General features: G+C 74.2%; 30 protein-coding genes and 3 pseudogenes (2 of these 33 running past the window's edge). 7 read left to right on the top strand and 26 right to left on the bottom strand.

Annotated features, from left to right (window positions below; translation table 11 throughout):
* From ACZ6CZ_RS29185 to ACZ6CZ_RS29105, 17 genes and pseudogenes are all read right to left on the bottom strand, one after another.
* Positions 1–300, bottom strand: the 5' portion of a protein-coding gene (locus tag ACZ6CZ_RS29185) for a helix-turn-helix transcriptional regulator (RefSeq protein ID WP_469027071.1). 2,373 nt of this gene lie to the left of the window's left edge; the window shows 300 of its 2,673 coding nt (coding positions 1–300); it begins with the start codon at positions 298–300; the stop codon falls past the left edge of the window.
* Between the two features lie 113 nt (positions 301–413).
* The gene (locus ACZ6CZ_RS29180) at positions 414–1,205 is read right to left on the bottom strand and encodes a thioesterase II family protein (RefSeq protein ID WP_469027068.1); all 792 of its coding nucleotides are present in this window, start codon (positions 1,203–1,205) and stop codon (positions 414–416) included.
* 93 nt (positions 1,206–1,298) lie between these two features.
* Positions 1,299–1,487: pseudogene (locus ACZ6CZ_RS29175) on the bottom strand (methylmalonyl-CoA mutase family protein); the annotation flags it as partial.
* Positions 1,488–1,646: 159 nt separating this feature from the next.
* Positions 1,647–1,883 (bottom strand): annotated as a pseudogene (locus ACZ6CZ_RS29170) (methylmalonyl-CoA mutase family protein); the annotation flags it as partial.
* 297 nt (positions 1,884–2,180) lie between these two features.
* Positions 2,181–2,735 carry a telomere-protecting terminal protein Tpg gene (gene tpg, locus ACZ6CZ_RS29165; protein WP_469027066.1) on the bottom strand — a complete coding sequence of 185 codons (555 nt, stop codon included), beginning with the start codon at positions 2,733–2,735 and terminating at the stop codon, positions 2,181–2,183.
* Positions 2,736–2,887: 152 nt separating this feature from the next.
* Positions 2,888–3,421 carry a gamma carbonic anhydrase family protein gene (locus ACZ6CZ_RS29160; RefSeq protein WP_469027063.1) on the bottom strand — a complete coding sequence of 178 codons (534 nt, stop codon included), beginning with the start codon at positions 3,419–3,421 and terminating at the stop codon, positions 2,888–2,890.
* A gap of 8 nt (positions 3,422–3,429) precedes the next feature.
* Positions 3,430–4,989 (bottom strand): MFS transporter, encoded by a 1,560-nt coding sequence (locus ACZ6CZ_RS29155; RefSeq protein ID WP_469027061.1) that lies wholly within the window; start codon positions 4,987–4,989, stop codon positions 3,430–3,432.
* The gene (locus ACZ6CZ_RS29150; protein ID WP_469027059.1) at positions 4,986–5,831 is read right to left on the bottom strand and encodes an MBL fold metallo-hydrolase; all 846 of its coding nucleotides are present in this window, start codon (positions 5,829–5,831) and stop codon (positions 4,986–4,988) included. Before ACZ6CZ_RS29150 ends, ACZ6CZ_RS29155 begins: the two co-directional genes overlap by 4 nt.
* 33 nt (positions 5,832–5,864) lie before the next feature.
* Positions 5,865–7,190, bottom strand: coding sequence for an NAD(P)/FAD-dependent oxidoreductase (locus ACZ6CZ_RS29145; RefSeq protein WP_469027057.1), 1,326 nt, complete (start codon positions 7,188–7,190; stop codon positions 5,865–5,867).
* Entirely contained in the window at positions 7,171–7,815 is a 645-nt protein-coding gene (locus ACZ6CZ_RS29140; protein ID WP_469027055.1) for a flavin reductase family protein, read from the bottom strand. Before ACZ6CZ_RS29140 ends, ACZ6CZ_RS29145 begins: the two co-directional genes overlap by 20 nt.
* A complete protein-coding gene (locus ACZ6CZ_RS29135) occupies positions 7,812–8,297 on the bottom strand; it encodes a type II toxin-antitoxin system RatA family toxin (RefSeq protein WP_469027052.1) in 486 nt (161 codons plus the stop codon). Before ACZ6CZ_RS29135 ends, ACZ6CZ_RS29140 begins: the two co-directional genes overlap by 4 nt.
* Positions 8,298–8,401: 104 nt before the next feature.
* Positions 8,402–9,661: an aspartate aminotransferase family protein gene (locus tag ACZ6CZ_RS29130; RefSeq protein WP_469027050.1), complete on the bottom strand. Its 1,260-nt coding sequence runs from the start codon at positions 9,659–9,661 to the stop codon at positions 8,402–8,404.
* Positions 9,658–10,683: an SDR family oxidoreductase gene (locus ACZ6CZ_RS29125; protein ID WP_469027048.1), complete on the bottom strand. Its 1,026-nt coding sequence runs from the start codon at positions 10,681–10,683 to the stop codon at positions 9,658–9,660. The genes ACZ6CZ_RS29130 and ACZ6CZ_RS29125 overlap by 4 nt, the downstream gene beginning before the upstream one ends.
* A gap of 10 nt (positions 10,684–10,693) precedes the next feature.
* Positions 10,694–11,827, bottom strand: a complete 1,134-nt coding sequence (locus tag ACZ6CZ_RS29120) for an acyl-CoA dehydrogenase family protein (RefSeq protein ID WP_469027045.1) — start codon at positions 11,825–11,827, stop codon at positions 10,694–10,696.
* A 190-nt stretch (positions 11,828–12,017) separates the two neighbouring features.
* Positions 12,018–13,010: a bifunctional lysylphosphatidylglycerol flippase/synthetase MprF gene (locus tag ACZ6CZ_RS29115; protein WP_469027043.1), complete on the bottom strand. Its 993-nt coding sequence runs from the start codon at positions 13,008–13,010 to the stop codon at positions 12,018–12,020.
* Positions 12,985–13,488, bottom strand: coding sequence for a hypothetical protein (locus ACZ6CZ_RS29110; RefSeq protein ID WP_469027041.1), 504 nt, complete (start codon positions 13,486–13,488; stop codon positions 12,985–12,987). The genes ACZ6CZ_RS29115 and ACZ6CZ_RS29110 overlap by 26 nt, the downstream gene beginning before the upstream one ends.
* 475 nt (positions 13,489–13,963) lie before the next feature.
* Positions 13,964–14,536, bottom strand: coding sequence for a PadR family transcriptional regulator (locus ACZ6CZ_RS29105; protein WP_469027038.1), 573 nt, complete (start codon positions 14,534–14,536; stop codon positions 13,964–13,966).
* Positions 14,537–14,650: 114 nt separating this feature from the next.
* On the opposite strand from ACZ6CZ_RS29105, the gene ACZ6CZ_RS29100 reads away from it, so the two are divergent.
* Complete coding sequence (locus ACZ6CZ_RS29100) at positions 14,651–16,171, top strand: phytoene desaturase family protein (RefSeq protein WP_469027036.1); 1,521 nt, start codon at positions 14,651–14,653, stop codon at positions 16,169–16,171.
* Between the two features lie 81 nt (positions 16,172–16,252).
* Positions 16,253–17,407 (top strand): iron-sulfur cluster-binding domain-containing protein, encoded by a 1,155-nt coding sequence (locus ACZ6CZ_RS29095; RefSeq protein WP_469027034.1) that lies wholly within the window; start codon positions 16,253–16,255, stop codon positions 17,405–17,407.
* Between the two features lie 186 nt (positions 17,408–17,593).
* On the opposite strand, the gene ACZ6CZ_RS29090 is transcribed toward ACZ6CZ_RS29095, so the two are convergent.
* Positions 17,594–18,262 (bottom strand): TetR-like C-terminal domain-containing protein, encoded by a 669-nt coding sequence (locus ACZ6CZ_RS29090; protein ID WP_469027031.1) that lies wholly within the window; start codon positions 18,260–18,262, stop codon positions 17,594–17,596.
* Between the two features lie 200 nt (positions 18,263–18,462).
* On the opposite strand from ACZ6CZ_RS29090, the gene ACZ6CZ_RS29085 reads away from it, so the two are divergent.
* Positions 18,463–19,710: an alpha/beta hydrolase family protein gene (locus ACZ6CZ_RS29085; RefSeq protein ID WP_469027029.1), complete on the top strand. Its 1,248-nt coding sequence runs from the start codon at positions 18,463–18,465 to the stop codon at positions 19,708–19,710.
* Between the two features lie 106 nt (positions 19,711–19,816).
* Here the strand turns inward: ACZ6CZ_RS29085 and ACZ6CZ_RS29080 are convergent, their stop codons facing one another.
* Positions 19,817–20,653, bottom strand: a complete 837-nt coding sequence (locus ACZ6CZ_RS29080; protein WP_469027027.1) for a metallophosphoesterase family protein — start codon at positions 20,651–20,653, stop codon at positions 19,817–19,819.
* Positions 20,654–20,922: 269 nt separating this feature from the next.
* Between ACZ6CZ_RS29080 and ACZ6CZ_RS29075 the strand changes: the two genes are divergently transcribed.
* The 4 genes and pseudogenes from ACZ6CZ_RS29075 (at position 20,923) to ACZ6CZ_RS29060 (ending at position 34,929) form a co-directional block, all read left to right on the top strand.
* Positions 20,923–21,711 (top strand): thioesterase II family protein, encoded by a 789-nt coding sequence (locus ACZ6CZ_RS29075; protein ID WP_469027024.1) that lies wholly within the window; start codon positions 20,923–20,925, stop codon positions 21,709–21,711.
* A gap of 108 nt (positions 21,712–21,819) precedes the next feature.
* Positions 21,820–25,107 (top strand): annotated as a pseudogene (locus tag ACZ6CZ_RS29070) (type I polyketide synthase); the annotation flags it as partial.
* 48 nt (positions 25,108–25,155) lie between these two features.
* Positions 25,156–33,738, top strand: a complete 8,583-nt coding sequence (locus tag ACZ6CZ_RS29065; protein WP_469027023.1) for a type I polyketide synthase — start codon at positions 25,156–25,158, stop codon at positions 33,736–33,738.
* 33 nt (positions 33,739–33,771) lie between these two features.
* On the top strand, positions 33,772–34,929 hold the full coding sequence (locus tag ACZ6CZ_RS29060) for an acyl-CoA dehydrogenase family protein (protein WP_469027021.1): 1,158 nt from the start codon (positions 33,772–33,774) through the stop codon (positions 34,927–34,929).
* Between the two features lie 199 nt (positions 34,930–35,128).
* Here ACZ6CZ_RS29060 and ACZ6CZ_RS29055 read toward each other — a convergent pair whose 3' ends face one another.
* From ACZ6CZ_RS29055 to ACZ6CZ_RS29025, 7 genes are all read right to left on the bottom strand, one after another.
* A complete protein-coding gene (locus ACZ6CZ_RS29055) occupies positions 35,129–40,630 on the bottom strand; it encodes a type I polyketide synthase (protein ID WP_469027019.1) in 5,502 nt (1,833 codons plus the stop codon).
* 31 nt (positions 40,631–40,661) lie between these two features.
* A complete protein-coding gene (locus ACZ6CZ_RS29050) occupies positions 40,662–46,220 on the bottom strand; it encodes a type I polyketide synthase (protein ID WP_469027017.1) in 5,559 nt (1,852 codons plus the stop codon).
* 49 nt (positions 46,221–46,269) lie between these two features.
* Positions 46,270–51,786, bottom strand: a complete 5,517-nt coding sequence (locus tag ACZ6CZ_RS29045; RefSeq protein WP_469027015.1) for a type I polyketide synthase — start codon at positions 51,784–51,786, stop codon at positions 46,270–46,272.
* A gap of 146 nt (positions 51,787–51,932) precedes the next feature.
* Positions 51,933–55,022, bottom strand: coding sequence for a non-ribosomal peptide synthetase (locus ACZ6CZ_RS29040; RefSeq protein ID WP_469027012.1), 3,090 nt, complete (start codon positions 55,020–55,022; stop codon positions 51,933–51,935).
* Positions 55,023–55,053: 31 nt separating this feature from the next.
* A complete protein-coding gene (locus ACZ6CZ_RS29035) occupies positions 55,054–55,887 on the bottom strand; it encodes a hypothetical protein (protein ID WP_469027010.1) in 834 nt (277 codons plus the stop codon).
* Positions 55,888–56,042: 155 nt separating this feature from the next.
* A complete protein-coding gene (purU, locus tag ACZ6CZ_RS29030) occupies positions 56,043–56,906 on the bottom strand; it encodes a formyltetrahydrofolate deformylase (protein ID WP_469027007.1) in 864 nt (287 codons plus the stop codon).
* 362 nt (positions 56,907–57,268) lie between these two features.
* Positions 57,269–57,671: the 3' end of an MFS transporter gene (locus ACZ6CZ_RS29025; protein WP_469027004.1), read on the bottom strand. It continues 1,220 nt past the right edge of the window; only the last 403 of its 1,623 coding nucleotides appear in the window; its start codon lies off the right edge, out of view; the stop codon is at positions 57,269–57,271.

Here is a 57,671-nt window from a genome sequence, read left to right as displayed (position 1 = left end):
GGTCGTGGCCGGCGGGTGCGGGTCCGCGGTCCGGGCGGGTGCGGTCCGCTCGGCGCCGTCGAGGGCGGCGGTGATGTGGTGCAGCAGGGTGTGGGGCCGGCCGCGTCCGGGGGGATCGGCGGCGGTGTGCAGCACGTGCAGGCCGGTGTCGGCGGCGGTGTCGGCGGCGTACTGCAGGAACCGGGTCTTGCCGCAGCCGACGGCGCCCTCGACGAGGACCAGTGCGGCCGTGCCGCCGGCGCAGGCGCGCAGGGCCTTGTCGAAGCGTGCGCACGCGTCGTCGCGGTGCAGGAGCGCCATGGGCCGTCTCCTTCCGCGGTCGTCCCTCGCCGTGCCCGCAGCTTAGGAACGCCGGTGCGCCGCACGGGGCGTGTGCGGGGCGGGAGTTGCTGACTGGCAGCAACTGCCCGGGGTCAGCGCGGTGTCGCGGGCACGCGTCCGCCGGCGAAGGAGCGGAGGTCCTCGGTGATCGCCGCGGCGACCTCGTCCTGCCGGTCGGCGAGGTAGAAGTGGCCGCCGGGGAAGGAGCGGAAGCCGAAGGGACCGTCGGTGAGTTCGCGCCAGGCCACGGCCTGCTCGAGGCTCACGCGCGGGTCGGAGCTGCCGGTCAGGACGCTCAGCGGGCAGTCGAGGGGGGCGCCGGGGCCGTCGGGGCGGTAGCGGTAGGTCTCCACGGCCTTGAAGTCGGCGCGCAGCGCGGGCAGCACCATGCGCAGGATCTCCTCGTCCTGGAGCAGTCCGGGGTCGGTGCCGGCGAGCACGCGGACCTCTTCGATCAGGGCGGCGTCGCCGAGGGTGTGGACGCGGTCGTCGCGCGGGATGTCGACGGCGCGGCGCCCGGAGACGATCAGGCCGAGCGGGCCGCGGCCCTCGCGCCGGAGCCTGCGCGCCACCTCGAAGGCGAGGACGGCGCCCATGCTGTGGCCGAACAGCACCAGGGGCAGGTCGTCGTAGGGCCGCAGGGCGGTGTGCACGGCGTCGGCCAGTTCCCCGACGGAGTCCAGGGCCGGTTCCAGGCGCCGGTCCTGCCGGCCGGGGTACTGCACGGCCAGGACGTCGGCGTGGTCGGCGAGCCGTTGGGAGAGCGGGAAGAAGAAGGACGCGGTGCCGCCGGCGTGCGGCAGGCAGACCAGGCGGCACGGGCGGCCGGGGGCGGGGTGGAAGCGCCGGATCCACGACTCGCCGTGGGCGTCGGGGATGCTCATGGTGCGGCGTGCTCCTTCGTCCGTGGGGCGGCGCGCCGCCCGGGTGTGTGGTTGCGCGCGGTGGCAGGGTGACCGTCGGCGGTAAAGCGCCTCTTAACGGCGGGTTCCGGTGTTCGTGCGCAGGGCCTCGCGCACCTCGGCGACGGTGGCCCAGGCGGCGAGCGCGTCCTTCGCCGGGTACAGGACGTTGTCCGCTGCGCCGGCGGCGTCGCGCAGGGCGGCGAGGGCGGCGCCGACGCGGTCCGCGCACCGCCAGGCCCGCAGTTTGGCGAGCCGTTCGCCGCGCCGGCCGTCGCCGGCGCGCGTGGGGGCGGGGCGGGGTGCGGGGGGCGCGGCGGACGGGGTCAGGCGCCATCCGGGCAGTTCGGCGCGGCAGTAGGCGAGGGTGTCCCGCACCAGCCGGTCCGGCGGTTCGCCCCGGTAGAGGCACGCGGTCCCGGTCAGCCGTACGGCCGGTACCCCGCGTTCCTCCGCGACCAGCTGGTACAGCAGCAGGGTCAGCACCGTGTCCGGTCCGCCGCGCAGCGCCACGGGCACGCGTTCCAGGGGCAGCCCGCGGCACAGCACCCGCATGTCGTCCAGCGAGTCGACGACGGCCTCCGGCCACCCGGACCGCGCGCCGCACTCCGCCGCCGTACCGGCCGTGCCGGCCGGCCTCACCGCCCGGAGCTGCTCCATCGGATCACGGTGCGCGGGGCCGCTAAAGCCGCGGTAGACCGCCCGAAGGCGGTCCCGCGCGGGGCCGGTTGGCACGAGCGGCCCGGACGGGGTACAGTGGATCTTGTACGCGGCACCCGGGTCCGGGTGAGGCGTGATGCGTTGGTGGTCCAAGGAAAGACGTCCCGCTTCCTGCGGGGAGATGCAGGTGCAAGGCCTGCCCGGCGCTCTGTTCGAGAACCCCGTCCCTGATCCGTCAGGGGCGGGGTTCTCGCTGTGCGCTCCCGGTGAGCGCCGTGCCGCCGGGGCGGCCGGGTGTCAGAACTCCAGGTCCAGAGCTTCGATGTCGGTGAACTCCACCAGCAGGTCGTGCGCGCGGCGGCCGCGGTCGCGGAAGTACATCTCGCCCAGGCCCTCCGCCAGGATCGACCGCAGGCTGCTGTCGGGGGCGCCTGCGTCCCGGGCGGCGAAGAGGCGGGCGGCGTAGTCGGGGGGCAGGGCCTGGTTGATGTGGCGGACGCGGGGGTCGTCGGTGGTGCCGGGGGCGGCGGTGTAGCCGAAGCGGGCCCGGGTGGAGACGAAGATGCCGTCGGTGGTGGCGGCGCGCTGCCGGGCCCGGGCGCGCACCCGGGGCTGCCAGCGGTGGCGGACCTCGCGGTGCAGGCGGTCGGCCAGCTCGCGGCGCGGGTGGCGGAGCTGGTCCTTCACGTACCGCTCGACGGTGCGCTGGGAGACGCCCAGCAGGTCGGCCACGGCCCGGGTGCCCTTGAGCTGCCGGACCAGGAAACGCATCTGCGCCGGTGCCGACTTCGGCACCGGGCGCGTGAAGTGCCCGGCGGCGGCCTCGTCGAGGCGGTCGCCGATGTCCACCATGGCTGTTCCCTGTTCCCTGTCCGTCGAGTGCTCGTCGAGTGCCCGCCGAGTGTTCTGCGAGCCGGTCCCGGGCACCCCTCGAGCGTGCTGCGCGGTGCTCGCCGGGGTGTGCCGGGACCGTCATTGCATCACGGGCCGGGGCGCCGGGTGCGTCAGGCCCCGTGGGACGCCCGGTGCGCCTTGGCCAGCTCGACGTACAGGGTGCCGTTGAGGGTGATGTTCTGCCGCTCCTCCTCGGTCAGCTGCCGCTTGATCTTCGCGGGGACGCCGGCCACCAGGGAGCCGGGCGGCACCTGCATGCCCTGCGGGACCAGCGCCTGCGCGGCGACCATGGAGCCCGCGCCGATCACCGCGCCGTTGAGGACGGTGGCGCCCATGCCGACCAGGGCGTCGTCCTCGACGGTGCAGCCGTGCAGCACGGCGTTGTGGCCGATGGAGACGCGTTCGCCGATGACGACGGGCGCCCCGAGGTCGTTGTGGACCGAGCAGTTGTCCTGGACGTTGCTGTCGGCGCCGACCACGATGGGGCCGCAGTCGGCGCGCAGGACGGCGCCGTACCAGATGTTGGCGCGGGCGTGCAGGGTGACCTCGCCGACGACGACCGAGGTGGGCGCCGTGAAGGCCTCGGGGTCGATCTTCGGGGCCTTGCCGCCCACTTCGGCGATCAGTGCGGCCTGTTCAGCCATTGGCGTCCTCACGGTGTGCGGGTCGGTTCGGAGGTGCGGCGGCCCAGCATGAGCAGGGCCACCACCGCGGCCACCGCGCAGGCGCCCGCTCCCGCAGCGTAGGCGACGTGCGTACCGTCGATGAACAGGTCGCCGACCCGGTCCAGGACCTGGGGGCGGATGGCGGCGGGCAGCCGGGCGGCGTCGGAGAAGTCCCCGGAGGCGATGCGGTCCACCGCCGCGGGCGGCAGCGGTACGTCCGCCAGGGCCGGGCCGGCCGAGGTGCTGAGGTGGTGGGAGACCAGCGCGCCCGCGATGGCCACGCCGAAGACGGAGCCGACCTGGCGGGAGGTGTAGCCGATGCCCGAGCCGGTGCCGGCGCGTTCCTCGGGGACCGCCTGGAGGAGGGCGGCGGTGACCGGCGGGCCGGCGAACCCGGCGCCGAGGCCGAGCAGCAGGAACTGCCACCAGTAGTGGGCGAATCCGCCGTGCAGGCCGAGCAGCAGCAGGCCGGCGAGGCCGCCGCCGGTGGCGAGGGCGCCGATGAACGCGGTGAGGCGGACGCCGATGTGCTCGCCGAGGACCACGCCGACGATGGAGGCGATCGCCACGGTGGCCGTCATGACGACCGTCCGCACGCCCGCCTGCACCGGGGAGAGCCCGTCGACCTCCTGGAGGGTGAGCATCAGCAGGAACACCGCGCCGAACATGGCGCCGAACACGCAGAAGTTGATGACGGCGCCCGCGCTGACGTGCGGGTGGCGGAAGAAGCCCAGCGGCAGCATCGGGTTGGCCTGCCGCGCCTCCCACACCACGAAGGCCGCCAGTGCCACCGCGGCGGCGGCGAAGCAGCCCAGGATGCGGGCCGAGCCCCAGCCGGCCGCGTTGCCCTCGATGAGGGCGTAGGTGAACAGGCCGACGCCGGCGACGAACAGCAGCTGGCCGAGGATGTCGACGCTGTCGCTGCGCTCGGGGCGGGTGTGCGGCAGCAGCACCGCCAGGACGGCGACGGCGAGGACGCCGACCGGCAGGTTCACCCAGAACACGCTCTGCCAGCCGTACTGCTCGACCAGGACGCCGCCGATCAGCGGGCCCGCGGTGAGGGCGAGACCGGCGACCGCCGACTGCACGCCGACCATGCGGCCGCGCGCCTTGGGGTCGGGGAACAGCTGGGTGATGATCACCATGGAGACCGGCATCAGCACCGCGCCGGTGACGCCCTGCGCGGCCCGCGCCACCAGCAGCTCGGCGACGCTGGAGGAGAGCGCGCACCAGGCGGAGGTGAGGGTGAAGCCGACCAGCGCGCCGACGAACAGCCGCTTGGCGCCGATCCGGTCGGCCAGGGCGCCGGCGCTGAGCAGCAGGCAGGAGAAGGTCAGCAGGTAGGAGTCCACCACCCACTGCAGGCCCGACACGCTCGCGCCGAGGTCGTCCTGGAGGTCGGGCAGGGCGACGTTGACGACGGTGGTGTCGAGGAAGACCAGGAACAGGCCGCTGAAGAGGGCCAGCAGCAGCAGCGGGCTGACCCGCCGGGCGTCGGCCGCGGCGGCCGGGGCGGCGCTGGAGGGGACGCCGATCGCCTCGCTCATCGGGCGGTCACCTCGGGCAGTGCGTCGCTGGTGCGGCGGGCGGTGAACTCGACCAGGTCGTGGGCGCTGAAGACGTCGATCTCGCCGGCCGCCTTCAGCTCGCGCAGCCGCTCGGTGTTGGACAGCCGCTGGGGCAGCACCTCCACCTTGCGCTGGAAGGCGCTCAGTCCGGGGGTGCAGTGGGCCGGGGTGGCCACCTCGCCGTGGAACATGTAGGCGTCGCCGGCGTGCAGCAGCGGGCCCTCGCCGGTGTCGACGGCGACGCCGATGTGGCCGCGGGTGTGTCCGGCGAGCGGCACCAGCAGGATCTCCGGGGGCAGGCCGGGCAGTTCGCGGACGGCCTCGAAGCCGTGCCAGCGTTCGCCGTCGGCGGGCTCGTGCACCACCCAGTGCGGGCCGTGCTGCCACTGGCCGGTGCGGTAGCGGTTGCGCTCCAGCTTGGTGGCCGGGTGGAGGGCGGCGCGCAGTTCGGGGCCGTAGACGTGCACCTGGGCGTCGGGGAAGTCGGCGAGGCCGCCGGTGTGGTCGCGGTCGAGGTGGGTGAGGACGATGTGCCGCACGTCCCGCGGGTCGTGGCCGAGTGCCTTCACCTGCTCCAGGGCCGTCTCGGCGGTGATCAGGGCCGGGCGCGAACGCAGCAGGAAGGCGCGGCCCAGGCGGCCCACCGGGTCGGCGATGTCGCGGGTGCCGAAGCCGGTGTCGACCAGGACCAGGCCGTGGTCGGTCTCCAGCAGCAGGCAGTGGCAGACCATGTGGCCGGCGCGGAAGTAGCTGCCGTCACCATTGATCAGCCGCCGGGAGGGCGGGTGATAGGTGCCGAGGTTCAGGTGCCGCACGCGCATGGTGGGGTGTTCCCTTCGTTCCGGGTCGCGGGTTCAGCCGACGTGTTCGAGCCCGTCGCGGGCGGCCCGCCGGGCCAGCAGGCCGGTGTAGGAGCGCAGCAGGGGGCGGGCGGGTCCGGTGGTGGGCAGCCAGGGGCCGCGGGCGCGGTGCCAGGGCAGCGGGCCGGTGGCGTCCGGCACCGGTGCGGGGGGCGGTGCGTCGCCGGTGAGGGCGTGGGCCAGGTGGGTGCCGGTGGCGACGGACAGGGCCAGGCCGTGGCCGCAGCAGCCGCCGGCGAACCAGGTGCTGTCGGTGACGCGGCCGACGACCGGCAGGCCGTCGCCGGTCATGCCGACGCGGCCGGACCAGCGGTGGGTGACGGTGACGCCGTCGGGCAGCCGGTCGGCGATCCAGCGCCAGGCGCGGGCGTCGCCGCCGCGGCCGCCGGAGGCGGGGACCTCGACGGGGCCGCCGCCCGCGATCAGCCGGCCGTCGGGGGTCAGCCGGTAGTAGGGGCCGAGCTGGGTGACGTCGATGACGGCCTGCCGGCCCAGGCGGGCGCGCAGGGCGCCGGACAGCGGGGCGGTGGCCAGGGCCCGTACCCGCATGGGGGCGACGGTGCCGACGGGCAGGCGCAGCGCGGAGGCGAAGCCGCCCACGGCGACGACGGTGCGGCGGGCGCGTACGGTGCCCGCGGGGAAGGTGAGTTCGCCGTCGGCCACGGCGGTCACCGGGCTGTGGTCGAAGCGGCGTACGCCGAGCCGGTCGACGGCGGCGGTCAGGGCGGCGGTGAGCGCGGCCGGGTCCAGGGTGGCGGCGACGGGGAAGCGCAGCGCGGCCCGGAACGGGCCGGGGTCCGCCAGGAGTTCGGGGTCCAGGTCCAGGTCGCGGTAGGCGGCGGCCTGGCGGCGCAGCGCGGTGGCGGCGCGCGCGGACCCGGCCACCATCAGCTGGCCGGGTGCGTCCACGCCGCAGTCGGCGCCGAGTTCTTCGACGAGGTGGAGGGCCTGGTGGACCCAGCCGACGCTGGTCTCGTACATGCGGCGGGCGGTGGCGTCGCCGTAGCGGCGGCGGGCGGTGTCGGGGGGCGGGCCGACGCGCGGGCCGAGCAGCCCGGTGCCGCGGCCGCTGGCGCCGGCGCCGGGACGGTCGGCGTCGACGAGCACCACGCCGAGGTGGGGCGCGGTGCGGGCGAGCCGGTAGGCGGTGGTCAGGCCGGTGAGACCGGCGCCGATGACGGCGACGTCGGCGGTGACCCGGCCGGTGACGGCGGGGCGCGCGGCGGCCGGCGGTGCCTGCCAGGGCGGTGCCTGAGCCGGGCCGGTGCCGCCGGGCCGGGTGCCGGTGTCCGCGGTGCGGTCAGCTGTCGAGAAGCGCATCCTGTCGCTCCCTTGCGGTCAGGGTGCGGAACCCCTGGTCGTGCCAGATCAGGGGTTCGCCCTCGTTCTGGGTGTGCAGGGTGAGGCCGCCGACCAGGACGCTGTGGTCGCCGTAGCGCCGTTCGTCCTGGAGGGTACACACCGCCCAGCCCAGTGCGCGGGTGAGCACCGGAACGCCCTGCTTCCAGCGGAAGGGGACGCCGGCGAAGCGGGCGGGGCCGCTCTTGCCGGTGCGGCCTGCGAAGACCTCGGCGAGGGTGCTCTGGTCGGCGTGCAGCAGGTGGACGGCGAAGGCGCCGTGGGCGCGGATCGCCGGCAGCGTACTGGAGTTGACGGACACACAGGCGAGCAGCAGCGCCGGCTGGAGGGAGAGCGTGGTGACCGCGGACGCGGTCAGGCCCAGCGGGCGGCCGTCCGCGCCGCGGGTGGTCAGCACGGTCACTCCGCCGGCGACCTTGCGGAACAGTTCCCGCGCCGAGTCCGGCCCGGCGGCCGGGGCCGCCGCCCGGGCCGCGCGCGCGAGCGCGGCGGCCCGGACGGCGGACCGGGTGGCCCGCGCCGGCGCGGCGGCCGACGGCACCGGGCCGGCGCCCGGTGCGTGGCCGGCGGCTGCGGCGCGGTTCACGGCCGGGCCGCTTCGCTGAGCACGGCGGTGTCGGCGGCGAGGACCTCCTGCGCGTCACCGAGCAGACCCTGGAGGATCTTCAGGATGTTGACGCGCAGGGCGGACTCGGCGACCGGGTCGAGGATGGCGGCCAGCGTGGGTATGCCGAGGTCGAACTCGGCGTCGAAGACGACCAGGGTGCCCGTGCCGTCGGCGCTCACCGTCCAGGTGCCGCCGAAGACCGCGAAGTCGCCGGTGAGCTGCTCGAAGGTGATGGTCATGCGCTCGGGGACCAGGACGTCGCGCTCGGTCCACTTCAGCAGGCCGTTGCGGAAGTGCACGGTCCACTCCGACACCAGCGCGCCGTCGGCCTCGGGCGGCCGGACGGTGACGCTCTCCACGGTCTCGGTCAGCTCCGGGTAGCGGGCGAAGTCGCTGATGCGGGCGTAGGCGTCGGCGGGCGCGATGGCCGGGGACAGGACGTGCAGGGTGACTCGGGGCATGGTGCTGCCTTTCTTCGGTCTCGCGCCGGGGCCTCGCGCCGTCGTGGCGCGTGGCGGTCCGGCGCTCGGGTCTCGCGCCGGTGTCCGGCGCCGCTGTCTCGTCGTCAGGCCCGCTCGGCGACGGCCGCGAGGGCGGCGTCGACGGTCTTCAGGAACAGGTCGGTCTCGTCGTCGCTGAGGGTGGCCGGCGGGGTGAAGCGCAGCACCTCGGACGCGTTCAGGGAGTGATTGATCAGTACGCCCCGCTCGATGAACTCCAGCAGCAGTTCACCGACGTAGCGCTGGTCGGCGGGCTCGATGCCGATCAGCAGGCCGCGGCCGCGCACCTCGGAGATGAGGGAGGGCGCGCGGCGGGTGACGATCGCCCGGATCTCGGCCAGCAGGTGGGCGCCGAGTTCGGCGGACCGCTGGACGACACCCTCGTCGCGGATGGTCTCCACGGCCGCGAGCGCGGCGGCGCAGGCCAGCGGTGAGGCGCCGAAGGTCGAGGAGTGCAGGATCGGGTCGCGTCCGAAGGGCAGGTACACCTCCGGGCGGGCCACCATGGCGGCCGCCGGGACGACGCCGCCGGACAGGCCCTTGCCGACCAGCAGGATGTCCGGGACGACGCCCTCGCTGTCGCAGCCCCACCAGGTGCCGAGCCGGCCGAGGCCGGTCTGGATCTCGTCGACGACGAGGAGGGCGCCGTACCGCGCGCAGGCCTCGGCGACGGCCGTGAGGTAGCCGGGCGGCGGGATGCGCACCCCGCCCTCGCCCTGCACCGGTTCGACGATGACGCAGCCGCGCCCGGGGTGGGCGGCCAGGACCTGCCGGATGGCGTCGGCGTCGCCGTACTCGACCTCGGTGACGCCGGGCAGCAGGGGCGCGAACGGCGTCTGGTACTTGGGGTTGGCGGTGACGCTGAGCGCGCCGAGGGTCTTGCCGTGGAAGCCGCGCCGGGTGGTGACGACGGCGTTGCGGCCGTGTGCCCGGGCCAGCTTGAGGGCGGCCTCGGTGGCCTCGGCGCCGGAGTTGACGAAGTGCACCAGGTCGAGGTCGCCGGGGGTGACCGAGGCGAGGGCCTCGGCGGCGGCCGCGGCGACCGGCTCCATGAAGACCCGGGTGGCCAGCGGGTGGGTGTCGATCTGCTCCTTGACGGCCCGCACCACGCGCGGGTGGCGGTGGCCGAGGATGAAGACGCCGTAGCCGCCGAAGTCCAGGTACCGCTTGCCGTCGGCGGCGGTGATCCAGGCGCCCTCGGAGGAGGCCTCCACGACCGTGCCGAGCATCCGGGCCAGGGACGCCTTGCCGGGGCCGAAGTGCCGCTCGTAGCGCAGGTCGGTGACGGTGACGTCGGGCTGGGTGAGGATGGTCCCGGCGGTCATGCCGCCGCTCCCACGGGTCGGCGCATCTTGGTGGTGATCCAGTACTCGACCGTCTTGTCGAAGGCGTCCAGCAGCCGGTCGGGGGCGATGTCGTCGGACATGCCCAGCGCGTCGAAGGAGGACTCCATCAGGGACGAGGACTGGAACAGCTGGAGCAGTTGCAGCATCCCGGTGAAGCGGCTGCGCAGCGTCGGGGTGAGCAGGTCGTCCATCAGCGGCAGCAGCAGCCGGTCCACCGCCTCCGCCGCGATCAGCCGGGGCGGCGCGGGGGTGTGGCCGTGGCGGGCGGCGACCTGGAGGATGCGGTCGATGTGCTCGCCGAGGGTCGGGGTGCTCGGGCCGCCGGTGAGCCAGTACTCGCCGGTGGTGGCGCCGGAGCGCAGCAGCTTGCCGATGCCGCGGGCGACGACGTCCTGCGGGATGTGGTCGAACGGCGACTCGGGCGCGGCCGGGATCACCGGGATGGTGCCCATCACGGTGCCGGCGACCACCTGGTGCATGCCCTGGAAGGCGGCCATCTGCCCGGTGCGGGAGTCGCCACCGACCACCGAGGGCCGGACGATGGCGGCGGTCACGCCGCTCTCGCGCACCAGCCGCTCGGCGGCGATCTTGGAGTCGACGTAGGCGCTGGGGCCGCTCTCGGCCGCCTGCTCGGGCTCGGGGCGGGCCACGAAGGCCGTGCTGACGTAGTAGAACGGCGCCTTGGCGGCCTCGGCGAAGCCGAGCATGTGGCCGGTGCCGGTGGCGTTGGTGGCGAACAGGTCCGCGCGGCTGGCCCGCCAGCCGGTGCGGGCCGCCGAGTGCAGCACGAGGTCCACGCGCCGGGCGAGCCGGCGGTAGTCGTCGGCGTCCAGCCCGAGCCGGGGGTCGGCGAGGCTGCCCTGGATCTCCTCCACGCGGGGGTCGGCGATGGGCTGGCGGTGCCGGATGCCGATGAGGTGGTGGTCGGCCGCCAGTTCCTCGATGAAGGCCCGGCCCAGAACTCCGGCGGCCCCCGTGAGCAGCAGCGTCGGCTTGCTCATTCAGTGCTCCCTAAACGATCTTCAGCGTACGGCCGGACAGATGAGCGGCCAGCGGGTCGGACATCTTGCTGCGGGCGGGCGGATGCAGGCTGAGGCCGTTGACGGCCGCCGCCAGGTAGGGCACGTCGTCGCAGCCCATGAAGCTGAGTCCGCCGAGGAGTTCCACGGCGCGCGGGACGACCCGGGCGATGGTGTCCTGGGCGGCGTAGCGGACCTGGAGCGAGTCGACGAGGACGTCCTGCTCGCACAGGGCCGGGCCGACCTGCCGGGCCACGTTCTCCACGGCGGCCATGGCGGTGTCGAGTTCGCCGACCAGCCGCACCCGGTCCGCCGCCGGTACGCGCTCCTGCCCGGCGAGCCTCTCCACCAGGGCGCTCGCGGCGCCGAGGTAGCTCGCGGTCATCAGCAGCTCGAACCAGACGAAGCCGGTGGTCTGGATGCCGTCCAGCATCTCGCCCTCGGGGACGTCGGTGCGCACCACGAGGTCGTAGGGGACGGTGACGTCGGTGATGGTGACCTGCTCGCTCTCGGCGCCGGCCAGGGCGAAGCTGTTCCAGAACGGCGACACCGTGATGCCGGGGTCGTCGGCCGGGATCAGCACCACCGCCAGCTGCTCCCCGTCGCCGTCCTCGCGCGGGATCATCACGCTGGCGGTGAGCAGGTTCATGGAGTGGGCGAGGCTGCACGGCTTCTTGGTGCCGTTGACGACGACACCGGCCTCGGTGGCCGTCGCCGTCATGGTCGGCACGAGGATGCGGCCGCCGGGCTGGCCCTCGGCGAAGCCGGAGGCGAGCAGCAGGTTGCCGTCGACGACACCGGTCAGCAGCATCCACTCGAAGCCGTTGCCGGTGCGGCTGAGGGTGACCAGGCTGGCCAGCGAGAAGTGGTGCATGGTGGTGGCGATCGCCAGCGACGGGGAGCGGGCGCCGATGGCCCGCTGCACCTGGACCGCGGCGAGCGCGTCGGCGCCCAGGCCGCCGTGTTCGGTGGGGATGAGCAGGCCGGCGCCGCCCGCCTCGCGGAACGCCTTGATGCCGGGGTTGCCCGGCCGTTCCAGCTCGCCGAGCGGCCGCGCGGCCAGCTCGGCGTCCAGACCTGGCAGGAGGGCCTCCAGGACGGCCCGTTCCCGCGCCAAGAACCTCATGTGTGTGTGCCTTTCGACAAGACCGCTTCATGGCGGGCTACGACGGTGTCCGGCGGCGTGGGCCGGTTTCGGGTGCGGACCGGGGCGTGGCCGGGGCCGGTGCCCGTGTGGCGGGTACCGGTGGCCGGTGCTGGGGTCCGGGAGCCGGGCGCGGCCGCGGTCGGCGGGCCGGGCCGGTGGCCGCCGGCGGTCAGATGGCGTTGGCGACCCGCATCAGGCGCAGGATCGCGCCGAGGCCCGGGCGGCCGGAGAAGGCGATGTACTCGGGCAGCACGGCGTGCGGTGCCCATTTCTCCTTGTAGGCCAGCTGGGTCTGGGAGGGGTAGACCTTCTCGCCGTGGGCGGCGAGGAACCGCACGATCCTGCCGACGGTGGGGCTCGCCCCGGGCGTCTCGTGCGCCTGGTCCAGGCCGACGAACGGGGTGAAGCCCAGGTGCAGCCAGGACTCGCCCTCGGCGGCGAACATCTCGATGGCGGCCGCGTTGATCGCCTCCATCACCCCGGGCGGGGCGTCGACCCGGCGGCGGGTCAGGTCGTGCAGCCGGCCGGGGCGGCTGCCGTAGACGGGTGAGTAGGTGATGTAGCCGATGGCCCGGCCGTCGATGCGGCCGACCAGGACGCGCCTGAGGCCCGCCGCGGCGCCGGTGCGCTCGCCGACGAGGAAGTCCAGCTCCTTCACGAAGCGGCCCTTGCCGCGCAGCCACTCGCGGTCGATGTCGGCGAGTTCGGCGTCGCAGGTCAGCGGGTCGGCCTCTGCCACGACGAGTCCGCTGCGCCGGGCCCGGGAGATCTTGTTGCGCAGCCGCACGAACGGCTTGCCGCGCAGCGTGAAGTCGGCGAGGGAGACGGCGTAGGAGGAGCCCATCTGGTTCACGGTGAAGCCGGCTGCGTCGTACAGCTCGGCGTCGGCCGCCTGGAGCTGCACGGCGATGATGCGCTTGCCGGCGGCCCGGGCGTGGTCCTGGAACGCGGTCAGCAGCGGCCGGCGGTCCTGGGCGGCGGCGAAGGGCCCGCCGAACTGGATGAGGTAGCGGCCGGAGGTGCGGTGGGCGACGACGCCGTCGACGCCGTCGGCCCGGAAGTACTCGGTGCCCTGGTTCAGGGCGAGGAAGGCGCTGGGGTTGTCCGCGTGCCGTTCGAGGACTCCCCGGACGTCCTCAGGCGCCGTAGTGACCGACAGCATGGACAGCGTTCCCCTTCCGTTCCTCGAGCGGCTGTGCCTCGCGGGCGTAAGCGGTTTCGAAGTGCTCGAACCCGGGGTGTTTCTTCGGTTCGAAGGACACCCCGAACGGCTTGAGGGAATTGCCGAACAGCCCCCGGTCGCCGAGGAGATGGATCGGCAGCGCGAGCAGGGCCCACTCCGGGCGCACCAGCCAGGCCCACGCTCCGGCGATGACGCTCGCGGTCACCAGGCTGTGCATCGTGTTGTAGGCGACGTAATAGCCCCGGGGAATGCTGCCGTTCGCCGAGCGGCGGAATGCCACGGCACCGGGCAGGTAGCCGATCACGTCGATGACCAGGAACAACGCGATGAACACGGGCCAGCGGACGGCGCCCAGGTGCGTCAGCGCGAGGGTGACGGCGACGGCGAGGCCGACCAGGTGTTCCAGCCGGGACAGCAGGAAGGTGTGTTTCGTCTCGAAGCGGTTCAGCGGGTCCAATTTCCCATCCCCATTTCACACTCGGCCACTTCGCAGGACCGGCTCGGAAAGGGTCGGGGTCCTGCGGGTGAATGCACAGTGCCGGCGGGTTTCGCGGGCCGCGAGGCACTGGACCGTGGCCTCAGGATGGGTGCGCCGCCCCCTTGGCCGACTCCCCTGCCACACCCCTAAGTTGCGGCTCGCAGCGGCTTGCCCGACACGGGCATAGGGGTCCTTGAGCGGGTCTGGACACGACCGGAGGCGGATGTGAGGCCCGTCCGTGATCCTTCGAGATCCGTCCCGTAGTCGTGCGAGATCCGTCCGGGGTGAGCCCGCGGCCCCCTGTGACCTGCGCGGACGCTCCGGGCGGTGGCAGGTGACGGCGGCGGGCGCGGTCCGGGGCGCGGCCGCGGCGCCGGGCCGGCCGGCGGCGCGCACCGGCCGGCGGCGTGCCACCGGCTCCGCCCCCCGCGCTCCGGAGGGACTCGAGCGGCGTTCAGTCGCCGCGCGGCGGCTCCGACGCCCAGGCGGCCAGCAGGGTCAGGGCCCGCGTGCACCAGCGGAGGTCGTCCTCCTCGTAGGACAGGCCGCGCAGGAGGGTGAGGTAGGGGCCGATGCGGCCGGTGGTGCGCAGGTAGTCGCCCTCGTCGCGGCCGGCCAGCAACTCCTCGTGGGCGCGGCGGTATTCGGCCAACCTCAGGCGGCCCTGCCTGGCCCGCTCCTCGATCGCCGCGCGGACCGCGTCCAGGTCGCCGGCGTCGACGGCCTGCACCTTGACCAGGAGTTCGTCGCGGACGGCGCCGGGTTTCGGCGGCAGCCCGGTGAACGCGGCGAGCGCCGCGCGGCCCGCCTCCGTGAGCGAGAAGACCCGCTTGTTGGGGCGCCGGACCTGTTCGACGACCCGGCCTTCGATGAGCCCCTCGCCCTCCAGTTTCTCCAGCTCACGGTAGAGCTGCTGGGGCGTGACGGACCAGAAGTTGGCCACCGACGAGTCGAAGGCCTTGGACAGCTCGTAGCCCGATGCCTCGCCGTCCAGCAGAGCGGCCAGAACCGCGTTCCTCAACGCCATGTGATCAACCTAGCCCATGGACTACTGGCATCGGCACCTAGTAACTTCCACACGTACTCAAAAAATTGAGTATTCAGCGAGTGCACCACCGGACGACCGAACGGGGTGAGTGACATGAGCGACTACGACGTCATCGTGATCGGGGCGGGCAACGCGGGTCTGACCGCCGCCGCCACACTGCAGCGCGGCGGTGCCCGCACCCTGCTGCTCGAACGGCACAACGTGCCCGGTGGCTGCGCCACCTCGTTCGTGCGCGGCCGGTTCGAGTTCGAGACCGCGCTGCACCAGCTCTCCGGCGTCGGCGTGGCGGGCCAGGAGCACTCGCTGCGCGGCCTGCTGACCGACCTCGGGGTCGCCGACCGGGTGGAGTTCGTACCGATGAGCGGGCTGTACCGGGCCTGCGTGCCGGGCGCCGTGGACGTCTGCCTCCCGGCCGACTGGGACGGCGCCGCGGCCGCCGTCGAGGACGCCTTCCCCGGCAGCCTCGACCGGGTCCGGCGCTTCTTCGACCTCGTCCGCGCGGTCGCCGGCATGCAGCTGATGGCCCTCAACGCTCCGCCCGAGGCGGCCCGCCGGCAACTCGCCTCCGGCTCACCGGAGGCCCGCGCCCTGCTGGGCCAGGGCCTCAGGCCGGTCCAGGACGTGCTGGACGAGATGTTCGACGACGAGCGCGTGAAGTTCGTGCTGAGCGCCTACTGGGAGTTCCTCGGCCAGCCGCCCACCCGGCTGCCGCTGGCCAACCTGGCGCTGCTGCTGTACGCGTACTTCGAGTTCAAGCCCTTCCACATCCGCGGCGGCAGCCAGATGCTCTCCGGCGCCCTGCTGGAGTCCTTCCTCGCGGCGGGGGGCCAGGTCCGCCTCGGCACCGCCGCCGAACGCATCCTGACCCGCGACGGCGCGGTGTGCGGGGTGCGGCTGCGCGGCGGCGAGACGGTCACCGCGCACGACGTCGTCTCCAACGCCTCGCCCCTGATGACGTACGGCCGCATGCTCGACCCCGCCGACGTGCCGGCCGGGGTGTGGCGGGACCTGGGCTCGCGCCGGGTCGGCGTCTCCGGCTTCGTGCTGCACCTGGGCCTGGACGCCTCCCCGGCCGAGCTGGGCCTGACCACCAGCACCAGCTTCGTCTGCGCGAGCCCCGACCCGGCCGGCTTCACCACGGGCCTGCGCTCGCTGTCCGGCGGCGCCCGCGCCCTGAGCGCCACCGCCTACGAGGTCGCCCCGATCGGCCTCGCGCCCACCGGCGCCACGCACCTGAACGTGCTCAGCCTCCAGTACGCCGAGCCCTGGGAGCGGCTGCCGCCCGCCGCGTACGCACCGGCGAAGTTCGCGTACGCCGCCTCCGTGCTCGACCTGCTGGAGCGGGCGGTGCCGGGCGTGCGGGAGGCGATCGAGGAGGCCGACGTCGCCACGCCGGTGACGATGATGCGCTACCTCGGCCATCCCGGCGGCGCGATCTACGGCTTCGACCAGGACGCCACCGACAGCTGGCTGTTCCGCGACGACGAGTCCCCGGCCGTCCGCGGGCTGCGGCTGGCCGGCTCCTGGGCCGGGCTCGGCGGCTTCCAGCCGACCCTGCACGCCGGGGTGCGCGTCGCCCGGTCGCTGCTGCACTCGCGGCTCGCCACCGTCTGACCGCACCGCCCCGCCGGCTCGCGCCCGCCCGGTCACCTCCGCCCAACGCCGCCCCGCCCCGTCCCGACAAGGAGACGCCCGATGAACGCACACCCCCTGGCCGACCTGTTCGACGACGCGCCCGCCGTGCGGGCCGAGATCGCGCGCCGCGAACGCGCGGGCGCCCGCTGGAGCGACGCGGCGGCCACCGTCGGGCGGCTGCACCCCGGGCAGCTGGACCTGGTGGTCACCGAGACCGTCACCGAGACCGCGACGGCACGCACCCTGCGCCTCGCCCGGACCGACGGGCGCACCCTGCCGCCGTTCCTGGCGGGCCAGCACATCAGCCTGCGCGTGACGGTCGACGGCACGCCCACCAGCCGGCCGTACACGATCTCCTCCAGCCCCGCCGAGCTGGACCACTACGACGTGACCGTGGGCCGGGTCGCCGGGGGCGGCCGGGTCAGCGACCACCTGCTCGACCGGGTCTCGGCCGGCGACGTGCTGTCCGCCTCCGGCCCGCTCGGCGGCTTCCACCACAACCCGCTCTTCCACGGCGACGACCTGGTGTTCGTGGCCGGCGGCACCGGCGTCGCCCCGGCGCTGAGCATGATCCGCGACATCGTGGACCGGAACCTGCCGCGCCGGCTGCACCTGGTCCACGGCTCCCGCTCGGCCGACGGCATCCTCTTCGCCGGGACCCTCGCCGCCCTCGCCGCCCGGCACGACGGCATCCGCGTCGACCACGTCGTCTCCGAGCCGGACGGCGACTGGCGGGGCCCCACCGGGTTGCTCACCGCCGAGACCGTGACCGGCCTCACCGGCCCCCTGGCCGGCCGCATGGTCTACGTCTGCGGTCCGCGCCCGATGTATCCGCTGGTCATCGACGGGCTGACCGCGCTCGGCCACCAACGGCGCCGTATCCGGGCCGAGGCGGCCGGCGCGCCCGGGCGGCCCGAGCGCGAGCCCGGCTGGCCGGCCGGCGTCGCGCCCGGGGGCCGGGTCAGCGTCAGCGTCGGGGGCGCGGCGGGCCGGCCCAGCCCGTGCGGGCGGCCGCTGCTGGAGGCGCTGGAGGCGCAGGGCGCCGCTCCCCGGGCCGGGTGCCGCACCGGAGCGTGCGGGATGTGCCGGGTGCGGCTGGTGAAGGGCACCGTCTTCCGGCCCGCGGGCGAACGGCGCCGCCTGTCGGACGAGCGCTTCGGTTACGTCAACGCCTGCACGGCCTATCCGCTGACCGACGTCGAACTCACGACCTGACCGCAGCGGTCCGCGTGGGCGACTGCCCGACCGAGGCGGTCCGCGTGGGCGGCGGTCACAGAGCCTCCTCCCCGGGGTGACGGGGGCGGGGAGGGGTGGCGGGCCCGGGAGCGACAGGGGTGCTTCCGGGCCCGCCTGCATGCCCGGACACCGGCGCGCGCACCGCCCGCCGGGGTACCGGCGGATTCAGGACTTTCTCGGGGACCTCTCCGGATCGCCGGGGGCGGCGCGAAAGGCGTGCAGGAGCATGTCGGTCAGTTCCTCGAAGTAACCGGAGTCCGGCTCGGGCGGGTAGTCGCCGACGATCAGGCGCCAGTACAGCGGCCCTATCAGGAAGTCGAGGGCCAGCCCGATGTTCAGGTCGCCGGGCAGTTCGCGGCGTTCGATGCCGCGCTGGAGCAGCTCGGTGACCTGCTTGCGGCGGACGTCGGCGATGTTGTGGCGCAGCGCCTCGGCGAGCGTCGGCTCGCGCACGGCGGCGGCGAGCATGTCCGGGATGATCCGGGACGCCTGCGGGTGCAGGAAGCCGTCGGCGGTGGTGGCGAGGTAGATCCGCAGGTCAGCGCGGAGGCTCCCGGTGTCCGGCACCCCGACCGTGTCGACCGCGGCCTTGGTGATCAGGTCGACGGCCATGGCCTGCTTGGACGGCCAGCGCCGGTAGACGGCGGCCTTCCCCGCCCCGGCGCGCTTGGCGACGGCCTCGATGGAGAGCCTGCCGTAGCCGACCGCGGCGAGTTCCTCGAAGAAGGCCACGGCGATCGCGTCCGTGACGGCGTCCTGGAGCACCGGGCCCCCGGGGGGCCGGCGCGCGGGCGCGGCGGATGCGGAGGGGTTCGGATCGGACGCTTGAGACATGCATCCGAATCTAGCACGAGACGGAACGGTTGCGTCTCGACATTACTCGGCCACGTGGGCCACGTCACCCGAGACGGAACGGTTGCGTCTCGGCTTTCGGCGCGCTACGGTGTGACCAGTAGACGAGACGGAACCGTTCCGGCTCGCCAAGCTGCACCGTGCCAGCGACCCACAGCTCCGCCGAGTGAGAGGCCACCCCCATGCAGTTCCTCTTCGACAACGAGTCCTTCTCCTTCGAGGCCCTGCGCACCGCCAGCTTCGGCGCCTACGGCGGCGCCGACCTCGGCGAGGTCCTGGCCACCGCCCGGGCCATCGGGGACGGCGGCGAGGACGCCTGGTACCGGGCGTGGAAGGCGACCGGCGACCGGGTCCGCGAGGACGGCGAGCGCAGCCTGGCCGCCGGGCACCTGGTGAGCGCCCGGGAGTCGATGCTGCGGGCCTCGAACTACTACCGCACCGCCGACTTCTACCTGCGCGACGACCCCTTCGAGGACCCGGCCGCCAAGGAGGTCTGGGACCTGGCCGCGGACACCTTCGCCACCGCGGCGAGCCTGCTGGACACCCCGGTGGAGCCGGTCGCCATCCCCTACGAGGACACGACCCTGCCCGGATACCTGTTCCTGGTCGACGACTCCGGCGCCCCGCGCCCGACGGTGGTCTTCACCGGCGGCTACGACTCCATCCTGGAGGAGGCCTACTTCGCCGTCGCGGCGGCGGCGCTGCGCCGCGGCTACAACTGCCTCGCCTACGACGGCCCCGGCCAGGGCGCGGCGCTGCGCCGGCAGCGGCTGTTCTTCCGGCCCGACTGGGAGAACGTGGTCGGCCCGGTGATCGACTACGCGCTGACCCGGCCGGAGATCGACCCCGCCCGCATCGCCCTGCACGGCTACAGCCTCGGCGGGCTGCTGGTGGCCCGCGCCGCCGCGTTCGACTCCCGGATCGCGGCCGTGGTCGCCGACGGCGGGGTGTACGACTACCACGCCTTCAACTTCCGCCAGATCCCGCCCTTCCTGGCCGACTGGGTGCGTACCGGCCGCGACGACCTCGCCGAGCCGGTGGCGGCCATGATGAGCCACCACAGCACCTTCGTCAGCTGGGCGCTGCGCAACGGCAGGTGGACCTTCGGCGCCGACTCCGTCTCGGACTACATGCGCCGCACCCGGGGCTACAGCCTGCGCGGCATCGCGGAGCGGATCAGCGCGCCGACGCTGGTCTTCGACCACGAGAACGACTTCTTCGACGGCGAGGCCAAGCGGGTGTACGAGGCGCTGGTCTGCCCGGCGACCCTGGTGAGCCTCGCGGAGGCGGACGGCGCCGGCGAGCACTGCGGCTACGGCGCCCGCTCCACCGTGCACCGCCACATGTTCGACTGGCTCGACAGGACCCTCCCCGCCGCGCCCGCCCCCGAGGCAGGTGCACTCGGCGGGGCCCCGGCCGAGCGCGGATGACCGGCTGACTCCGCGCGCCGGACCCCCCTCCGCGCCGCCGTCCCCCGCCCGACCGCCGTCCCCGACGCCCGCCCGTGCCGCTGTCACCGGCACGGGCGGGCGTGTCTCAGGCGGGCTCCGGGAGGATCTGGCGGAGGCCGGTGCGGGGGTGGCCGGGGCGTTTCCACTCGCGGGGGTAGCCCACCGAGACCTCCTCGAAGCGGACGCCGTCGTAGTACGTCGTACGCGGGATGTGGAGGTGGCCGTAGACCATGGCGCGGACGGGGAAGCGCAGGTGCCAGTCGGCGGTGAGTTCGGTGCCGCACCACTGGGCGAACTCCTGGTGGTGCAGGATCCGGGTGGGCTGGCGGACCAGCGGATAGTGGTTGGCGAGGATCAGCGGGGAGGTGGCGGGCAGCGCGGCCAGGCGGGCCTCGGTCTGCGCCACGCGGGCCCGGCACCAGGCCTCGCGGCTGGGGTAGGGGTCGGGGCGCAGCAGGAACTCGTCGGAGCAGACGACGCCGGACTGGTAGGCGCGGTCGAGGGATTCGCGGGGGGTGGCGGTGCCGGGGGTGAGGAAGCTGTAGTCGTACAGCAGGAACAGCGGGGCGACGGTGGCGGGGCCGCCCGCGCCGGTCCACACCGGGTACGGGTCCTCGGGGGTGACGACGCCCAGGCCGCGGCACATCTCGACCAGGTGGTCGTAGCGTTCGACGCCGAACAACTGCAGCGGGTCCTCGCGGGGCGTCCACAGCTCGTGGTTGCCGGGGCACCAGAGGACCTTGGCCCAGCGCGCGGCGAGCACGCCGAGGACCCAGGCGATGTCCGGTGACATCTCGGCGCAGTCACCGGCCACGATCAGCCAGTCCTCGGCCGACTCCGGACACAGGCCGTCGACGATCTTCCGGTTCTCGGCGAACGCCGCGTGCAGATCACTGACGGCCCACAGTTTCCCCTCCGACATGACCGCACCGTACGGGGCCGTCCGCGCGCCGGGAACCCTGGTCCGGCGCGGCTCTAGCGGGCCTCAGGGCCGGTGGCCGGATGGTGGGGGGCAGGGCCGTGCCGCAGGACCGCGGGGGTGTGCGGATTCGCGGCCCGGGCGGACCGGCGGGGGGAGGAGATAGGGGTGAATAGGGGGTTCTCCAGGGGTCTTTGTCTCGATTTCGTGTTCATAGACTCGACGCAGCGCCGACGGTTTGCCGCGTTCGGGGTCCACCGTGAGGGGAAAACATGAAGAGACTGACCACTGCCGGTCCCTGGCTCCGTACCTACCATTCCGTCACGGCGGACGCACCGTTCCTGGTCTGCTTTCCGCACGCGGGCGGTTCCGCCAGTTTCTTCTTCTCCCTGTCGCGGCTGCTGACCCCGGACACGGGTGTGCTGGCCGTGCAGTATCCGGGCCGTCAGGACCGTAACCGGGAACCGCTCATCGACAATGTGCCGGAACTCGCCGACCGGGTCTTCGAGGAACTCGCGCAGATCCCGGAACTCGCCGGCGGGGAGCGGAAGCTGACGTTCTTCGGGCACAGCATGGGCTCGGCCGTCGCCTTCGAGGTGGCCGTGCGGCTGCGCCGGGCGGGGCTGCCCGGCCCGGTGCGGTTCTTCGCGTCGGCCAGGCGGGCACCGGGCGCGGTCACCGAGGACCGGGTCCACCTGCGGGACGATGACGGCATCATCGAGCAGATCCGCGAGCTGAGCGGCACGGACGCACGGGCCCTGGGCGACGAGGAGCTGATGCGGATGGCGCTGCCGGCGATCCGCAACGACTACCACGCCATCGAGACCTACCGCTGCGAACCGGGGGCGCGCATCGACTGCCCGGTGACCGTGCTGATCGGCGACGACGATCCCACGACCTCGGTGGCGCAGGCCGCCGCCTGGGGGGAGCACACCACCGGCGGCACGGACATGCAGGTGTTTCCGGGCGGCGGTCACTTCTATCTGAACAACTGGCCCGCCGAGGTGCGGGACGCGATCACCCGGCGCATGGGTGCGGACGCCGACACGAAAGTCGCCTGACCGGCGGATCGTCGGGTCTCTTTTCCGTCCGGGCGCGCTGTTCCGGGCGGCGAACGTTCGAACTTCACGAATGCCCATACCCAGAGGGAAGACGTCCGCATGACGACGAACGAGGAAAAGCTCCGGGATTATCTGAAGCGGACCACCACCGCCCTGCACCAGACGCAGCGGCGGCTGGAGGAGGCCACCGCCCGGGAACACGAGCCGATCGCCATCGTGGCGATGGGCTGCCGTTTCCCCGGCGGCGTGACCACTCCGGAAGGGCTGTGGGAGCTGGTGTCCGGCGGCGTGGACGCCATCGGTGACTTCCCCGGGGACCGCGGCTGGCCCGTCGAGGACCTCTACGACCCGGACCCCAACGCGGTCGGCAAGACGTACGCCACCCGCGGCGGGTTCCTCTACGACGGCGCCCACTTCGACGCCGGGTTCTTCGGGCTGCCGCCGCGCGAGGCGCTGGCCATCGACCCGCAGCAGCGGCTGCTGCTGGAGACGGCGTGGGAGACGCTGGAGCGCGCCGACCTGGTCCCGGCCGAGCTGCGCGGCCGCCGGGTCGGGGTGTTCACCGGGGTGATGTACCAGGACTACGCCTGGCGCTTCCAGCGGATGCCGAAGGAGTTCGAGGGGCTGCTCGGCATCGGCAGCGCCGCGAGCGTGGCCTCGGGCCGGATCTCGTACACGTTCGGCTTCGAGGGCCCCGCCCTCACCGTCGACACGGCCTGCTCCTCGTCGCTGGTGACGCTGCACCTGGCGGTGCAGGCGCTGCGGCGCGGCGAGTGCGAGCTGGCCCTGGCGGGCGGCTCCACGCTGATGGCCACGCCCAGCGTGTTCGTGGAGTTCAGCCGCCAGCGGGGCCTGGCTCCCGACGGCCGGTCGAAGGCGTTCGCCGCCGCCGCCGACGGCACCGGCTGGTCCGAGGGCGTGGGCCTGCTGCTGCTGGAGCGGCTCTCCGACGCCCGCGCCAAGGGCCACCGCGTGCTGGCGGTCGTCCGGGGCTCGGCCGTCAACCAGGACGGCGCCAGCAACGGCCTCACCGCGCCCAACGGGCCCTCGCAGGAGCGGGTGATCCGCCAGGCCCTCGCCCAGGCCGGCCTGTCCCCGGCGGACGTCGACGCCGTCGAGGCGCACGGCACCGGCACCGCGCTCGGCGACCCCATCGAGGCCCAGGCGCTGCTGGCCACCTACGGCCAGGACCGGCCCGACGGACGCCCGCTGTGGCTGGGCTCGCTGAAGTCCAACATCGGGCACACGCAGGCCGCGGCCGGGGTCGGCGGCGTCATCAAGATGGTGATGGCGATGCGCAACGGCACGCTGCCGAAGACGCTGCACGTGGACGAGCCGTCGCCGCACGTGGACTGGTCCCAGGGCGCGGTGGAGCTGCTGACCGAGGCCCGCGACTGGACGGCCGAGGAGGGCCGCCCGCGCCGCGCGGGTGTCTCCTCCTTCGGCATCAGCGGCACCAACGCCCACGTCATCCTGGAGGAGGCCGCCGAGGAGCGGCCCGCCGGGGAGACCACCCCGGAGACCACCGCGGCCGGGGCGACGGGTACGGCGGCGGCGGGTACGGCGGCGCGTGCGCTGCCGGTCGCCTGGACGGTGTCGGCGCGCAGCGGGCGGGCGCTGGCCGCGCAGGCCGCGCGGCTCGCCGACTTCGCCTCCGGCCCCGGCGCCCCCGGCCTCGACGCCACCGCCCGGGCGCTGCTCGGGGCGCGCACCCACTTCGACCACCGCGCGGTGGTCACCGGCGCGGACCGCGGCGAGCTGGTCGCCGGGCTGCGGGCGCTCGCCGAGCACACCTCCGACGCCCGCGTCACCCACGGCCGTACGTCGTCGGGGAAGGTGGCCGTCCTGTTCACCGGGCAGGGCGCGCAGCGCACCGGCATGGGCGAGGACCTCGCGGCCGCCTTCCCGGTGTTCGCGGCCGCCTACGACGAGGTGTGCGCGGAGCTGGACCGGCACCTGGAGCGGCCGGTCCGGGAGGTCGTCACGGACGGCTCGGGCGACCTGGACCGCACCGGCTACACCCAGCCCGCCCTGTTCGCCCACGAGGTCGCCCTGTACCGGCTGCTGGAGTCCCTCGGGGTGCGCGCCGACTTCCTGCTCGGCCACTCGGTGGGCGAGCTGGCCGCCGCGCACGTCGCCGGGGTGTTCGGCCTGGCCGACGCGGCCCGGCTGGTGGCGGCCCGGGGCCGGCTGATGCAGGCGCTGCCCGCGGGCGGCGCCATGACCGCCGTACAGGCCACCGAGGACGACGTCGAGAAGGCGCTGACCGGGTACGGCGACCGGGTGTCGGTGGCCGCCGTGAACAGCCCCTCCTCGGTGGTGCTGTCCGGCGACGAGGACGCGGTCGCCGAGGTCGCGGCGAAGCTCGCCGGCGCGGGCCGCAAGACCAAGCGGCTCACCGTCAGCCACGCCTTCCACTCGGCGCACATGAACCCGATGCTCGCCGAGTTCGCGCAGGTCGCCGAGTCGGTGGCCTACCACGAGCCGCGGATACCGGTGGTCTCCAACGTCACCGGCACCCTCGCCGGGGAGGGCGAGCTGACCGACCCGAAGTACTGGGTGCGGCACGTGCGGGAGGCCGTGCGGTTCGGCGACTCGGTGCGCTTCCTGCACGAGCGGGGCGTGAGCGCGTACGTCGAGGCCGGCCCGGACGCGGTGCTGTCGGCGATGGTCCGCGAGACCCTGGGCGCCGCCGAGGGCGTGAGCGTGCTGCCCGCGCTGCGCCGCGACCGCGCCGAGACCGCGGCGCTGCTGGGCGCCCTCGCCGGGCTGCACGTCACCGGCCGCCCGGTCGACCTCACCCCGTTCACCGGCGACGCCGCCGGCCCGCTGCCCGCGCTGCCGACGTACGCCTTCCAGCGGGAGCGGTACTGGCTGGAGCACACCGCCCCGGCCGGCGCGGCCGACCCGGACTCGGCGGAGGGCCGGTTCTGGCGGGCGGTCACCGACGGCGACGCGGACACGCTCGCCGGGCTGCTCGGCGCCGACGGGCAGCGGGCCGCGCTGGAGGCGCTGCTGCCGGTGCTCGGCCGCTGGTGGCAGGAGCAGCAGCCGGAGCCGCTCGCGGACGCCGGTGAGGCCGCCGACGCCGCCGTGGGCGGGCCGGAGGCGCTGAAGGAGCGGCTGCGGCCGCTGAGCGAGGACGAGCGCCGCGACGCGGTGTGCGACGTGGTGCTGCGGGCCTGCGCGGCCGCGCTGGGCCACGGCTCGCTCGACGACGTCGGCCGCGACGACGACTTCCTCGACCTGGGATTCACCTCGCTGTCGGCCGTCGACTTCGGCAACAGCATCCGCGAGTCGACCGGCCTGGAACTGCCGCTCAGCTCCATCTACGACTACCCGACGCCACTTGATCTGGCGCTCTACATCTCCGACGAGATCTCCGCCTCGTACTGACTACGAGACGCCGCACCGTACACGTCTTCCTGAAGCCGGATTGGGTCTATGTCTACCGAACGAGCCTCTCGCACAGTCAACGAGCCGGTGGCGGTCATCGGCCTGTCCTGCCGTCTTCCCCAGGCGCCCGACCCCGAGTCCTTCTGGCAGTTGCTGCACGCCGGCCGGGACGCCGTCACCGACGCGCCCGCCGACCGCTGGCCCGCGGAGCGGACGTCGTGGCGGCGCGGCGCGTTCCTGGACTCCGTCGACGAGTTCGACGCCGCCTTCTTCGGGATATCCCCGCGCGAGGCGACGGCCATGGACCCGCACCAGCGGCTGATGCTGGAGCTGAGCTGGCACGCCCTGGAGGACGCCGGGCTGGCCCCGGCGCGGCTCACCGGGGGCCGTACCGGTGTGTTCACCGGAGTCATCACCGACGACTACGCCAGCCTGACCGGTCAGCTGGGCGACGGCGCGGTCACCCCGCACACCATGACGGGCCTGCACCGCAGCATCATCGCCAACCGGGTCTCCTACCTGCTGGGACTGACCGGCCCGAGCCTGACCGTGGACACCGGGCAGTCCTCCTCGCTGGTCTCCGTGCACCTGGCCTGCGAGAGCCTGCGCTCGGGCGAGTCGACGGTGGCGCTGGCCGGGGGCGTGAACCTCAACCTGATCCCGGAGACCACCGAGCGCATCGGCCGCTTCGGCGCGCTCTCCCCCGACGGCCGCTGCTACACCTTCGACTCCCGCGCCAACGGCTACGTCCGCGGCGAGGGCGGCGCCGTCCTGGTGCTGAAGACGCTGTCCCGGGCGATCGCCGACGGCGACCCGGTGCGTGCCGTGCTGCTGGGCAGCGCGGTCAACAACGACGGCGGCGGCGACACCCTCACCGCGCCCAACGGCGAGGCCCAGGAGGAGGTCATCCGGCTCGCCCTCGGGCAGGCCGGCGTCGACGCCGCCGACGTGCGCTACGTCGAGATGCACGGCACCGGCACCCCGGTCGGCGACCCGATCGAGGCGGCCGCGCTGGGCCGGGCCCTGGGTGCCGCGCGCGGCGCCGACCGGCCGCTGGCGGTGGGCTCGGTGAAGACCAACGTCGGTCACCTGGAGGGCGCGGCGGGCATCACCGGTCTGCTGAAGGTCGTCCTGAGCATCCAGCACCGGGCGCTGCCGGCGAGCCTGAACTTCGAGACCCCCAACCCGGCGATCCCGCTCGAGGAGCTGAACCTGCGGGTGCCGGTGACCACCGGTCCCTGGCCCGGCGGCGAGGAGGGCCCGCTGGTGGCGGGCGTGTCCGCCTGGGGCATGGGCGGCACCAACTGCCATGTCGTCGTCGGTGAGTGGGACGGGCGGGCCGGCCTCGACGGGCAGGCCGGAGCGCACCCGGCCCCGGCGGCGGCGGACACGGCCGCCCCGGCCGCCCCGGCGCTGTTCGACCCCGCCGTCGCCGTCCCGCTGCCCGCCGTCGTCGGCGGCGGCGACCGCGCCGGGCTGAAGGCGCAGGCCGGACAGCTGGCCGCGTTCCTCGCCCGCCCCGGCGACGACGCGGCGTCCGCCGCGCCCGCGCTGGCCGACGTGGCGCTGTCCCTGGCCACCACCCGGGCCCCGCTGGAGCAGCGTGCGGTGGTCCTCGCCGGGGACGTGAGCACAGCCGTCGACGGGCTCGCGTCCGTGGCCGGCGGGCTGCCGGCCGCGCAGGTCGTGACCGGCGCCGCCGACGTGCGCGGCAAGGTCGCGTTCGTCTTCCCCGGCCAGGGCGCCCAGTGGCAGGGCATGGCGGCGGCGCTGCTCGCCTCCTCGCCGGTGTTCGCCGCGCGCATGGCCGAGTGCGACCGGGCGCTGAGCGAGTGGGTCGACTGGTCGGTGACCGAGGTGGTGCGCGGCGACGAGTCGGCGCCCTCCCTCGACGACGTGGTCGTGGTGCAGAGCGCCCTGTGGGCCGTGATGGTCTCCCTCGCCGCGATGTGGCGGGCGGCCGGTGTGGAGCCGGACGCGGTCGTCGGCCACAGCCAGGGCGAGATCGCCGCCGCCACCGTGGCGGGCGCCCTCAGCCTGCGCGACGGCGCGCGGGTCGTGGCGCTGCGCGCCAAGGCCATCCGCGAGGGCCTGTCCGGCCTCGGCGGCATGGTGTCCGTCGCACTGCCCGCCGAGCAGGCCGAGCGGCGGCTGGCGCCCTGGGGCGAGCGGATCTCCCTCGCCTCCGTCAACGGCCCCTCCTCCAGCATCGTCGCCGGCGAGGTCGACGCCCTGGACGAGCTCCTCGCCGCCTGCGCGGCGGACGGCGTGCGCGCCCGCAAGGTCGCCGTGGACTACGCCTCGCACAGCGCCTACGTCGAGGTGATCCGCGACCAGGTCCTCGAGGCGCTGGCCGACGTCGAACCGCGCGCGGCCGACATCCCCTTCGTCTCCGCGGTGACCGGCGCCGCCCTGGCGGACACCACCGCCCTGGACGCCGGCTACTGGTACACCAACCTGCGCCAGACGGTCCGCTTCGCCGACGCCGTCTCCGGGCTCCTCGACGCCGGCTTCTCCTTCTTCGTCGAGGCCAGCGCCCACCCGGTGCTGTCCACCGCCCTCCAGGAGAGCCTGGAGGCGGCCGGCCGGCCGGGCGTCGCGCTCGGCACCCTGCGCCGCGACGAGGGCGGCCCGGACCGCTTCCTGACCTCCCTGGCCGAGGGCTACGTCCGCGGCCTGCCGGTCGACTGGCGGACCGTGCTCGCCGACCGCGGCGGCCGGCGCGTGGCCCTGCCGCCGTACGCCTTCCAGCGGCGCCGCTTCTGGCTCGACACCTCCGCCCTGCCCGCCGCGTCCGGCCCCGCCCGGCAGCTCGCCGCGGCCGCCGCCGGGCCCGACGAGGACGACGCGGCGCCCTCCGCGCTGCGCGCCGAACTCGAGCCGCTGAGCCCCGCCGACCGGGAGAGCGCCGTGCTGCGCCTGGTGCGCGCGCACGTCGCCGCCGCGCTGGGCCACCCCTCGCCCGACGACGTCGACCCCACCCGCACCTTCAAGGAGCTGGGCGCCGACTCCCACCTGACGGTGTACATCCGCAACGTGCTCAGCGAGGCCACCGAGGTCCGGCTGCCCACCACGGCCCTCTTCGACCATCCCACCCCGCAGGCCCTCGCCCGCCACCTGCACGACAGCGTCTTCGGCACCGACGCGGACACCGCCGCCCCGACCGCGCCGCGCACCGCCGCCGACGACGACCCGATCGCGATCGTCGGCATGTCCTGCCGCTTCCCCGGCGGCGCCGCCTCCCCGGAGAAGCTGTGGCGGCTGGTCGCCGAGGCCCGGGACGCCATCGGCACCTTCCCCGACGACCGCGGCTGGGACCCGCAGAAGCTGCACCACCCCGACCCCGAGCACCCGGGCACCACGTACACGCTGAACGGCGGTTTCCTGCCGGACGCCGGGGAGTTCGACGCCGGCTTCTTCGGCATCGCGCCCCGCGAGGCGCTGGCCGCCGACCCGCAGCAGCGGCTGCTGCTGGAGACCGCGTGGGAGGCCGTCGAGCGGGCCGGCATCGACCCGCACACCCTGCGCGGCTCCCGCACCGGCGTCTTCGCCGGCGCCATGGCCACCGACTACGGCCCCCGCCTGCACGAGTCGTCCGGCCCGACCGAGGGCTACCAGCTCACCGGCAGCGCCGGCAGCGTCATCTCCGGCCGCATCTCCTACGCCCTCGGCCTGGAGGGCCCCGCCGTCACCATCGACACCGCCTGCTCCTCCTCCCTCGTGGCGCTGCACATGGCGGTACAGGCCCTGCGGCAGGGCGAGTGCGACCTGGCGCTGGCCGGCGGTGTCACCGTGATGGCGACGCCCGGCATGTTCCTGGAGTTCAGCAGGCAGCGCGGCCTCGCCCCCGACGGCCGCTGCAAGTCCTTCTCCGCCTCCGCCGACGGCACGTCGTGGTCGGAGGGCGTCGGCGTCATCGCCGTGGAGCGCCTCTCCGACGCCCGAGCCAAGGGCCACCGCGTCCTCGCGGTCGTCCGCGGCACGGCCGTCAACCAGGACGGCGCCAGCAACGGCCTCACCGCGCCCAACGGCCCCTCGCAGGAGCGGGTCATCCGGCAGGCCCTGGCCACCGCGAACCTGTCCCCCGCGGACGTCGACGCCGTCGAGGCGCACGGCACCGGCACCGCGCTCGGCGACCCCATCGAGGCGGGCGCGCTGCTCGCCACCTACGGCCAGGACCGCCCCGACGGACGCCCGCTGTGGCTCGGCTCGCTGAAGTCCAACATCGGCCACACCCAGGCGGCGGCCGGGGTCGGCGGTGTCATCAAGATGGTCATGGCGATGCGCAACGGCGTGCTGCCGAAGACGCTGAACGTGGACGAGCCGTCCCCGCACATCGACTGGTCGGCCGGCGCGGTGGAACTGCTCACCGAGGCCCGCGAGTGGACCGCCGAGGAGGGCCGCCCGCGCCGCGCGGCTGTCTCCTCCTTCGGCATCAGCGGGACGAACGCGCACGTCATCCTGGAGCAGGGCGAGCCCGAGCCCGAGCCCGCCGCCGAGGCTCCGGCCGCCGACGCCGGTACGGAGCTGCTCGTGCCGTGGGTGCTCTCGGCACGCGGCGAGACCGCGCTGCGCGGGCAGGCCGACCGGCTGGCGTCCTTCGTGGAGGCCGACCCCGCCGCCGACCCGGTCTCCGTGGCACGCGCCCTCGCCGGACGCTCCCGCTTCGAACGCCGGGCCGTGGTGCTCGGCCGGAACCGCGACGAACTCCTCTCCTCGGTACGCGAGTTGGCCACCGGCGACTCCTCCGTGAGCGCGGTCCCGGGTGCCCCCCAGACCGGGGTGCTGTTCACGGGTCAGGGTGCGCAGCGGCTGGGCATGGGTGAGAGTCTGGCGGCCGCGTTCCCGGTGTTCGCGCAGGCCTTCGAGCAGGCGTGCGCGGAGGTCGACAAGCACCTTCAGCGGCCGATCCGTGAGGTGATCGCGGACGAGGCGTCGGGGGAGCTGGACCGTACTGGATACACGCAGCCGGCGCTGTTCGCCTTCGAGGTGGCCGCGTACCGGCTGCTGGAATCGTGGGGTGTGCGGCCTCGGGTGCTGGTGGGTCACTCCATCGGGGAACTCGCCGCCGCGCACGTGGCCGGTGTCTTCAGCCTGGAGGATGCCGCCCGGCTGGTGACGGCCCGGGCGCGGCTGATGCAGGCGCTGCCGGAGGGCGGCGCCATGATCGCCGTCGCCGCTGCGGAGGACGAGGTCGCCGCACTCCTCGAAGGCCACGAGTCCGAGGTGTCCGTCGCGGCCGTCAACGCACCCGGTGCGGTGGTGATCTCCGGTGTGGAGGAGGTCGCGGTTCGGATCGCGGAGGAGCTGAAGGAGCGCGGTCACCGCATCCACCGGCTGAAGGTGTCCCACGCCTTCCACTCGCCGCTGATGGAGCCGATGCTCACGGAGTTCCGCACGATCGCCGAGTCCGTGAGCTACCAGGCTCCGCGCATCCCGGTGGTCTCCACCGTCACCGGTGAACTGGCGGCGGAGGAGCTGTGGCAGGACCCGGAGTACTGGGTCGGCCAAGTCCGTGCCGCTGTTCGGTTCGCCGATGGTGTGAACGCCGCTCACGGCGCGGGAGCGCGTGTACTGGTCGAGGTCGGCCCCGACGGTGTGCTGGCGGCAATGACCCGCCAGACCCTCACCGAAGACATCCCGGTCGTCGCCGTCTCCCGCAAGGACCGCCCTGAACCGAAGGCGGCCGCGGAGGCGCTGGCAACCCTGTTCACAGCCGGAATCGACGTCGACTGGACCACCTACCTCGACGCCCTCGGCGGCCCGGCACACCCCGTCGACCTCCCGACCTACGCCTTCGACCACCAGCGCTACTGGCTCGTCCCCACCCCCCGCACCACCGACGTCTCCACCGCCGGACTCGGCCCGGTCACGCACCCCCTGCTGGGCGCGGTCACCGAGCTGGCCGGCGCCGATCAGCTGGTGCTCACCGGGCGGCTGTCGCTGGCCACGCACCCCTGGCTCGCCGACCACGCCGTCCACGGACACGTCCTGGTGCCCGGCACCGGACTGGTCGAGCTGGTGCTGCGGGCCGGTGAGGAGGCCGGTGCGCCGGTCGTGCAGGACCTGACGCTCCAGGCGCCGCTGGTGCTGACCGAGAACGGGGCCCGGCAGGTGCAGGTGGTCGTCGGGGCACCCGGTGCCGACGGCACCCGTAAGGTCGCCCTGCACTCGCGGGACGCGGACGTGCCCGAGGCGGCGTGGACGCAGCACGCGGAGGGCACCCTGGCGGCGTCCGGCGCGGCGCCGGGCGAGGGGCTCGCGCAGTGGCCGCCGGCCGGTGCGGAGCCGGTCGAGCTGGCGGAGTCGTACCCGCTGCTGCTGGAGCGGGGTTACGCGTACGGGCCGGTGTTCCAGGGGCTGACCGCGGCCTGGACGACCGACGACGAGGTGTACGCCGAGGTCGTGCTGCCCGAGGAGGCGCGCGCCGACGCCGAGCGGTTCGGGCTGCACCCGGCGCTGCTGGACGCGGCGCTGCACCCGGTGCTGCTGGTGGTCTTCGACCACCTGTGGCGCCAGGACCCGGAGGCGGTGACGCTGCTGCCGTTCGTGTGGTCGGACATCGCGCTGCACGCGGTCGGTGCCACGGCGCTGCGGGTGCGCATCACCCGCGGCGGCCCGCAGGAGGTGGCGCTGGAGGTCACCGACCACAACGGCGTCCCGGTGCTGTCGGTCGGTTCGCTGACCCTGGTGCCCGCGTCCGCCGAGCAGCTCGCCACGGCCGCCGGGGCGGTCCCCGCCTCGCTGCTGAGCCTGACGTGGGTGGCGGCGAACCAGGCCGAGGAGGGCGGGGCCGCGCGCATCGCCGTCCTCGGTGACGCGCCGTCGGCGGACGCGGAGGGCTACGCGGACCTGTCCGCGCTGCGTGCCGCGGTCGCCGCCGGGGCGCCCGCGCCCGAGCTGGTGGTCGCCCGGGCCGGTGCCGGTGACGTGACGGGCACCGCGCACGAGGTGCTGGCGCTGGTGCAGGAGTGGCTGGCGAGGGAGGAGCCCGCGGGGGCGCGGCTGGTGGTCGTGACCCGGGGCGCGGTGGCCGTCGCCGACGGCGAGGCGCCCGATCTGACGCAGGCCCCGGTGTGGGGTCTGGTGCGGTCGGCGCAGGCCGAGCACCCGGAGCGGCTAGTGCTCCTGGACACCGACGAGGACGTGCCGGTGGCGGTGCTGGCCGGGGCGTGCGCCTCGGGTGAGCCGCAGCTGGCGCTGCGCGCCGGGCAGGTGCTGGTGCCGAGGCTGGCCGAGGCGCCGGCCGCGGGCGAGCGGCCCGGGTGGGACGGTTCGGGGACGGTGCTGGTCACCGGTGGCACCGGCGGTCTCGGTGCGCTGGCGGCCCGGCACCTGGTCACGGAGTACGGGGCGCGGAACCTGCTGCTGCTCAGCCGCAGCGGGGACCGGGCGCCGGGCGCGGCCGAGCTGGTCGCGGAGCTGACCGGGCTGGGCGCCGAGGTCACGGTGGCCGCCTGCGACGTCGCCGACCGGGCGGACCTCGCGGCGCGGATCGCCGCGATCCCCGCCGACCGGCCGCTGGCCGGTGTCGTCCACCTCGCCGGTGTGCTGCGGGACGCGCCCGTGACGGCGCTGACCGCCGACCGCTACGACGAGGTGTTCGCCCCGAAGGCGGCCGCCGCGCAGTGGCTGCACGAGCTGACCGAGGACCTGGACCTGGCCTTCTTCGTCCTCTACTCGTCCGTCGCGGGCACCGTGGGCACGGCCGGGCAGGCCAACTACGCGGCCGCGAACGTCTACCAGGACGCCCTCGCCGCCCACCGGCGGGCCCGGAGCCTGCCGGGGCTGTCGCTGGCCTGGGGCCTGTGGGAGGTCGAGGCCGGCATGGGCGGCGCGCTGGGCGCCGCGGACGTGGCCCGCTTCCGCCGCGGCGGCATCGCGCCGTTCACCGGTGCGGAGGGCATGGCGCTGTTCGACGCGGCGCTCGCGACCGGCGGCGAGTCGCTGCTGGTGCCCGTCCGGCTGGACCGGGCGGCGCTGCACCGCCTCGACGAGCCGCCGGCCGTCTTCCGGGGCCTGGTCCGGCCGAAGGCGGCGGCCAAGCCGCGGCTGCGGGTGGTGGCGGCGGAGGGTGCCGCTGCCGCCGGGCTGCAGCCCGAGCTGCCGGCGGTCGTGCGGCGGCTGAGCACGCTGGCGCCGCAGGAGCAGGAACGCGAACTGCTCGACCTGATCCGGGAGATCATCGCGGTGGTCCTGGACTACCCGTCCGCGGACGACGTGGACACCGAGTACTCCTTCAAGGAGCTGGGCTTCGACTCGCTGAGCGGGGTGGAGTTCCGCAACCAGCTCAACAAGGAGGTCGGGGTGAAGGTGGCCACCACGGTGGTCTTCGACTACCCGACCCCGGACGCGCTGGCCGGTCACGTACGCGACCTGCTGTTCCCCGAGGCCGAGGAGGCCGAGGAGAGCGGGCCCAGCGACGAGGACGTCCGCCGGCTGCTGTCGTCGGTGCCCGTGCAGAGCCTGCGGGACGCGGGGCTGCTGGAGGAGCTGCTGCGGCTCGCGGACGGCGCGGACCGCTCCGGCGGCCGGGACGCCTCCGGCCAGGCCGAGCAGGCCGAGAACAGCATCGACGACATGCAGCTCGACGACCTGATCCAGATGGCACTCGAAGCGGACGCCTCGTAGCCAGATCTCGCAACCAACGAAAAGGAGTGGCAGGTGGCCACCGAATACCAGAAGGCGGTGCGGGGGTTCGTCGCCCAGGAGATCAAGGGGCGGCACGACTACCTCGACTCCCTCGGCGAGATGCCGCTGCCGCTGTACGAGAAGTTCCGGGAGACGGGGCTCGCGAACTGGTGGATACCGAAGGAGAGCGGCGGCCTCGGCCTCAGCCTCTCCGACAGCGTGGACATCGTGAACGAGCTGGCGTACGGCGACGCGGGCGTGGCCTTCACGCTGTTCATCTCGGTGCTGGGCACCAGCATGGTGTCGCTGTACGGCTCCGACGAGCTGAAGGAGCGGTTCGTCGAGCCGATGGCGGCCAAGGGCACGTACTGCGCGACGCTCGGCAGTGAGCGCAACGCGGGCAGCGAGCTGGGCCGGATCGAGACGACGGCCGCGCGCAGCGGCGCGGACCTGGTGCTGAACGGGGAGAAGTACTTCTCCACGAACACCGGCTTCGCCGACTTCCTGGTCGTGGTGGCCGCGTCGGCCGAGGACCCCAGCGAGCACCTGGCGGTGGTGGTGCCGCGGGACACCCCCGGCATCACGGTCGTCAAGCGCTGGGACGTCATCGGCCTGCGCGCCTCGGCGACGTACGAGGTGTCGTTCGAGAACGTGCGGGTGCCGGCCGCGTACAAGCTGGCGGGTTCGGGGCTGCGGCTGCTGGAGATCGGCCTGAACGCCAGCCGCATCCTGATCGCCACCACCGGTCTGGGCATCGCCCGCCGCATCCGCGACCTGTGCATGGAGTACGGCAAGACCAAGCAGGTCAAGGGCGGTCCGCTGACCGACAACCCGGTCTTCATGGCGAAGCTGGGCCAGATGGAGATGCAGATCGACGTCATGAAGGCCCAGTGCCGGGCGGCGGCGCGTGACTACGACGCCGTCATGCAGGGTCCCGACCCGGCGGCGGCGTTCGCCAAGCAGGGCACGCTGAAGTCGGCCCTGACCGCGAAGATGTTCTGCGGGCAGACCGGCTGGGACATCGCCACCGTCGGCTCGGAGATGTTCGGCGGTCTCGGCTACACGCACGAGCACCCCATCGGCAAGCTCATGCGCGACCTGCGGTACGTGTCGATCGTCGAGGGCGGCGACGACGTACTGCGGGAACTGGTCTACAGCCGGTACGTGGTGCCCATCCCGCGCCGTTCGTAGCGGGCACGTCCGGCTGTCAGCGAAGGCCCGCCCCGGGCCACGGTGTCCTGCCCGGGGCGGGCCTTCGGTCTGCGCGGGGACGGACGCGCACGCCGCGCCGCCGGCGTCCTACGACCGGCACGCGCCGCGCACGACGAACCCCCGGCCGGTGATCCGGCCGGGGGTTGCCGTGGTGCCGTCGGCCCGGGGGCCGGGCGGGTCAGACTCCCAGCTCGTTGTCCAGGAGGGCGAACATCTCGTCGTCGGTCGCGGAGTCGAGGCGGTCGGTGAGCGCCTGTTCGGCGGAGCCGGCCTCCAGGGTGGTGAGCAGGTCGCGCAGCCGGGCTCCGAGCCGGGTGCGGGTGACGTCCTCCAGGGTGGCGGCGGTGAGGGACTGTTCGATGCGGTCCAGCTCGGTGAACAGCTGAAGGGCGTCGGCCTCCGGGTTCTTCGCGCCGCCGAGGCGTTCCAGGAGGTGGTCGGTGAGCGCGTCGGAGGTCGGGTAGTCGAAGATCAGCGTGGCCGGGAGCTGGAGGCCGGTGGCCGCGTTGAGGGCGTTGCGGAAGTCCAGCGCGGTGAGGGAGTCGAAGCCGAACTCCTGGAACGGCCTGCCCGACTCCACCTCCGCGCCGCCGCCGTAGCCGAGGATCGTGGCGACCTGGCCGCGGACCAGGTCCGACAGCAGGGCCCGCTGCTCGGCCGGGGCGAGGGCGGCCAGCCGCGCGGCCAGGTCGCCTCCGCCGGACCGCTGGGCGCGGCCCGCCGAGGCGGCCGTACGGCGACCGCCCGGTGCCGCCAGTCCGCGCAGCAGGCCGGGGAGGCCGTCGCCGCGGGTGCGCAAGGCCGCCGGGTCCACCCGCAGCGGCACCAGGGCCGGGCGGGTGGCGGTCAGGCCCGCGTCGAAGGACGCCAGGCCGTCGGCGACCGACAGCGGCGGCAGGCCCAGGCGGCGCATGCGCTCCAGGTCCGACTCGCCCAGGAAGGAGCTGAGGCCCGTCTCCGTGTCCCACAGGCCGTAGGCGAGGGCGGTGGCGGGCAGGCCCTGGGCGCGGCGGTGGGCGGCGAGCGCGTCTAGGAAGACGTTGGCGGCGCCGTAGTTGGCCTGCCCGGCAGCCAGCACCAGGCCGCCGGCCGAGGAGAACAGCACGAACGCGGTCAGCGGCAGCTCCGCCGTCAGTTCGTGCAGGTGCCAGGCCGCGTCCGCCTTCGGACGCAGCACCTTGTCGACCTGCTCCGGGGTCAGGGAGTCCACAAGGCCGTTGTCACCGACGCCGGCCGCGTGCACGACCGCCGTCAGCGGGTGCCCGGCCGGCACCTCCGCCAGCAGTGCGGCCAGGGCCGCCCGGTCACCGACGTCGCAGGCGGCGACCGTCACCGACGCGCCCGACTCCGCCAGCTCCGCCGTCAGCTCCGCGGCACCCGGCGCGTCCGGGCCCCGGCGGCTGGTCAGCACCAGGTGCCGGACGCCGTGGGCGGTGACCAGGTGGCGGGCCACCAGGGCGCCCAGACCGCCGGTGCCGCCGGTGACCAGGACCGTGCCCTCCGGGTCGAGCGTTCCGGCCGGGGCGGCCGTCGCGGCCGTCCGCACCAGGCGCGGGACCCGGGCCCGGCCGGCCCGCACCGCGAGTTCCGGCTCGTCCAGGGCCACCAGGCCCGTCAGCAGCGCCGGCGACACGCCGTCGGCGTCCACGTCCAGCAGCACGAACCGGCCCGGCTGCTCGGCCTGCGCGGCCCGCACCAGACCCCACACGGGCGCCGCGGACAGCTCGGGCGCCTCGCCGTCGCTCACGGCCACCGCGCCACGCGTCACAACCACCAGCCGCGCGCCCGCCAGGCGTTCGTCCGCCAGGAAGGCGCCGATCCGGTCGAGCGCGGTGTTCAGCGCCCGGCGCACCCCGCCCGGCACGTCGTCCGGGTCACCGCCGTCCACGACCGTCAGCACGGTCGCCGGGGCCGCCGCGGCCAGCTCCTCGACGCCCGCGTACCGGGCGGCGCCGGTCAGGGCCGGCAGCCCGTCGCCCCACACGGCCAGCCCCTCGGCCGGACCGCCCTCGACGACCGGGACCTCGCTCCAGTCGATGCCGTGCAGCACGCCCGGCGCGCCGCTGCCCGCGGCCGCCAGCTGCTCGGCGGAGACCGGGCGCAGCACCAGCGACTCCACGCTCAGCACCGGCGCCCCGGAGGGGTCGGCGATGTCCAGCTTCGCCCCCGAACCGGAGTCGGCCGGCGCCACCCGCACCCGGACCGCCGAGGCGCCCGAGGCGTGCAGGGTCACGCCCTGCCAGGCGAACGGCAGCGACGGCTTCCCGGGCTCCACGCCCGGCACGAAGTCACCGAGGCTCAGCGCGTGCAGCGAGGCGTCCAGCAGGGCCGGGTGCAGCCCGAAGCGGCCCGCCTCGGCGCGGCCCTCGTCGGGCAGCGTGACCTCGGCGTAGACCTCGTCGGCCGTCTTCCAGGCCGCGGTCAGGCCCTGGAACAGCGGCCCGTACTCCAGGCCCAGCTGCCCCAGCCGTTCGTACATCTCGTCCACCGCGACCGGCTCCGCACCGGCCGGCGGCCACTGCGTCAGTCCCTCCGCCGCCGGGGCACCGGCACTCACCGTGCCCTCGGCGTGCAGTGTCCAGGGGGCGTCCGGGGTGTCGGCGGGCCGGGAGTGCAGGGCGACGGGTCGGGCACCGCCGTCGAGCGGCGCCCCGACCACCACCTGCACCTGCACCGCGCCGGCCGCCGGCAGCACCAGCGGCGCCTGGAGGGTCAGTTCGTCGACCCGGTCACCGCCCGCGTGGTCGGCGGCCTGCACCACCATCTCGATCATCGCCGCGCCCGGCACGATCACCGTGCCCAGCACGGCGTGGTCGGCGAGCCAGGGGTGACTGGCCAGCGACAGCCGCCCGGTGAGCACCAGATGATCGGCGCCGGCGAGTTCCGTCAGCGCGCCGAGCAGGGGATGGCCCACCGCACCGAGCCCGGCGGTCGACACGTCCGCGTTCCGGTCCGACGGGGTCAGCCAGTAGCGCTGGCGGTCGAAGGCGTAGGTGGGCAGGTCGACGGGGCGGGTGGGGATGCCGAGGGCGTCGAGGTACGACGTCCAGTCGACGTCGATTCCGGCTGTGAACAGGGTTGCCAGCGCCTCCGCGGCCGCCTTCGGTTCAGGCCGGTCCTTGCGCGAGACGGCGACGACGGGGATGTCCTCTGTCAGGGTCTGGCGGGTCATTGCCGCCAGCACACCGTCCGGGCCGACCTCGACCAGTACACGCGCTCCCGCTCTGTGAGCGGCGTTCACACCATCGGCGAAGCGAACGGCGGCACGGACTTGGCCGACCCAGTACTCCGGGTCCTGCCACAGCTCGTCGGCGGCGAGTTCACCGGTGACGGTGGAGACCACCGGGATGCGGGGCGGGTTGTAGCTCACGGACTCCGCGATCGTGCGGAACTCCGCGAGCATCGGCTCCATCAGCGGCGAGTGGAAGGCGTGGGACACCTTCAGCCGGTGAATGCGGTGACCGCGCTCCTTCAGCTCCTCCGCGATCCTAACCGCGACCTCCTCCACACCCGAGATCACCACCGCACCCGGTGCGTTGACGGCCGCGACGGACACCTCGGCCTCGTGCCCGGCCAGCAGCGCGGCGACCTCGTCCTCCCCGGCGGCGACGGCGATCATCGCGCCGCCCTCCGGCAGCGCCTGCATCAGCCGCGCCCGGGCCGTCACCAGCCGGGCGGCATCCTCCAGGCCGAACACACCCGCCACATGCGCGGCGGCAAGCTCACCGATGGAGTGACCCACCAGCACCCGAGGCCGCACACCCCACGACTCCAGCAACCGGTACGCGGCCACCTCGAAGGCGAACAGCGCCGGCTGCGTGTACCCGGTACGGTCCAGCTCCCCCGACGCCTCGTCCGCGATCACCTCACGGATCGGCCGCTCCAGATGCTTGTCGACCTCCGCGCACGCCTGCTCGAAGGCCTGCGCGAACACCGGGAACGCGGCCGCCAGACCCTCACCCATGCCCAGCCGCTGCGCACCCTGCCCCGTGAACAGCACCCCGGCGTCGGGAACTCCGGCGGCGGCTGCGGGCACCGTGCCCGCGTCGGCGACCTCGCGGGCGGCGGTGAGGAGCTGGTCGCGGTCTTCGCCGAAGAGCACCGCTCGCCGTTCGAAGCGGGAGCGTCCGGCGAGGGCGCGTGCCACGGAGACCGGGTCGGCGGCGGGGTCGGCCTCCACGAAGGACGCCAGCCGCTCGGCCTGCCCGCGCAGCGCGGCCTCACCGCGTGCCGAGAGCACCCACGGCACCGGGGCTCCGGCGCCGCCGGTGGTGGCCGGGACCTGCGCGGCGGCGGGCTCCGGTTCGGCTTCCTCCAGGATGACGTGCGCGTTCGTCCCGCTGATGCCGAAGGAGGAGACGCCCGCGCGGCGCGGGCGGCCCTCCTCCGTGGTCCACTCGCGGGCCTCGGTGAGCAGTTCCACCGCGCCGGCCGACCAGTCGATGTGCGGGGAGGGGGCGTCGACGTGGAGGGTCCTCGGCAGGACGCCGTTGCGCATCGCCATGACCATCTTGATGATGCCGCCGACCCCGGCCGCCGCCTGCGCGTGCCCGAAGTTCGACTTCAGCGAGCCCAGCCACAGCGGGCGCCCGCTGTCGGGGCGCTCCTGACCGTAAGTGGCCAGCAGCGCCTGCGCCTCGATCGGGTCGCCCAGCGTCGTGCCCGTGCCGTGCGCCTCCACCGCGTCGACGTCCGCCGCTGACAGTCCGGCCGCGGCCAGCGCCTGCCGGATCACCCGCTCCTGCGAGGGCCCGTTCGGCGCGGTGATGCCGTTGCTCGCCCCGTCCTGGTTGACGGCCGTGCTGCGCACCACCGCCAGGACGCGGTGGCCGTTGGCCTTGGCGCGGGAGAGGCGTTCGAGGAGCAGGATGCCCGCTCCCTCGGCCCAGCCGGTGCCGTCGGCGGAGGCGGCGAAGGACTTGCAGCGGCCGTCGGGGGCGAGGCCCTTCTGGCGGCTGAACTCCACGAACATGCCCGGCGTCGACATGACGGTCACACCGCCGGCCAGGGCGTAGTCGCACTCCCCCTGGCGCAGGGCGTGGGCCGCCATGTGCAGGGCGACCAGCGAGGACGAGCAGGCGGTGTCGACGGTGACGGCGGGGCCCTCGAGGCCGAGGGTGTAGGAGACGCGGCCGGAGATGAGGCTGCCGCCGCTGGTGGAGGCGGGGATGTCGCCCATGCCGTAGTCGTGGTACATCACCCCGGCGAAGACGCCGGTGCGGGAGCCGCGCAGGCTGTGCGGGTCGAGGCCGGCCCGCTCGACGGCCTCCCACGCGGTCTCCAGCAGCACCCGCTGCTGGGGGTCGATGGTGACCGCCTCGCGCGGGGAGATGCCGAAGAACTTCGGGTCGAAGTCGGCGGCGTCGTACAGGAAGCCGGCGCGGCGGCAGTACGAGGTGCCCTCGCCGTCGGCGGCGGCCGGGTCGGCCGGGAACACGCCGTCGATGTCCCAGCCGCGGTCGGTGGGCAGGGCGGACACCCCGTCGCGGCCCTCGGCGACCAGGTCCCAGAGGCCTTCGGGGCTGGTCACGCCGTCCGGGTAGCGGCAGGCCATGCCGACGATCGCGATCGGCTCCCGGTCCTTCTCGTGCGCGCTCTGCAGCCGCTTGCGCGTGCTGTGCAGCTCCGCGGTGACCTTCTTCAGGTAGTCGACCAACTTCTCGGTCTCGTCACCGGCCATGGCCGTTTCGCCTTCCTCACTGTCGTACGGGTCAGGAGAGCCCGAGTTCGTTGTCGATGAAGCTGAGCACCTCGGCCGCGCTGGCGGACTCCAGGCGGTCGGAGACGTCCGCCTCGCCGCCGGCGTCCTGACGGGCGAGCTTCTTCCAGTTGGCCAGGACCAGTTCGAGCCTGGTGGTGATCTCGTCGGGGTCGAGGTGACCGGTCGCGGTGCCGTCGGCGGGTACGGCCGCCAGGGCCGCCTCCAGACGGTCCAGGTCGGCCAGGACGCCGCGGTCGGTGTCGGGGGCGCTCGGCGCCAGCTCGGCGAGGAGGTGGGCGGCGAGCGCGGTGGCGTTGGGGTAGTCGAAGATGAGCGTGGCGGACAGCCGCAGTCCGGTCGCGGAGTTGAGCTGGTTGCGCAGCTCCACGGCGGTCAGGGAGTCGAAGCCGAGTTCCTGGAAGGCCCGGCCCGCCTCCACGGCGTCCGCGCCCGCGTGGCCGAGGACCGTCGCCGCCTTCTCCCGGACGAACCGCACCAGGTACGGCTCGCGTTCGGCGGGTGCCAGCGCGGCCAGCCGGTCGGCGAGGCCGCTGCCGCCGTCGCCGCCGCGCACGGCCCCGCCGCCGGTGGCCGTGCGGCGGCCGCCCTGGGCCGCCAGTCCGCGCAGCAGGCCGGGCAGGCCGTCGCCGCGGGTGCGCAGCGCGGCCGGGTCGACCCGCAGCGGCACCAGCGCGGCGCGGTCCGCGGTGAGGCCCGCGTCGAAGGCGGAGAGGCCCTCGGCGACGGACAGGGCGGGCAGGCCCTGGCGGCGCATGCGCTCCAGGTCCGCCTCCTGCAACTGGGTGGTCAGGCCGGTCGCCGTGTTCCACAGGCCGTAGGCGAGGGCGGTGGCGGGCAGGCCCTGGGCGCGGCGGTGGGCGGCGAGCGCGTCTAGGAAGACGTTCGCGGCGCCGTAGTTGGCCTGCCCGGCCGCCAGCACCAGGCCGCCGGCCGAGGAGAACAGCACGAACGCGGCCAGCGGCAGGTCCGCCGTCAGTTCGTGCAGGTGCCAGGCCGCGTCCGCCTTCGGACGCAGCACCTTGTCGACCTGCTCCCGCGTCAGGGCCTGGACCAGGCCGTTGTCGCCGACTCCGGCCGCGTGCACGACCGCCGTCAGCGGGTGCCCGGCCGGCACCTCCGCCAGCAGCGCGGCGACGGCCGCCCGGTCGGCGGTGTCGCAGGCGGCGACCGTCACCGAGGCGCCGGACTCCTCCAGCTCGGCCTTGAGCTCCTTCGCGCCCGGCGCGTCCGGACCCCGGCGGCTGGTCAGCAGCAGGTGCCGTACGCCGTGGGCGGTGACCAGGTGGCGGGCCACCAGGGCACCGAGACCACCGGTGCCGCCGGTGACCAGGACCGTGCCCTGCGGGTCGAGCGTTCCGGCCGGGGCGGCCGGCGGGGCGGGGGTGCGCACCAGCCGGGGCACCCACACGACACCGTCCCGGACGGCGACCTCCGGCTCGTCCAGCGCGAGCACCCCGGCCAGCAGCGGCGCCGACACCTCGTCGGCCAGGTCCAGCAGCACGAACCGGCCCGGCTGCTCGGCCTGCGCGGCCCGCACCAGACCCCACACGGGGGCCGTGGACAGCTCGGGCAGCTCGCCCCCGGCGACGGCGACCGCGCCCCGGGTGACGACCACCAGCCGGGAGCCGGCCAGCCGCTCCTCCGCGAGGAACGCCTGCACGCGGTCCAGCACCTCGTACAGCGCCCCGCGCACTCCGTCCGGCCCGCCGTCACCGGTGGGTACGACCGTCAGCACGGTCGCCGGAGCCGCCGCGGCCAGCTCCTCGACGCCCGCGTACCGGGCGGCGCCGGTCAGGGCCGGCAGGCCTTCCCCCCACACGGCCGGCGTCCCGGCCCGGCCGTCCTCGACGACCGGGACCTCGCTCCAGTCGATGCCGTGCAGCACGCGGGAGGCGGCCGAGCCGCCTGCCGACGCGAGCTGCTCGGGAGAGGCGGGCATCGCCGTCAGCGACTCCACAGTCAGCACGGGGGCGCCGGTGGCGTCGGCCAGGGTGATGGAGTGGGCGTGGTCGTCGATCTTCGTCATCCGCACCCGTACGGCGTCGGCGCCGGCCGCGTGCAGGGTGACCCCGGCCCAGGCGAACGGCAGCAGCGTCTCCTGCGTCCCGTCCTCCCGGCCCTCCACCAGCTTGACGTGCATCGCGGCGTCGAACAGGGCCGGGTGCAGCCCGAAGCGGCCGGCGTCGGCGCGCGCCTCCTCGGGCAGCACGACCTCCCCGTACACGGTGTCCCCGGCCCGCCAGGCCGCCGTCAGGCCCTGAAACACGGGGCCGTAGGCGTAACCGCGTTCGAGGAGGTAGTCGTACGCGCCTTCCACGTCCATCGGGGTGGCGTCCGGCGGCGGCCATGCCGTCAGTCCCTCGGCCGGCCGCGACGCCGCCGGGGCGAGCAGCCCTTCGGCGTGCCGCGTCCAGAGGGCGTCCGGGGCGCCGGCGTCACGGGAGTGGATGGAGACCGGGCGGCCACCGTCGGCACCGGGCGCCCCGACGACCACCTGCACCTGCAACGCGCCGCTCTCCGGCAGCAGCAGGGGCGCCTGGAGCGTCAGGTCGTCCACGACCGGCGTACCGGCCTCGTCACCGGCCCGTACGGCCAGTTCGACCAGTCCGGTGCCGGGCACCAGGACGTGTCCGTGGACGGCGTGGTCGGCGAGCCAGGGGTGCGTGGCCAGCGACAGCCGCCCGGTGAGCACCAGCTGATCGGTCCCGGCCAGGTGAGTGGCGGCGCCGAGCAGGGGGTGCGCGACGGGGCCGAGTCCGGCGGTGGAGACGTCGGTGGTGCGGGGGGTGGGGACGAGCCAGTAGCGCTGGTGGTCGAAGGCGTAGGTCGGGAGGTCGACGGGGTGTGCCGGGCCGCCGAGGGCGTCGAGGTAGGTGGTCCAGTCGACGTCGATTCCGGCTGTGAACAGGGTTGCCAGCGCCTCAGCTGCTGCCTTGGGTTCAGGGCGGTCCTTGCGGGAGACGGCGACGACCGGGATGTCCTCTGTCAGGGTTTGGCGGGTCATTGCCGCCAGCACACCGTCCGGGCCGACCTCGACCAGTACACGCGCTCCCGCGCCGTGAGCGGCGTTCACACCATCCGCGAACCGAACAGCGGCACGCACCTGGCCGACCCAGTACCCCGGGTCCTGCCACAACTCCTCCGCCGCCAGTTCACCGGTGACCGTGGAGACCACCGGGATGCGCGGAGCCTGGTAGCTCACGGACTCCGCGATCGTGCGGAACTCCGCGAGCATCGGCTCCATCAGCGGCGAGTGGAAGGCGTGGGACACCTTCAGCCGGTGAATGCGGTGACCGCGCTCCTTCAGCTCCTCAGCGATCCGGACCGCGACCTCCTCCACACCCGAGATCACCACCGCACCCGGTGCGTTGACGGCCGCGACGGACACCTCGGACTCATGGCCTTCGAGGAGTGCGGCGACCTCGTCCTCCCCGGCGGCGACGGCGATCATCGCGCCGCCCTCCGGCAGCGCCTGCATCAGCCGCGCCCGGGCCGTCACCAGCCGGGCGGCATCCTCCAGGCCGAACACACCCGCCACATGCGCGGCGGCAAGCTCACCGATGGAGTGACCCACCAGCACCCGAGGCCGCACACCCCACGACTCCAGCAACCGGTACGCGGCCACCTCGAAGGCGAACAGCGCCGGCTGCGTGTACCCGGTACGGTCCAGCTCCCCCGACGCCTCGTCCGCGATCACCTCACGGATCGGCCGCTCCAGATGCTTGTCCACTTCTGCGCACGCCTGCTCGAAGGCCTGCGCGAACACCGGGAACGCGGCCGCCAGACCCGCACCCATGCCCAGCCGCTGCGCACCCTGCCCCGTGAACAGCACCCCGGTGTCCGGAGCGCCGGTCGCCGTGTAGCCGGTGATGACACCGGCCGCCGCGTCACCGGCCGCGAGCGTCCGCACGCCCGCGACGAGTTCCTCGCGCCCCTCGCCGAGCACCACGGCCCGGCGTTCGAAGCGGGAGCGGGAGACCAGGGTGCGGGCGACGGAGACCGGGTCGGCGGCGGGGTCGGCCTCCACGAAGGACGCCAGCCGCTCGGCCTGCCCGCGCAGCGCGGTCTCGCCGCGTGCCGAGAGCACCCACGGCAGGACCAGCCCCGCGGGAGCCGCGGGAGCCGCGGGAGACTTTTCCCCCGGGGCGGGCTCGGGCTCGGTCTGCTCCAGGATGACGTGGGCGTTCGTCCCGCTGATGCCGAAGGACGAGACGCCCGCGCGGCGCGGGCGGCCCTCCTCGGCGGTCCACTCGCGGGCCTCGGTGAGCAGCTCCACCGCACCGGCCGACCAGTCGATGTGCGGGGACGGCTCGTCCACGTTCAGCGTCTTCGGCAGCACGCCGTTGCGCATCGCCATGACCATCTTGATGACACCGCCGACCCCGGCCGCCGCCTGCGCGTGCCCGAAGTTCGACTTCAGCGAGCCCAGCCAGAGCGGGCGTCCGCTGTCGGGGCGCTCCTGGCCGTAGGTCGCCAGCAGCGCCTGCGCCTCGATCGGGTCACCCAGCGTCGTGCCCGTACCGTGCGCCTCGACGGCGTCCACGTCCGCCCCGGACAGCCCGGCCGCGGCCAGCGCCTGCCGGATCACCCGCTCCTGCGAGGGCCCGTTCGGCGCGGTGATGCCGTTGCTCGCCCCGTCCTGGTTGACGGCCGTACCGCGCACCACCGCCAGCACGCGGTGGCCCTTGGCGCGGGCGTCGGAGAGGCGCTCCACGGCCAGGACGCCGACGCCCTCGGCCCACGCCGTGCCGTCGGCCGTCGAGGAGAAGGACTTGCAGCGGCCGTCGGCGGCGAGACCGCGCTGGCGGCTGAACTCCACGAAGGCGCGCGGAGTGGCCATCACGGTCACGCCGCCCGCGAGGGCGAGGTCGCACTCGCCGGTCCGCAGGGCGTGCACGGCGAGGTGCAGGGCGACCAGGGAGGAGGAGCAGGCCGTGTCCAGGGTGACCGCGGGACCCTCCAGGCCGAGGGTGTAGGAGACCCGGCCGGAGACGACGCTGCCCAGGCTGCCGGTGCCGATCATGCCTTCCAGCTCGCCGGGGACGGCGTCGCGCGGCGGCACGTAGTCGTGGTACATGACCCCGGCGAAGACGCCGGTGCGGGAGCCGCGCAGGGTGTGCGGGTCGATGCCCGCCCGCTCCAGCGCCTCCCAGGACGCCTCCAGCAGCAGCCGCTGCTGCGGGTCGATCGCCAGGGCCTCACGGGGCGAGATGCCGAAGAAGGCGGCGTCGAACTCGCCCGCGTCGTGCAGGAAGCCGGCCTGGTCGCAGTAGGAGGTGCCCTCGTGGTCGGGGTCGGGGTGGAAGAGGTCGTCGAGCTGCCAGCCGCGGTCGGCCGGGAAGCCGGAGATCCCGTCGCGGCCCTCGGCGACCAGGTCCCAGAGGTCCTCGGGGGTGGTCACGCCGCCCGGGTACTGGCAGGCCATGCCGACGATCGCGATCGGCTCCCGCCGGCGCTCCTCCATGTCCTGCACCTTGCGGTTGACCTCGCGCAGCTCGGCGGTGGCCCGGCGCAGGTACTCCCGCAGCTGGCTCTCGTTGCTCGGCATCGCCTGATCCTTTGCTCAGATGCTTCTGCTTCTGCTTCGGGTGCTGGGGCTAGAACGACTTGAGTTCGTTCTCGAGTTCGGCCAGCAGCTCGTCGTCCGAGGAGGCGGCGAGGTCGCCGCCGGCGTGCGCGCGCACCAGCTCGCGCAGCCGGGCGGTGACGTCCTGAAGGACCGCGTCGTCGGGGGTGAGCGTGGACATGGCCGTCTCGAGCCGCTCCAGTTCGTCCAGCACCGGGTGCCGGGTCTCGGCGGGTTCGGTCTCCTCCGGGGCCAGCTCGCCCAGCAGGAACTCGATCAGTGCGGTGGGGCTCGGGTAGTCGAAGATCAGCGAGGCGGGCAGCTTCAGCCCGGTCGCCGCGCCGAGCTGGTTGCGGAACTCCAGCGCGGTGAGCGAGTCGAAGCCGAGCGTCTGGAACAGCCGGTCGGCGCCGACCGCCTCGACCCCGGAGAAGCCGAGCACCGTGGCGACCTGGCCGCGGACCAGGTCCGACAGCGCCCGCTGCCGTCCGGCCTCGTCGAGTCCGGCGAGCTTCTCGCGCAGGTTGACCGACGGGTCCTTGCGGGCGCCGCGGCCGGCCGCCGTACGCCGGCCCGAGCCGGCCACCAGCTGCCGTACCAGCGGCCGTGCGGCCTCGGCCTGGTCGGCGAGTCCGCGCAGGTCCAGCTTGGCGGGCACCAGCGCGGCGCGCTCCCCGCCCGCGAGGGCGGTGTCGAACGCGGCGAGGCCGTCGGCCTCCTCCAGCGCGAGCACGCCGGACTCCTTCAGCCGCCGTACGTCGGCGTCGTCCAGGCTGCCGGCCATGCCGCCGACGGACAGCAGCCCGTACGCCAGCGCGGTGGCCGGCAGGCCGTGGGCGCGGCGGTGGGCGGCGAGCGCGTCGAGGAAGACGTTCGCGGCGCCGTAACTGGCCTGTCCGGCGTTGCCCCAGATCCCGGCCAGCGAGGAGAAGACCACGAACGCGGTCAGCGGCAGGTCCGCGGTCAGCTCGTGCAGGTTCCAGGCCGCGTCCACCTTCGGGCGCAGCACCCGGTCGACCTGCGCGGGCGTCAGGGAACCGACCAGGCCGTCGTCCAGCACACCGGCGACGTGCACGACCGCCGTCAGCGGGTGCCCGGCCGGCACCTCCGCGAGCAGCGCGGCGACGGCCGCCCGGTCGGCGGTGTCGCAGGCGGCGACCGTGACCGAGGCGCCGGACTCCTCCAGCTCGGCCTTGAGTTCCTTCGCGCCGGGCGCGTCCGGGCCCCGGCGGCTGGTCAGCAGCAGGTGCCGGACGCCCTGGGCGGTGACGAGGTGGCGGGCGACGACCGCGCCGAGGCCGCCGGTTGCGCCGGTGACGAGGACCGTGCCCTGGGCGTCGAGGGCCGGGGCGTCGGTCGCGGCGGCCGCCTTGACCAGGCGCGGCACCCGCATCGTGGCGGCCCGCACCGCGGTCTCCGGCTCGCCGAGCCCGAGCACGCCGGGCAGCACGGCCCAGGACGCCGGGTCCCCGTCGATGTCGACCAGCGCGAACCGGCCCGGGTGCTCGGCCTGCGCGGCCCGCACCAGACCCCATACGGGGGCCGTCGTCACGTCCGCGACCTCGCCGTCGGTGGCGGCGACCGCGCCGCCGGTCACCACGACCAGCCGCGCCCCGGACAGCCACTCCTCTGCCAGGAAGCCCTGGACCAGCGCCAGCGCCTCGTGGGTGCGGGCCCGGGCCGCGTCGGCGGTGCCGTCCCCGGCCACCAGGCTCGGGGCGAGGTGCGCGAAGAGGTACTCCGGGACGGAGGCGCCCTCCTCGACGGCCGTGCGCAGCGCGGTCAGGTCGTCGTACGCCGGTACGTCCGCGCCCAGTTCCCCGGCGCCGCCGAGCACCGCGACGCCCACCGTCGACACCTCCGACGGCAGCGGCACCTCGGTCCAGTCGACGGCGAAGAGCACGTTCGAGGCGGAGCCGCCCGCCGCCGCCAGCTGCTCGGCGGAGACCGGGCGCAGCACCAGCGAGTCCACGTTCAGCACCGGTGCCCCGGACGGGTCGGCGACCTCCAGCCGCACCCCCGGGCCGGAGCGGGCGCGGGCCACGCGCACCCGGACCGCCGCGGCGCCCGAGGCGTGCAGGGTCACGCCCTGCCAGCCGAACGGCAGCGACGGCTTCCCGGGCTCCAGGCCCTCGACGAAGTCACCGAGGGTGGTGGCGTGCAGGACCGCGTCGAGCAGCGCCGGGTGCACCCCGAACCGCTCCACGTCGGCGCGCCCCTCCTCCGGCAGGGTGACCTCGGCGTAGACCTCGTCGGCCGTCTTCCAGGCCGCGGTCAGGCCCTGGAACAGCGGCCCGTACTCCAGGCCCAGGCGGGCCAGGTCGTCGTACACGTCGTCCACGGCGACCTGCTGCGCTCCGCGCGGCGGCCACTGGGACAGGTCGGTCTCGGGCGCGGCGGCCTCGGCGGCCAGGAAGCCGCTCGCGTGCCGCGTCCAGGGGCCGGGCTCGGTGCCGCCGGTGCGGGAGTACAGGCTGACCGGGCGACGGCCGGCGTCGTCCGCCTCGGCCACCACGATCTGCACGTGCAGGGCGCCGTCCGCGGTGAGCATCAGCGGGCTCTCCAGCGTCAGGTCGTCGATGTGCCCGGAACCCGCCTGGTCGGCGGCCTGCAGCACCATCTCGATCATCGCCGCGCCCGGCACGATCACCGTGCCCAGCACGGCGTGGTCGGCGAGCCAGGGGTGGGTGGCCAGGGACAGCCGCCCGGTGAGCACCAGCTGATCTGCGCCGGCCAGCTCGGTGACCGCGCCCAGCAGGGGGTGCGCCACGGCGCTCAGCCCGGCGGTGGAGACGTCGGTGCCGGCGGAGAGGGGCGTCAGCCAGTAGCGCCGGCGGTCGAAGGCGTAGGTCGGGAGGTCGACGGGGCGGGTGGGGATGCCGAGGGCGTCGAGGTACGACGTCCAGTCGACGTCGATTCCGGCTGTGAACAGGGTTGCCAGCGCCTCCGCGGCCGCCTTCGGTTCAGGGCGGTCCTTGCGGGAGACGGCGACGACCGGGATGTCTTCGGTGAGGGTCTGGCGGGTCATTGCCGCCAGCACACCGTCGGGACCGACCTCGACCAGTACACGCGCTCCCGCGCCGTGAGCGGCGTTCACACCATCGGCGAAGCGAACGGCGGCACGCACCTGGCCGACCCAGTACCCCGGGTCCTGCCACAACTCCTCCGCCGCCAGTTCACCGGTGACGGTGGAGACCACCGGGATGCGCGGAGCCTGGTAGCTCACGGACTCCGCGACCGTGCGGAACTCCGCGAGCATCGGCTCCATCAGCGGCGAGTGGAAGGCGTGGGACACCTTCAGCCGGTGAATGCGGTGACCGCGCTCCTTCAGCTCCTCAGCGATCCGAACCGCGACCTCCTCCACACCCGAGATCACCACCGCACCCGGTGCGTTGACGGCCGCGACGGACACCTCGGCCTCGTGCCCGGCCAGCAGCGCGGCGACCTCGTCCTCCCCGGCGGCGACGGCGATCATCGCGCCGCCCTCCGGCAGCGCCTGCATCAGCCGCGCCCGGGCCGTCACCAGCCGGGCGGCATCCTCCAGGCCGAACACACCGGCCACGTGCGCGGCGGCAAGCTCACCGATGGAGTGACCCACCAGCACCCGAGGCCGCACACCCCACGACTCCAGCAACCGGTACGCGGCCACCTCGAAGGCGAACAGCGCCGGCTGCGTGTATCCAGTACGGTCCAGCTCCCCCGACGCCTCGTCCGCGATCACCTCACGGATCGGCCGCTCCAGATGCTTGTCCACCTCCGTGCACGCCTGCTCGAAGGCCTGCGCGAACACCGGGAACGCGGCCGCCAGACCCTCACCCATGCCCAGCCGCTGCGCACCCTGACCCGTGAACAGCACGCCCACGCGGGCGGGGCCGGAGACGCTTCCGGTGGTGAGGCCCGGTGCGCTGTCGTCGGCGGCGAGCGCCCGTATGCCGGCGGCGAGTTCGTCGCGGTCCTGGCCGAGGACGACGGCCCGCTGGTCGAAGCGGGAGCGGCCGATCAGGGCGCGGGCGACGGAGACGTGGTCGGCGGTGCCGGAGAAGGCGGCCAGGCGCTCGGCCTGGGTGCGCAGGGAGGCCTCGCTGCGGGCGGAGACCACCCATGGGACGGGCAGACCGGTGGTGCCGGTGCCCTGGGGGGCCGTGCCGGCGGCGCTCTCGTCGCGGTCGCCCTGTTCCAGGATGACGTGGGCGTTGGTGCCGCTGATGCCGAAGGAGGAGACGCCGGCGCGGCGCGGGCGGCCGTCCTCCATGGGCCATTCCTGGGCCTCGGTGAGGAGTTCCACCGCGCCCGCGGTCCAGTCGATGTGCGGGGACGGCTCGGCGACGTGCAGGGTCTTGGGCAGGACGCCGTTGCGCATCGCCATGACCATCTTGATGACGCCGCCGACGCCGGCCGCCGCCTGCGCGTGGCCCATGTTGGACTTCAGGGAGCCCAGCTTGAGCGGGCGTTCGCGGTCCTGGCCGTAGGTGGCGAGCAGGGCGCGGGCCTCGATGGGGTCGCCGAGGGGGGTGCCGGTGCCGTGCGCCTCGACGGCGTCGACGTCGGCGGGGGCCAGGTTGGCGGAGGCCAGGGCCTGGCGGATGACCCGCTCCTGGGCGGGGCCGTTGGGCGCGGTGAGGCCGTTGCTGGCGCCGTCCTGGTTGACGGCCGAGCCGCGGACCAGGGCCAGTACCCGGTGGCCGTTGCGGCGGGCGTCGGAGAGGCGCTCGACCAGCAGGACGCCGACGCCCTCGGCCCAGGCGACGCCGTCGGCGGTGGAGGAGAACGACTTGCAGCGGCCGTCGGCGGACAGGCCGCGCTGGCGGCTGAACTCGACGAAGGAGTTGGGCGTGGCGAGGACCGTCACGCCGCCGGCCAGGGCGAGGTCGCAGTCGCCCTGGCGCAGCGCCTGCGCCGCCTGGTGCAGCGTGACCAGGGAGGAGGAGCAGGCGGTGTCGACGGTGACCGCGGGGCCCTCGAGGCCGAGGGTGTAGGAGACCCGGCCGGAGATGACGCTGGCGGAGCGGGCGGTGGAGGCCATGCCCTGGAGGTCGCCGGGGATGAGGTCGACGTCGGGGACGTAGTCGTAGTACATGACGCCGGCGAAGACGCCGGTGCGGGAGCCGCGCAGGGTGTGCGGGTCGATGCCGGCGCGCTCGATGGCCTCCCAGGAGGCCTCCAGCAGCAGGCGCTGCTGGGGGTCGGTGACCGGGGCCTCGCGCGGGGAGACGTTGAAGAAGGTGGCGTCGAACTCGTCGGCGTCGTAGAGGAAGCCGCCGTTCTTGGTGTAGCTGGTGCCGGGGTGGTCGGGGTCGGGGTGGTAGACGCCGTCCAGGTCCCAGCCGCGGTTGTCGGGGAAGGGGCCGATGACGTCCCGTGCCTCGTCGACCAGCCGCCACAGGTCCTCGGGCGAGGCCACGCCGCCGGGGTAGCGGCAGGCCATACCCACGATGGCGATCGGCTCCCGGGCCGCGTTGACGAGCGAACGGTTCTGCTCGCGCAGCCGCTCGGTCTCCTTCAGGGAGGCACGCAGCGCCTCTATGACCTTGTTGTCTTGGGCGGCCATTTTGCCGTCACTCTCCTCGCTTCAAAGGGGTGGGCTTGCCCTCCGCGGGCAGAGCGAATACCGACGTGCCGATGTCCGGCCCCCGCGGGTTGCGCCGGGGGCCGGTCATCGGTCGGCACGGGGACGTGCAGTGGTCTGCCTTCGGGTCAGGACTGTCGGGCCCTCACCTGGTCGGCCAGTGCGCGTGGGGTGGGGTTGGCGAACAGGTCGGCCAGTTTCAGCCGCACCCCGACGGCCCGGTCGATCTTCTGGATGAGCTGGGCGCCGAGCAGGGAGTGGCCGCCGCTGGTGAAGAAGTGGGCGTCCGCGGTGAGGCCGGTGCTGCCCAGCAGCTCGCGCCACAGGGTGGTCAGCAGGTCGACGAGTGCGTCGCCGGTGTCGGCGGGCACCGCCTCGGCGTCCTGGCCGAGCGCCCTGAGGTCGGTGGCGATCCGGGTCAGCTCGGGGTAGTTCACCTTGTCGTTGCCGGTCATCGGGAAGTCGGTGACCGGGACGAAGTCCTGCGGGACGGCGGCTCCCTGGAGCAGGGAGCGGGTGTGGCTCCACAGGCCTTCGATGACCTTGGGGTCGTCCGGTGTCACGACGAAGGCGATCAGCGCGCCGTCGGTGGTGGGGTCGCCCACCAGGACCACGGCGGCCGCACGCACCTCGGGGTGTTCCAGCAGGACGGACTCGACCTCGGCGAGTTCGATGCGGTTGCCGCGCAGCTTGACCTGGCGGTCCATGCGGCCGAGCACTTCGAGGGTGCCGTCGGGCAGCCAGCGGGCCAGGTCGCCGGTGCGGTAGTAGCGGCCGTGCCGGGAGTGGCCGGGGAAGCGTTCCGCGGTCAGTTCGGCCCGGTCGTGGTAGCCGATGCCGACGCCCGTGCCGGCGATGCACAGCTCACCGGCGAGGCCGACGGGCAGCTCGCGGCCCTCGGGGTCGGCGACGAAGATCTGCGTGTTGGCGATGGGTCCGCCGACGTGCAGCGGGCCGTCGTCGAGGCTCTCGATGCGGCCGGACGCCGACCAGATCGTCGTCTCGGTGGGGCCGTAGACGTTGGTGAGGCGGGCGCCGGTGGCGAGCAGCTCGCGGGCCAGGGCGGGCGGCAGCGGTTCGCCGCCGGACAGGACGGCGCGGCCGGCGAGCCGGTCGCCCGCGTGTCCGCCGACCAGCCGCCAGGTGGTGGGGGTGGCCTGGACGATGTCGATGGAGTGCTGCTCCAGCACGGCCAGCAGCTGCTCGCCGTCGACACGGGCGCCGTCGGGGGCGACCACGACCCGGCCGCCGGAGGCGAGCGGCACCAGCAGTTCCAGGGCGGAGATGTCGAAGCTGAACGTCGTCATCCACAGCACCGACGAGCCGGGCCCGGCGCCGAGTTCGTCGCGGAAGTGCTCGACGAGGTTGGCCAGGTTGAGGTGGCTGATGCGGGTGCCCTTGGGGCGGCCGGTGGAGCCGGAGGTGTAGATCATGTAGGCGCAGGACGCCGGGTCGGCTCCGGGGACCGGCAGTTCGACGGTGGCGCCGTCGGTGCCGTCGGGGCGGATGGTGACCAGGCCGTCGACGGGCACCTCGACGCCGGCGTCGGCGACGACCAGTCCGGTGCCGGCGTCGGTGAGCTGGTACTCCAGCCGCTGCGCCGGGTGGTCGGGGTCGAGCGGCAGGTACACGCAGTCGGCGAGCCAGGTGCCGAGGACGGCGGCGGCGAGCCGGACGCCGCGCCGGCAGAGCAGGGCGACCACGGAGCCGGGTTCGACGCCGGTGGCCAGCAGCTGTTCGCCGATGTACTGGGCCTGGCGCCACAGTTCGGCGTACGACACCTCGTGCCCGCCGTCCTCGACGGCGACCGCGTCGGGGCGCAGGGCGACCTGCTCGGCGACGGCGCTGAGCACGTCGGTGTGGTCGAGGTCGCGGGCGGTGTCGTTGGCGCCGTCGATGATGGCGTGGTCGCGCTCGCTCCAGGTGGGCAGGGCGGTCAGCGGCTCGTCGGCGGCGGTGCCGAGGGCGAGCAGCAGTGCCTCGTAGCGGTCGATCATCAGCTCGACGTCGCTGCGGCTGTAGGCGTCCTGGTAGAACGCGGCGCGCAGCTGGAGGGAGTCGCCGAGGACGGTGACGAAGAACTCCAGGTCGAACTTGCTGTAGCCGTTCTCCACGGTCAGCAGGCGGGCGGTGCCGCCGCCGATGGGGAACTCGGGGTTGCTGTGCGGGATGTAGTTGAAGACGTGCCGGAACAGCGAGTTGCGCCAGGAGGCGTCGACGCGGGGCACGATCTCCAGGAGTTCGTCGACGGGGTAGTCGGCGTGGCCGACGGCGTCGAGGTAGGTGCGGCGCAGGGTGGTGACCAGGTCGCGGAAGCTCTTGTCCCGGTCGACGCTCTGGCGCAGGGTCAGCACGTTGATGTGGTAGCCGATGGTCTTCGCCTGGTCGCGGCCGCGGACGCTGACCGGGGAGCCGACGGTGATGTCGGGTCCGGCGCCGTGCGCGGCGAGCAGGACGTAGTAGGCGCCGAGCAGGATGACGACCTCGGGGGCGCGCAGTTCGCGCTGGAGCCGCTTGGCGACGGCCGCCGCCTCGGGGGACAGGGCCTTGGTGACCCAGTCGCCGACCAGGGTGGTGCGGGCCGGCAGCGGCTTGTCGTTGCCGAGGTCGAGGGCGCCCACGTCGAGGCCTTCGACCTGGCGCTGCCAGAACTCCCGGCTGCGCTCGGAGGGCTCGGGCTCGGTCCACGCGGGGGCCTGGCCGGCCAGGGCGGCCGGGGCGGGCGCGCCGGTGGAGAAGGCGTCGTAGAGGGCGGAGAACTCCTCGACGACGATGCCGGTGGACATGCCGTCGAAGATGCTGTGGTGCACGGTCAGGCAGAAGATGTCACCGCCGGGGTCGGTGATGTGCCGGGCGCGCAGCAGCAGGCTGCCGTCGGCGGCGAAGGGGGTGCCCACGTACTCGGTGAGGGCGGCGAGGGTGTCGGTGCCCGGCTCGGAGCGGCGGTGCTCGACCGCCACCCCGGCCTCGTCGGCGGGCAGGACCGACTTGCGCAGCGCGGACGTCTCGCCGTCGGTGTGGAACACCGTGCGCAGTGTCTCGTGGCGGCCGACCAGGAAGGTCAGCGAACGCTGCAACGCGTCACCGTCCAGGGCTCCTTCGGCCTGGAAGGTGAAGGTCAGGTTGTTGACCCCGGCACCGGGGACCAGGTCCTCCAGCAGCCAGAGGGACCTCTCCTTGCTCGCGGCCGGGGCTGCGGTGCGAAGGTCCCCGTGCACTAGCTCCATCTCGGCTGTCCGATCTTCTCGGTTACTTGGAGAGCAGTTCGGTGGTGGCCTTGGCGACGTCGTCGGTGCGCAGCAGGTCGGCGTGCTCGACGCCGGCGAAGACGACTTCCTCGGCCACCAGCTTGTCCTGGGTGTGCAGGATCTTGTTGCGGACCCGGTTGAGGCCGTTGTCCACGGCCGAGGAGCACAGGGCGGTGGCCTTGCCCCAGGCGGGCAGCGGGTCGATCTGCTCGGCGACGGACAGGTAGGTGAGGAACGCGCCGAACATCTCCTCCAGCTCCTCGACGAACTCCTCGCCGAGGCCGATGCGGTCGCAGGCGATGGCGACGGCGTCGTGGAAGCGGCTGACGAGGATCTCGGCCAGCTCCTTGATGCTGCCGGCCTCCTCCAGCGCCGCCCGGCCGGCCTCGCGCAGCTGCTCGGCCTCCTCGGGGCTGAGGATCTGCTTGAGGCTCTCGACGACCATGTAGAACTGCCAGTACACGGTGTCGGGGTGGGTCAGCTCCGGGTCGAAGAGGATGAGCGCGGGCGCCTCGTCCTGGATCTCGGCGATGCGCTCGGCGAGCAGGGCGGCGTAGACGCTGCCCACGCAGTAGCCGAGGACGCCGCGGACCTGCTTGCCGCTGGCCTTCACCTCGTCCAGCCACGGCTTGATGTACTCGTCGCCGCTGATGCCGGAGAGCAGCCCGGTCGGTGAGGCCGCGGTGCGCCAGAACGCCTGGCCGCCGGTGAGCCGGTTCGCCAGTTCGTCGAAATCGGCCTGGAGGCGGCCGGAGGCCGGAAAGTCGACGGCGATGACGAGTTCACCGTTCTCGCCCTGGCTGAGAATGTTCCAGCTCGATATCGGGTCGCTCATGATTTCCCCTTGTCGGTCACCAGGTCGCGGGTTACGGTCACGACCGCGCGTCATGCAGAGAAACTAGCCAGCGGGCCGATCGGGGAAAAACCCCTATCCGCCCCTAAATTCACCCTCCGAGCCGCTTTCTCGAGCGGAATGGGACGGGCGCCGGATCAGGAGAAGACCACGGTTCGGGTGCCGTTGAGCAGGATGCGGTGTTCGGCGTGCCAGCCGACCGCGCGGGCCAGGGTGCGGTTCTCCACGTCCCGCCCGAGGGCCACCAGCTGGGCGGGCGCGGCGTCGTGCCGGACGCGGATGACGTCCTGCTCGATGATGGGGCCCTCGTCGAGGTCGGGGGTGACGTAGTGGGCGGTGGCGCCGATCAGCTTGACGCCCCGCGAGTGGGCCTGGTGGTAGGGCTTGGCGCCCTTGAAGCTCGGCAGGAAGGAGTGGTGGATGTTGATGATCCGCCCCTCCATGGCCTTGCACACGTCCGCGGAGAGGATGCGCATGTAGCGGGCGAGGACGACCAGGTCGGCCTGGCTGTCGGCGACGACCTCCAGCAGCCTGGCCTCGGCTGCGGCCTTGTCGTCGCCGCTCACGGGGATGTGGTGGAAGGGGATGCCGTGCCCGGTGACCAGGCCCTCGAAGTCGGCGTGGTTGGAGACGACGCCCGCGACCTCGATCGGCAGGGCCTTGCTGGCGACCCGGAACAGCAGGTCGTTGAGGCAGTGCCCGTACTGGCTGACCATGATCAGGGTGCGGGTGGGCCGCTCGGTGTCGTGGATCTGCCAGTCCATCCGGAAGGTCGCGCCGACCCCGGCGAAGCCGGCGCGGATGTCCTCCAGGGCGGCACCGGAGTCGATCTCGAAGTGGACGCGCATGAAGAACAGTCCGCTGTCCTGATCGCCGAATTGCTGGCTGTCGACGATGTCGCCACCCATCATCAGCAGATAACTGGACACCGCGTGCACGATGCCTCGGGTGTTGGGGCAGGACAGCGTCAGGACATACTGTCGCGCGGCGCCTGATTTCATCGCTTCTCCCGGTCGGGTCTGCCATTCATGTGCGACGCAGGTGGGACCGGGCCGGCCCGGAATTCACTCCGGACGGGGGATTCGGGAGGCTCTTCCGGGCCGCGCCCGTGCAACAGGCCGACACACACTTTTTCGACCGTGCGCACGGTTTCAGGCTAGGGGCCCGAAATGGGACCGGTAACCCCTAGCCCGCCCCTAGGGGCCGTGCCGGGGTCCTGGGTACGCCGGCCGGCGGACGTGAAAAGACCGGTGGCCGTCATCCTGGGATGACGGCCACCGGCCGGTTGCGGTACTGCGGGTCCTGCGGGTCGTACCGGTCGTACGGGTCAGGCCTGTTCGCGTCCGGTCCGGTCGGTGTCCGGTCAGCGGGAGACCGGCGCCCCGACGGCCGGGGCCTCCGCGGCGGGCGCCGGGGCCGTCCGCTTGCCGACGACGACGTCCTGGACGGGGGCGGTACGGCCCTTGCCCACGGTCATCAGGATCGTCAGGGCGGCGAGCACGGTGGCACCGATGGCGCTCACGATGAGCATCTGGTTGGTGCCGTACGCGGTGGACCACTGGGCCACCTCGGTGAGCACGGCACGCCCCTGGGGCGGCGAGGCCTGCGCGACGTGCACGCCGGCCCCGGACTGCAGGGCCTCGGTGATCGGCTTGGCGGCCGACTGCATGGCCTCCGGGATCTTCGGACCGTGCAGCCGCGTGGTGGCGTCGCTGGCGACGCGCTGCTCGAAGACGGCGCCCATCACGGCGACACCGATCGAGGTG

This window comes from Streptomyces sp. NPDC041135 (assembly GCF_055592085.1).
The sequence above is the reverse complement of the archived record's forward strand: the minus strand, read 5'-3'. Positions and strand labels throughout refer to the sequence as shown.

Bases quoted from the DNA above. Each gene is read 5' to 3' on its own strand.
- ACZ6CZ_RS29145 (WP_469027057.1), bottom strand. From the start codon at position 7,190: ATGCGCTTCTCGACAGCTGACCGCACCGCGGACACCGGCACCCGGCCC.
- ACZ6CZ_RS29045 (WP_469027015.1), bottom strand. From the start codon at position 51,786: ATGGCCGCCCAAGACAACAAGGTCATAGAGGCGCTGCGTGCCTCCCTG.
- ACZ6CZ_RS29050 (WP_469027017.1), bottom strand. From the start codon at position 46,220: ATGCCGAGCAACGAGAGCCAGCTGCGGGAGTACCTGCGCCGGGCCACC.
- ACZ6CZ_RS29105 (WP_469027038.1), bottom strand. From the start codon at position 14,536: ATGGCGTTGAGGAACGCGGTTCTGGCCGCTCTGCTGGACGGCGAGGCA.
- ACZ6CZ_RS29130 (WP_469027050.1), bottom strand. From the start codon at position 9,661: ATGACCGCCGGGACCATCCTCACCCAGCCCGACGTCACCGTCACCGAC.
- ACZ6CZ_RS29080 (WP_469027027.1), bottom strand. From the start codon at position 20,653: ATGTCGGAGGGGAAACTGTGGGCCGTCAGTGATCTGCACGCGGCGTTC.
- ACZ6CZ_RS29150 (WP_469027059.1), bottom strand. From the start codon at position 5,831: ATGCGCGTGCGGCACCTGAACCTCGGCACCTATCACCCGCCCTCCCGG.
- ACZ6CZ_RS29135 (WP_469027052.1), bottom strand. From the start codon at position 8,297: ATGCCCCGAGTCACCCTGCACGTCCTGTCCCCGGCCATCGCGCCCGCC.
- ACZ6CZ_RS29055 (WP_469027019.1), bottom strand. From the start codon at position 40,630: ATGGCCGGTGACGAGACCGAGAAGTTGGTCGACTACCTGAAGAAGGTC.
- ACZ6CZ_RS29125 (WP_469027048.1), bottom strand. From the start codon at position 10,683: ATGAGCAAGCCGACGCTGCTGCTCACGGGGGCCGCCGGAGTTCTGGGC.
- purU (WP_469027007.1), bottom strand. From the start codon at position 56,906: ATGAAATCAGGCGCCGCGCGACAGTATGTCCTGACGCTGTCCTGCCCC.
- ACZ6CZ_RS29035 (WP_469027010.1), bottom strand. From the start codon at position 55,887: ATGAGCGACCCGATATCGAGCTGGAACATTCTCAGCCAGGGCGAGAAC.
- ACZ6CZ_RS29065 (WP_469027023.1), top strand. From the start codon at position 25,156: ATGTCTACCGAACGAGCCTCTCGCACAGTCAACGAGCCGGTGGCGGTC.
- ACZ6CZ_RS29115 (WP_469027043.1), bottom strand. From the start codon at position 13,010: ATGCTGTCGGTCACTACGGCGCCTGAGGACGTCCGGGGAGTCCTCGAA.
- ACZ6CZ_RS29085 (WP_469027029.1), top strand. From the start codon at position 18,463: ATGCAGTTCCTCTTCGACAACGAGTCCTTCTCCTTCGAGGCCCTGCGC.
- tpg (WP_469027066.1), bottom strand. From the start codon at position 2,735: ATGGTGGACATCGGCGACCGCCTCGACGAGGCCGCCGCCGGGCACTTC.
- ACZ6CZ_RS29090 (WP_469027031.1), bottom strand. From the start codon at position 18,262: ATGTCTCAAGCGTCCGATCCGAACCCCTCCGCATCCGCCGCGCCCGCG.
- ACZ6CZ_RS29180 (WP_469027068.1), bottom strand. From the start codon at position 1,205: ATGAGCATCCCCGACGCCCACGGCGAGTCGTGGATCCGGCGCTTCCAC.
- ACZ6CZ_RS29120 (WP_469027045.1), bottom strand. From the start codon at position 11,827: ATGAGGTTCTTGGCGCGGGAACGGGCCGTCCTGGAGGCCCTCCTGCCA.
- ACZ6CZ_RS29075 (WP_469027024.1), top strand. From the start codon at position 20,923: ATGAAGAGACTGACCACTGCCGGTCCCTGGCTCCGTACCTACCATTCC.
- ACZ6CZ_RS29095 (WP_469027034.1), top strand. From the start codon at position 16,253: ATGAACGCACACCCCCTGGCCGACCTGTTCGACGACGCGCCCGCCGTG.
- ACZ6CZ_RS29100 (WP_469027036.1), top strand. From the start codon at position 14,651: ATGAGCGACTACGACGTCATCGTGATCGGGGCGGGCAACGCGGGTCTG.
- ACZ6CZ_RS29155 (WP_469027061.1), bottom strand. From the start codon at position 4,989: ATGAGCGAGGCGATCGGCGTCCCCTCCAGCGCCGCCCCGGCCGCCGCG.
- ACZ6CZ_RS29160 (WP_469027063.1), bottom strand. From the start codon at position 3,421: ATGGCTGAACAGGCCGCACTGATCGCCGAAGTGGGCGGCAAGGCCCCG.